Below are 56,255 nucleotides of genomic sequence, written 5' to 3'. Positions count from 1 at the left end.
GCGAAATGAGCCGGGTTGAACCCTTCGTCGTACTGTCCGGACTGATCCAACAAGACATCGAAGAACTGAACAACGATGTCATGGTCGACAGCCGGCGCATTTTGCTCCTCGACGATGAAGGCGCCGAAAAGACCGCGGCTGACCTGATCGTAAGACAGGTAATGCGAGTGATACCAATACGTGCCGGCATCCGGGACGCCGAATTGATAACGATACGAGTCGCCCGGAATGACCACATCCTGAGTGAGGACGTTGACACCATCCATCCGATTTGGAACCCGCAACCCATGCCAGTGAACGAGAGCGCCCTCCTCCAATCGGTTATCGAGGGTAATGCGGGCGGTTTGTCCTTGTCGCATTCTGACTTCTGGGCCCGGCAGACCACCGTTGAAGCCCAACATCGACACGTCGTACCCAGCAAGGTGCGCCTTGATCGATTGGGGCGCGAGGATCAACTCGTGTGTCGCTGCTGGCAAGCGGGTACCAGCCAGCGCAACGGTCATCCCGCCAAGGAAAGACCTCCGGCTCAAAGACAATTCCGTCACCTCATGAATGATAGACTGGCTTTCGCCAACTGCCGCACTTGTGCCATTTCCGGAAGAGGAACTTCAAGGCGACAGAACACTCCTCACGCCGTTGTCACTTTGGGATACAGGAAGACGCGGGCGCCGATTTCAACGCGTTCGTACAGATCCTTCACATGTTCATTCGTCAACCGCGCGCATCCATTCGACACGGCAGACCCAATTGTCTCCGGGGCGTTCGTTCCATGAATGCGAAGATAGGTATCGCGTCCCTCGGCATCGTAGAGATAGAGCGCGCGGGCCCCGAGCGGGTTGTTTGGCCCGCCTTTCAGTCCATCCTTGTACTTTGCGTATTTGCGTGGCTCGCGCCGGATCATGGCGTTCGTTGGCCGCCACCATGGCCATTTGGCCTTGCGCGCTACCGTGAACTCTCCGGGTTCGTACAAACCTTTGCGCCCTACCCCGACCCCGTAGCGGATCGCCATCCCGTCCTCGAGCATGAAATAAAGGAAAAAATCGTCGGGAACGACGTGGACATCGCCTTTAACCCAGTCACCACGACGGGTGTTTACCAATTGTGGTTCGAACCGTTCGGGCAATTTGACTTTGTGGGCCCAGGCAGTTGTGGGCAGAAAGCAACCCATCGCTCCGGCACAAATCAATTCTCGTCTCGTGAAATTCTGCATGGCGCGATCTCCTCGGACCCATGAAAATTCAGTGCGCGTCAGGGGCAAAGAAAAGAAGCCGTGAACCGGGGCAAACGACGCGCCTTTGTTGCCTTGAAACTACGAAAATGCGTGCTTTTGGAACTCTCCAGCGCTGGAATGTTGTTGTTTTACAGAGAACTGCAAGGAGGTGACTGGAAATGCACTACTCACGATTCTTTATGATGATCGGAACATCGACCGTGGTCATGTTCGTTCTGATGTACCTGAACACCTATCTTTGGGGCCATATCTTCTTTTCGGAGACACGCCTTTACATGGCCATCCTGATGGGGGCGACCATGGCCGTGATCATGTTGGCGTACATGTTGTCCATGTATCAGAACACCAAAGCCAACATCGCGATTTTCGTTGGCGCAATAGTCCTTTTCGCGGCGAGCCTCTGGCTGGTTCGCGGGCAATTCACGGTGCAGGACAGGTCCTACATGCGCGCCATGATCCCGCACCACTCGATCGCCATCATGACGTCGACTCGTGCCGAGATCACCGACCCGCGCGTCCGGGGGCTCGCAGACGACATTATCTATGCGCAGGACAAGGAAATCGCCGAAATGCGCTACCTTATTGCTGACATTGGAGCAAACGGCGAAGCATCGGCCACGCGAAGCGAAACGCCGGCGCAGGTTGTGGATGCGCAACAGGCGCTTCAAACGGAGGTCGTGTCGAAGGTCGATCCTGAGTTTCTGACGGAAGACGAAATCGCTGCGGTGTTCCCGAATGGCGGAAATTGCCGCTTTGCTTACACCTCGGACAGTCCGGCTGTACTGGTGACTGGTGAAACCGGCGAAGGGTCTGCAGCCGCAATGAAGATCAGCGGTGATCTGGTGCGCCTGAATGCGCAGGGCGAAAATGCATTTTCTGAAGGCCCGCTGTCGGCCGAGATCGCAGAGACGAACGGTGACCTGACCGATCTGATCGTCAGCGCGGGAACCGACTACGAAGCCGGGTTCCGTGGTCAACTTACGTGCAGCGGATAAGGAGGAAAGGACATGCCCCGCGACACAGACAGTAAATCCGCGCAGCTTTATCGCATGGTCATGCCGGGCCATGTCTGCCCCTACGGTCTGAAATCGAAAGACCTGCTGGAGCGGCAAGGCTTCGAGGTGGAAGACCATCCGCTTGACACCCGTGAAGACACCGATGCTTTCATGGAGAAGCACGGGGTCGAGACGACGCCGCAGACTTTCATCGGGGACGAACGGATCGGCGGTTACGATGATCTCAGGGTGTTTTTCGACATTGACCCACCCGAGGAAGAGCAAAGCGACACGACCTACCAGCCGGTCATCGCGATCTTTTCCGTTGCCGCGCTGTTGGCATTGGGCCTGTCTTGGCACCAGTACGGGTCGGTCCTTACCTTGCGGGGGTTCGAATGGTTCATTTCGCTGTCCATGACCATTCTCGCGATCCAGAAATTGCAGGATGTCGAAGGGTTTTCGACGATGTTCCTCAACTACGATCTGCTGGCGCGCAAATGGGTGCGATACGGCAAGGTCTACCCGGTCGGCGAAGCGTTGGCAGGTGTCCTGATGACTGCCGGCGCGCTGCTGTGGCTCTCGGCGCCTGTCGCCCTGTTTATCGGCACGGTCGGCGCTGTCAGCGTGTTCAAGGCTGTTTATATCGACAAGAGAGAGCTGAAATGCGCCTGCGTCGGCGGTGACAGTTCCGTCCCGCTGGGGTTCATTTCGCTGACGGAAAACCTGATGATGATCTTCATGGGTATCTGGATGCCGGTCCGCGCGATCTGGTTCTGAGGTACAGCCCCTTCTTGCCTGTCACTTGGCCAACCGCTCCGGCGACAGATCCTCGATGATGGGGCAGTCGGGCCGGTGATCCCCGGCACATTTTTCCACCAGTTCGGCGAGCGTCGCGCGCATGGATTGCAGTTTCGCGATCTTTTCCTCGATCTGGCGCAGATGGTCTTCCGCAACCGCCTTCACTTGCATGCTTTCGCGGTTTTCATCCTCGTAGAGCGACAGGAGCGTCCTGCAATCTTCGATGGTGAACCCCAAGGCCCGTGCGCGACCCAGAAACGCCAGCTTGTGAACGTGGTTCTCGGTGAACGCGCGATAGCCGTTCTCGCTACGGTTCGGGCGGATCAGACCGATGTCCTCGTAGTAGCGGATCGTCTTGGCGGGCACACCCGATTGTCGGGCAACGTCTCCGATGTTCATGTCGGACCTCCGTTATTCTGCTGGAGCAGGAGTGGCGGCTGCCATCTCTGCCGGGATTGCGCGCTGCTCGTCCATCGCAGGCGCGATGCGCCGCAGCCGCAGGGCATTGGTCAGGACAAACACCGAGGACAACGCCATCGCACCCGCCGCAAGGATTGGTGACAGGAGCAACCCAAAGGCCGGATAGAGCACCCCGGCAGCGACCGGAATAAGTGCCACGTTGTAGGCAAAGGCCCAGAACAGGTTCTGCCGGATGTTGCGCATGGTCCGCCGCGATACTTCGAAGGCGTTCACCACGCCGCGCAAATCGCCCGACATCAGGACGACATCCGCAGATTCGATGGCCACATCGGTGCCGGTTCCAATGGCGATGCCCACATCGGCATGCGCCAGCGCCGGGGCGTCGTTGATCCCGTCGCCGACAAAGGCGATGCGCTTGTTCCCTTGGCGCAAACTGTCGAGCGCCGCAACCTTGCCGTCCGGCAGGACGCCGGCGATGACGTGGTCGATACCGGTTTCGCGGGCGATGGCTTCGGCGGTTTCGCGTTTGTCGCCGGTGATCATCGCAACCGCAAGACCCTTTTCGTGCAGCGCTGCGATGGCTGCGCGGCTTGCCGGTTTGACCGGATCGGCCACGCCGATCACGGCGGCGACACGCCCATCTATGGCAGCGTAAAGCGCCGTGCGACCCTTGCTTGCGATCTTCGTTTCCTCTGGAGCCAATGCCGAGACGTCAATGCCTTCGCGCGCCATGTAGCGGTCGGCCCCAACCAACACCTCCACGTCTTCGACCACGGCGCGCACGCCGTAACCTGTGACCGATTGAAAGCCTTCGGCCGCCACAAGAGGTGCGCCCTCGGCCCGGGCGGCGCGGACGATGGCGTCCGCGACAGGATGCTCGGAGAGCGACTCCACGGCAGCGATCTTCGAGAGCGTTGTTGGGCGATCGAACCCTTCCGCCAGCACAAGGTCAGTCAGTGCGGGTCGCCCCTCGGTCACCGTGCCTGTCTTGTCGAGGGCGACCACATCAACGGAATCAAGTTGCTGCAAGGCGTCACCTTTACGGAACAGGACACCCATTTCCGCAGCACGTCCCGTCCCGACCATGATCGAGGTCGGCGTCGCAAGCCCCATCGCGCAGGGGCACGCGATGATGAGCACCGACACACCGGCGACCAGCGCCATCGTCAGGGCCGGATCAGGCCCGAAAAACAGCCAGACCAGCACGGTCGCCGCCGCGATCGCCATCACGGCAGGCACGAACCACAAGGTGATCCGGTCGACCAATCCCTGGATCGGCAGTTTGGCGCCCTGGGCCTCTTCGACCATGCGAATAATCTGCGCCAGGGTCGTGTCGGCGCCGACCCGCGTGGCGAGGAACTGCAGGCTTCCGGCGCCGTTGACCGTCCCGCCGGTCACCGTATCTCCGGCACCTTTTTCAGCGGGGATCGGCTCGCCTGTCAGCATGCTTTCGTCGACGCGGCTGGTCCCCTCGATGACCTCGCCATCGACCGCGATGCGTTCACCAGGGCGCACGATGACGATGTCACCCTGAACCAGCGCATCGATCTCGATCTCGACGCTTTCTCCGTCCCGCATCACGCGTGCAGTCCGCGCCTGAAGCCCTAATAGCTTCTGGATGGCCGCGCCCGTTCTCCCCTTGGCGCGCGCTTCAAGAAACCGCCCCAGAAGGATCAGAACGACGATGACCGCTGCCGCCTCGAAATAGACGGTGCGCAGCGTGTCAGGCAGGACCGACGGTACGAATGTCGCAACCACGGAATAAAGGTAAGCCGCCCCGGTGCCGACCGCGACGAGGCTGTTCATGTCGGGGGCACCCCGGAACAAGGCCGGGAAACCCTTGGTATAAAACGTCCGGCCCGGGCCGAAGAGAACGATTGTCGTCAGCACGAACTGAAGAAGCCAACTCGTCTGCTGGCCAATCGTGGTCTCGATCAGCATATGAACGGCCGGAATGACGTGGCCACCCATTTCGATCAGGAAGACCGGCAAGGCGAGGATGGCCGCAAAGGTGACCCGTTTGGCAAGCGCCTGAGCCTCTTCCTCCTTGCGCGCAACTCTGTCGTCACCGGCCTGGGCCGTTGCCACGGTTGCTGGATACCCTGCCGCGCCGCTTGATTCGATCAGATCGGATGTCGTGACAAGACCTTCGACGTAAACGACCGTCGCCGTCTCTGAGGCGAGGTTGACGTTCACCTCGACCACCCCGGGCACCGCGGCAAGCGCCTTATCGACCCGCCCGACGCAAGAGGCACAGGACATCGCTGCAATCGTGAGTTCGGCCCTGGCCTTCCGCGCGGGGTAGCCCAGCTCGCGAAGGGATTCGATGATGTCGGGAATGCGCTTGAGCGCGTCCACGCTCATGCGAGCAGTTTCCGAGGCAAGGTTCACCGACACATCCTCTACGCCGTCGATTGCATTCAATGCGCGATCGACCCTGCCAACGCAGGACGCGCATGACATGCCTTCGATCGGCAGGCTGATCTGTTTGGGTTCGGGCATATGTGTCACCTGTTTTTCCATTCGAAGTGGAATATGAGGCTTCCAGTTACTGGAGGGTCAATGGGAGGGCGCCAAATAAATTTCTTCACTTGACCTTCCAGCGGGGGGAAGCCCCATGTCACCGATAGAAATCAGATCAAGGAGTGGTTCCGATGAAGTTCAGCGTTCTGGACATGAGCTGTGGGCATTGCACCGCAGCAATCGAAAGCGCGGTGAAGAGCGCAGATCCGAATGCAGGCGTAGAATGTGACCTTTCTGCCCGACAGGTGCATGTCGACAGCGTGTTACCAGCCGATCAGGTCCAAGCGATCATTCGGGATGCGGGCTACAACGTGGAACCTGCGGCCGCTTGATGCAGTGCCTGGACCACCCAAGGGTGGTCCGGGCACAGAATTTCAGTCTTCGACTTTGCGGGCTTCCTCGACCAAGTCGGCAAGCTGCGCCTTTTCGACGAAGCCCGGGACCAGCGCATCCCCGATCACGAAAGACGGCGTGCCGTTAAAGCCCAGAGCTTGGGTCAGTTGCATGGAGGTCGCAATGTGCTCTTCGACCTCGGGGGCCTCCATGTCCTTGCGCAACTGCGCGATATCCAGGCCGATCTCCTCGGCCACGCGCAGCACGGAGGCCTCTTCCGCGCGGCCTTCCAGCCCCATCATTGCCCAGTGAAACTCTTCGTATTTGTCCTGCTTGCGCGCTGCCAAGGCCGCTTTCGCGGCAAACACCGATCCGTCTCCGAGAATGGGCCATTCACGATAGACGAGGCGAATGTTGGGATCGTCTTCGATCAAAGCCCGCACCTCGGGTTTGACCCGCCGACAATAGGGACAGTTGTAGTCGAAAAATTCCACAACAGTGACGTCCCCTTCCAGGTTGCCGAGAACCGGCGCATTCGGATCGTTCTCGATCAGATCGCGCTGGTCATTCAGAACTTGGGCCTGACTGAGCTCCTGCGCTTGCGCCTGCCTTTGTTCGAGGATCGCCACGGCCTCCATGACAATCTCCGGTTTCTCGCGGATTGCCTCGAGCACAAGTTCCTTGACCCGGGACTCTGACAGTTCGTCCGCGAGTGCCGGTAGCGGAAGCAAGGCAGCTATCGCGACCGTCGTGAAGGCTTGTCTGAAACGCATTTTAGTTCTCTCCCCGTTGTTCGTCGGCTTCTGTCCGCGCGGCCTGGACTTCGCGGATGCGGTCTGGCCAGGTGGACCGGATGAAGGCCAGGATGTTGTGAATTTGCTGGTCGGTCAGCACGTCTGCGAAACCGGGCATGCCACTGTCGAATTCGACGCCCTGACGCGCCAGAAGCGCCGCACCCCCCAGTTTTGTGTAATCGAAGAGCAGGCTGTCAGGATGATGCCAGGTGTGACCCGTCTCATCATGTGGTGGTGCTGGCAGGCGCCCATCCGCGCCGGGCGTTCGCCATTCCGGCTGGCCTTCCAGACCCGCGCCATGACAAGACGCACAGTTTTCTGCGTAGAGCAACGCGCCTTCTTCGATGTCGTAGCTCTCCGCCCTGGACGCGCTGCCGACATCCGAGGATGCACTGGTCGAGAGCCAATACGTGAAGGCGGCTGCTGCGACAGTGATCGGAAGGGACCAAACGAGATATCTCATGTGACCCGTATCCAGGTTGTCATGCCAGATGCGGCGTGGCTGAGCATGTGGCAATGGAACAGCCACTTGCCGGGATTGTCTGCCGTAAAGGCGATCTCCCGGGACTCGTTGCCGGCCAACAGGATCGTGTCCCGCATCGGCCCGAACGCGCCGTCGGGGCGCAGCTCGCGGAAATGCATCCCGTGCAGGTGCATCGCATGTGGGAAAACGGTCTGGTTCTCGATCTTCAGGCGCACCGGCTCGTTCAGGGATAGATCGGCCAGTGGCGTGTCGGTCATTTCGGCGACATCATTCAGGGCCCAGAATTTGCCCGCTTGGGCAAGCTGACGGAATCCAAGACGTTCCCCGCCAAGCAATGCGGACTGCATTCGCCCCATTGCCCCGCCGGACATGACCAGTCGCAAATCACGCGCATCGGCAAGGTCCGGGGCGTGTGCCGCGGGGTTCGGCGGCAACGGCAGTGGCTTGCCTCTTGGTACTGAACTGCCTGTGCCGTTGACCAGAAAACTCACCAACGGGGTCAGTTGATCATCATCGCCGATGCGAAGCAATTGGGCGGTGCCGCCTTCGCCTTCGGTCACATCCACAATTAAGTCGACGCGCTGTGCCGGGCCGAGGATCAACTCGCCGTCAACCGACTGGGGTTGGCCGGTTGGCATTCCATCCACGGCCACCGTCCAGCCACTGAATCCAGAGAGCCTCAGCGGGAAAATTCGAGCGCTTGCTGCGTTGATGATCCGCAAGCGAATGCGTTCGTTGCGCTTCGCGGGCAAGGTCAGGTCATAGCGCCCATTGGTCGTGATAAAGTTGCCGATGCGTCCACCGTGGCTCATCATCATAGGCTGTTCGAAATTGTCGAACAGCTGCCCGCTCTCAGGGTCGAGCAACCAGTCCTCCAGAACGATGACTTCCTCGCGGTCTATGTCCGGTCCATCGACCTCTTCGACGATCAAGGCACCGCGCAAACCACGCGCGACTTGCTCGTATGAGCGATTATGCGCGTGATACCAATAGGTGCCCGCGTCCGGTACGACGAAGTCGTAGTCAAAGGTTGCACCTGGTGCCACGGCTTTCTGGGTCAGTCCTGAAACGCCATCCATCGCGTTATCGATCCGGATTCCGTGCCAGTGAACCGAACTGGGATCGGGTACCTCGTTGCGGAACCTGCGACGCACCCGATCGCCTTGTGCAACCCGGATTTCCGGGGCCGGAACAAGACCGTCATAGCCCCAGATCTCTGTTTCCGGGTAGGTGTCCGGAAGAAGTTGTCGACGCGCAACCTTGGTAACCACGTCCTCGAACGGGGTTGCGGCATAAGCCGACCGCGGGATGGCGGCCGCACAGGCCGCCAGAGTTGCATTGCGCAAGAAATCCCTACGTGTTTGTTTCATTTCGATCCTCGAGAAAGCGGGGGCGTGTCGCCCCCGCGTGATGTTAGTTCGAAGCGGAGTTCTCCGCCTCGACCGTGTCCTTGTTCAGTAGGAAAAGCGCCATCGCTTCGCGATCGGCAGGTGTCAGAAACCGAGTTCCGTCGCGAACGACTTCCGCCATGCTGCCGCCGAACGCATCGCCCGAAGGGGTGATGCCGGTCTGGAGCGCATAAGCGAGGTTTGAAACCGTCCAGTCATTTTTGGCCAGGTCTTTTGGCCGTATCGCGGGTGCCTTGCTGCCACCGGGAAGCTGGGCGTTGCCTGCAAAGGAAGCACCGATATCGCGGCCTCCCGCAAGATTGCGCGGCGTATGGCAGGCTCCGCAATGTGCCGCACCGCGCACCAATTCCCGTCCGCGATTCCATGAGTCGCTTCGCCCTTCAACCGGTTCGGTATCCGGATCGTAGAAGAACGCCGCTCGCCAGAGCTTCAGCCCCCATCGTTGGTCGAATGGGAAGCTGACATCGTTTTCTGGTGCAGGCTTGTCCACGGGCTGCACGGTTTGAAACGCCGCCCAGAGGTCAGCGATATCCTGGTCAGAAAAATCCGCATAGAACGTATATGGGAAAGACGGATAGTAGGGCGTTCCATCGGGGCCGATACCCTGCCGCACGGCTTTTGCGAACTGTTCTGCCGTCCATTCGCCCATGCCATGTTCGGGGTCTGTCGTCAGGTTGGGCGGATAGAACGTTCCGAACGGGGTTTCGAGCGGCGCCCCTCCGGCAAGTGGCGCGCCGCCCGCTTCGAAATTGGTATGACAGGCAATGCACCCACTGGCGCGCGCCAGATACGCGCCCCGGTCGACATTGCCCGCTGATGCGATCGGCGCCACCGCACTGCCGACAGGCCATGCAATCACCGCGCCGAGGCCGGCCGCGCCCAGCACGGCGACCCCGCTGACCAGTGTCAAAAACCGTCGCATGGTCAGTCTTCTTCCGCCCGGAAGCGTTCATGGCACGCGGAACAGACCTGGGTCGTCATCGCGAATGCCGCGTCGGCGGGCATTTCGGCAATGGCGGCAGCATCCATCATGCCGCCTCCGCCCATCATCGTGCTCCCGCCCATCATGGACCCACCGCCCATCATCGAGGTGCCACCCATGGAGGTATTGCCGCCCATGCCGCCCAATCCATTGTCGGCTGCGCGTTCCAGGCCTTCGGAATATTCTTCCAGCTGACTCGCCAATGCTGCGAAGCGGTCCCAGTCGGTCCACACCTCGTCTTTGGCTTCCGAGGGCATGCCCCCTGTGCCCTCAGGGAACAGGTTCGTCATGCTCTCACCGGCGTGCTGCTGGAACAGGCGCGCGGCATCGCGCACTGTTTCTGCGTCATAGGCCGTTTCGCCCCTCATCATCGGGGCCACGGTCTTGACCGCCTTCCCCATTGCAAGCATGGCGTCCATGCGCTCTTTCACGATGCCGGTGGCACCGCTATGCGCGAATGCCGTGACCGCAGTACCTGCAATCAACACTGCCGCTACGATAGTCGTCTTTTTCATGTCTTCGATCCTTCTTTGGGTCTGCTTTTCGAGCGATGTGAAATCAGACCCACCGTCGTGGCGGTGGAGGATCGCTGGCGGAGCGCAACTCGGTTCGTTGGGTCGCGCCGTCTTGCATGACTGCCGTCAGAAACTGCGGCTCGTAAACCACGTTTGGCTGGAGAAACACCACCGCCGTGACAGAACAATCGAGTCCCGGATGACAGTGGCCAGAGGCCTCGTTCGTCGATGACCCTACATCTTCGTGAGCGTGAAATTCTTGCGCCAAGGACGCTTCACCATGAAAAGCTGGCGCCTCAGGCACTCCGAGAACCACTAGGAAAAGGCCGAAAACGATCGACAGAATCCATCCGTTTGTCTTCGACCAACGCATCAGTCAATCCCGTTGGCCCGCTGTAGTTCGCGGACATAGGCGGCAACCATCTTGACGTCTCCCTGGGTCAATCCCTCGATCCGTGGCATGTTACCGAAATTCCAGTGATGCGCACGCACGCCATTTTGAGCGGCCAAAACAAAGGCCATGTCGGAATGGTGGCTTGGTTCGTAGATCTTGTGCACAAGAGGCGGCGCAACACCGTTTTGACCGGCAGCATTTTCACCGTGACACTCAGAACACTTTGCCTCGAATATGCTCTTTCCAAGCGCCGCCTGTTGCGAGAGATGAGAAGGCAGCTGGACCTGAACGATCGGGCCGCCTTCAGCGATCTCACTTGTGTCGGGTGGCGTCATGGAGTGGCCAACCGCTGTATCTTCCGCTCCAACGAACTGCCAAACGGCAAAACCCCCGCCGATAACAAAAACGGCACCAATCAGCGCAGTCAATTTGTCCATGCCTGTATCTTCCGCCTTGCCCGTTGGGTCAGATGAGTTTGACTTGAGTGCCGACAGGTGCCCGCTCGTAGACTTCCTCGATCTGTGCGTTGAACAGGCCGATGCAGCCGTTTGACGACCGGCGGCCGATCTTGCGCGTATCCTGTGTCCCGTGAATACGGTAGTACTGCCACGACAGGTACAGTGCACGAGTACCCAATGGGTTGTCCGGATCACCCCCCTCGACACGAGCCGGCCATTCCGGATTGCGTTCCCGCATGGAGGGCGTTGGCGCCCAGCTGGGGTTTTTGCGTTTTTCCACCACTTCGGTGTAACCGCGTTTGGTGAGTTCGTCGGTCAGCGGAACGGACGTTGGGTAGATCCGCATTTCGCCATCTGATGTCCAATGCTGGAGCGCCTTCGTCACGGTATCGGAGATGATGATCCCCTTTCCGAGTGCGTCGAAGTGATCTTGCCAGTCATGAACTCGAAAAGAAGAGATGTTGCGGCGAATGGTTTCGGCTCGAACCACGCTTGGTGCAACCAAAGCGACAGCCGCATATCCCAATAGGCTTCGTCGATTAACCTTGTTGTTTCGCAAAATTGTCATGACACACTCCTAGCCTCGGATTTGTTGCATCTCTTTTACGGGAGACCCGGCATCAGGCAACCTGACAAGGCCGCGAGAAGTGTATCCATTTGTATCCTTGACCTTACCCTGCTGGAGGGCCGCAAATGACGCGGGGAACGAGACAATGGGGGTGTCATGGACCACCGGAACCACAGAAAAAAGCCGATCACGGACAGGCTCATGCATTACGGAATGATGGCGTGTTGCGTCGTCATGCTGCTGCCCATTGCGGGATTTTTTCTTGCCGGCGGCACATTGGCGGGCATGTGGGGCAATGCAGCGGCTTTTGCCCCGCTCCTGCTGTGCGTGGGGGCGCATCTCGTGATGCACAAATTCATGGGAAAATCGTGCCATTCCGACAAGGCAAAGGATACTATCGAGGAAACGACCGAGCCCATAACCTCCGCGATTCCAGTCGTGGTCCGCGACAGGCCGTGATGTGCGCGGGAAGGTACGCGTAGGCGCGTTGCTGTTGTCGGGTTTCATGCTTGGGGGATGTGCAGGAAGTCTTGAAGACTGCTCGGATCGCGGCGCTATCGTGTCCACGAAGCAAGCGTCAGACCTTCTGCCGGATGGGTGTCGAACCCTTTCATCTTCTGCGACTGGCGTTGCGCGAATTGTCTGTGCGGACGGTCGTCAGGGTTTTGCCACAGGTGGACTTTGACGCAATTTCCGCCGTCCTGGCGAAATCTGCGGAAAATATGGGAAGGAAGCAGGTATCTTGATCGATTGCCTTTTGATCCTGCGACGGGTTTTGCTTATTCCCTTCGTGCTCTTGGCCCTTGTCTCTGGAAGTGTCTCGGCAGCAACCTCTGCTGAATACCAAAGTGCGCCACTTACCGCGTATCTCATCAGTGTACAGGACGGCGTTCCCGAGAACACACGGACTCTGTCAGCCGGGCTTCATCTTCAACTGAACGAAAACTGGAAGACCTATTGGCGGTCGGCGGGCGAGGTGGGAATACCGCCTTCGGTCGAATGGAGCGGTTCCGAAAACGTCGCAGATGTCGAATTCATGTGGCCCGCCCCGACGCGCTTCACCGCCTTCGGCATCGAAAATTTTGGTTATGCGGGTGACGTCGTCTTTCCGCTGCGCATAACGCTCAAAGATCCCGGCGCACCTGTGACTCTTTCCGCGCAGGTCAAACTGCTGGTGTGCTCCAATGTCTGTGTCCCGGAAGAGTTTGACCTGTCACTTCGCCTCGGACGGGGCAACGTCATCGACAGCACTTCGGCTGGGCTGATCGGTACGTTTTCCGAGCGCGTCCCCGAAGGGGCCAAGACGAGCGGCGTCAGCGAGGCAAATGCCTTCATCGACGAAGACCTCACGGAGTTGATCGTCAGCCTTCGCGTCGATGAACCACTCCAGTCGCCGGATGTGTTTCCCGAACTGGGTATGGGTGTTGCGCTTGGCAAACCCGATATCCGTTTGGGAGAAGAGGATCGTTTGCTTTGGGCGCGCTTGCCGATCCTCTCGTCGAATACGGATGTGACAGTGGCTCCGTCGATTACCGTCACCGACGGCGAGAACCGGGCCTTCACGATCATCGCGGATCGCGTGGCGCAAGGAATAGCACCACCCTTTGAACTGGCCGCCACGACACCGGACATGATGGAACTGATCTGGATTGCCGCGATCGCGCTGCTGGGCGGATTGATCCTGAATGTGATGCCCTGCGTGCTGCCGGTGCTGTCCATCAAGGTGTCGTCTGTGCTCAAACACACCGATCACGACACAACCCGTGTCCGGTTCGGTTTCGTCGCTGCCAGCGCCGGCATCATGACGTTCATGTGGGGTCTGGCGCTCGTCCTCTGGGCGCTCCAGACGGCAGGCCTCAGCGTCGGGTGGGGTTTGCAGTTTCAAAGCCCGCTGTTTCTTGCGGCGATGATCGCTGTCCTGCTCGTCTTTTCGGCAAATCTGTTCGGAGCGTTCGAGTTCGCCCTTCCACACGGCATGCAGACGCGGCTTGCAGGGGCCGGAGGACGCAACGGGTATTCCGCCGACTTTTTCACTGGCATGTTCGGTGCCGTCATGGCGACGCCTTGTTCGGCACCGTTCCTCGGCACCGCGGTGGCCTTTGCTTTGGCCGGGCGTGGCGTGGACATCCTCATCGTCTTTACGAGCCTCGGGCTCGGCCTCGCCCTGCCCTATCTCGTCATCGCCGCGTTCCCGCGTCTGGTCGCATTCATGCCCAAGCCTGGTCGATGGATGCTGATCATCAAAAGCGTCATGGGGGTTTTGTTGCTTGCAACCGCCGTGTGGCTGTTCTGGGTGCTCGACGGTGTCGCCGGGCTTGCGTCTGTCATCGCGGTCGCGGCGTTGTCCGGTCTCGCCGTTCTGATCTTGTCCCTCCCGAATGTGCAGTCCCAATTCAGGTGGTCTATTGCCACAGCCAGCCTTGTCCTGGCTCTTGCCGCAGGTCCTGTCCTGCAGCAATCAGCGCCGGCCCGTTCAGAGTCGCAATCGGCATTGGCTTGGATCGCATTTGATCGTTCGGACATAGCGAAACGCGTGTCCGCAGGAGAGGTCGTCTTTGTCGATGTGACCGCTGACTGGTGCCTGACGTGCAAAGCGAACAAGACACTTGTCATCGACCGTGATCCGGTCCGCAGTGCGCTGGACACGCCGGGCGTCACGCCGATGCAGGCAGATTGGACACGCCCGGACGCGCGCATTTCCCGTTACCTTGAGAGTTTCGGCAGATATGGCATCCCCTTCAATGCCGTCTATGGACCGTCGGCACCAAACGGCATTGTGCTGTCCGAATTGCTGACGACCGAGGACGTGATGAACGCCTTGGCGCAAGCCAGGGGTCGGGATATTTCCGCAAAGGTTGCCGGACAGGAGTGACCTGCCCGGGCGGGACACCGACCAGTAGTCAGCCGCCGAGCCGCTCAAGCGCGGCACGGACCGCCGCACGCCGAGGATCACTGGCAGGCTGCTGTTCCAACAGCGCTTCAGCCTTACGGTAGGCGGCGATGGCGCGATCGGGCTCCTGAAGGACGGTATAGGCGTTTGCCAGCCGCATCCAACCATCCAGATCGTCCGGATCATCCTCAAGACGCTCGGCCAGCCGCGAGACCATCGACCGGATGAACTCCGCGCGGTCCGCGTCATTCATCTCCGACGCCGCCGCAACATCTGCCGCACTCGGGCCGGGTTGTGATGTCGGCCCGCTGGGTAGATCGACGACCGGGAGGTCGGCTGCCGTTGCAATCCGGTTGATCTGCAAAACGTATGTTTCCATCCAGGGCACGAACGTCTTTTCCTGGTTCAGCCGGGAAACGAGCAGATCGTAGGCCTTACGCGTCTCTTCTTTTTGAAGATGGTAGAGAGACTCGAAATAGGTTGCCGCAGGATTGGATGGGTCAAGTTCCAAAGCGCGATCAATGGCCAATTTCGCCCGTGGAATAACAACGCCGTCATTGGCAACCGCGACAGCCTCCGCCAGCATGGAGAATGTCGCGGAGGTGGCATCCTCCCGTTTGGCGACAACTTCGAATGCTTTGACGGCATCAACTGTTCTGCCCATGCGCTGATAGGTCTGGCCCAACAGCATCCACCCTTCGCTGGGGCCGCCGGTCGGATCGGATACAAGCCTTTCGCGAAGTTGTATCGCCAGCGCCGTCACTTCATCAGTCTGTGCGCGCTCCTCTGCACGGGCAGCGAAGGCCATTGAAGGCACCTCCGGCGATCCCATCGTCAGATAGTAGCCCGCGGCAATAACCGGCGCGAGAACCGCCGCGACAACGAGAGTGACTCTGCCACCACTACGGGACGATCCGGCTTTTTCTTCCGAATTGCGGGTCGTCGCGAGGATCCGTTTCTTGATTTCGAGTCTGGCTGCTTGAGCTTCATGTTCAGAAATCAAACCGCGGTCCATGTCTCGTTGGATTTCCCGCATCTGATCGGCGAGGATTGCCGGTACAGCATCTCCTCTGGTGAGAGTGTTCGATTTGGACAGCAGCAGCGGGTAGAGGACTATTCCGATCGCGAGCAGCGTCAGAAGACCAAAAATACCCCAGATCATGGCGCATCCCCCGCTTCGTTTTGTCTGAGAATTTCGGACACGGTGTTCTCATCCTCTGAGCCCAAATCTTCAAATGCCTCTTGCTTTCGCCGACTCATCAGTACCCCACCACCGACGAAAACCCCGACCAGAACGAAAGCGATTGGCGCAAACCAAAGCGCGTAGGTCGCAGGCTCCAGAGGCGGTTTGAGCAGCACGTAATCCCCGTACCGCGCCCGAATATATTCGATCACCTCGGTGTCACTGTCTCCGGCGACCAAGCGCTCGCGTACGAGCAGACGCAAGTCCCGCGCCACACCCGCGTTCGAGCTGTCGATGTCCTGATTTTGACAGACGACACATCGCAGATCCTTGGAAATCTCCCGCGCACGCTGTTCCAATACCGGGGCGGTCAGCATTTCGTCCGGTTCCACCGCATTGGCGGCAATGGGAAGGAGCCCGATGCAAAACGCGAAAATCAACTGTCTCATGAACCTGCTCCATTTGGCAGTGCGCCTGCCTGCTTCAGGGCTTGCGTGAACCGTTCGACGGCGTCCGGACCCACGACCGGCCCGACATAGCGAAACAAAACGGTGCCATCGCTATCGACGATGAAGGTTTCCGGCACGCCCGACAGGCCCCATTCGATCCCGGTCCGGCCCGACAGGTCGGACCCGATCCGCTCGTAGGGATTGCCGAGGTCATTGAGCCACTTCACGGCATCCTCAGGTTTGTCTTTGTAGTTTATTCCGAACAACCGCATGCCTTCTCGTTCGACAAATCTTGTCAACACGGCATGTTCCGCGCGGCAGGGCACGCACCAGGACGCAAAGACATTGACCACGACCGGTCGTTCGTTGCCGACAAGATCGCTTCGGGCCAGGCCGGGTGTCTCCAACCCCGGCACGGGATCGAGGTCGAACGCCGGGGCCGGTTGCGAGATCAGGACGGAAGGGATCTCGTTGGGATCCCGGTCGGGATTGAGCCCCCAGAGAAAAAACCCACCGAATATGACCGCCGCAATAAACGGCAGCCCGGCAATGAGACGTTTCATCTTCTCTCCTACTCGGCAGGAACAGCATCGCTGGCTGGCTGTTTGGCGCGGCGCGGCGCCCCGACCCTCAAACGGCGATCCGACAAGGACAAACAGCCACCGATCACCAGCAGGATCGAGCCGATCCAGATCAGGTTGACGAGCGGTTCATAGAGGATCCGAAGGGTCCATGCTCCGGCGTTGTTCACTTGATCGGAGGCTGGCGTTGCAATCGACGTATAGAGATCACCCGCCAATGTGGAGCGGATGGCCGACTCCGTCGTCTGGCTTTCCGCGACCGGGTAATACCGCCGTTCCGGGAAAAGTGTCGTGACCAATTCGCCATCCCGACGCACCACAAGGGTGCCGCGATCCGCGATGTAGTTCGGCCCTTGAACCTTTGCGGCCCCTTCGAAGGTGATGTCGAACCCCGCGATCGTGACTTCGGTCCCGGGGGCGGCAAAGACGATCTCCTCACTCTTCCATCCGGTCGAGCCGATCATCCCCATCATCAACACAGCGACGCCGGCATGGGCAAGCGTCATACCGTGAGAGGCGCGTGGCAGGTTGCGCACGCGTCTCGCGCTCTCTGCAAGGGAAACCTCGAACAGACGGATGCGTAGCGCCCATTCCCGCAGGGTCGCAAAAAGCAGCCACGCTGCGCCGAGGATGGCAAGATAGGCCATGATCGGCCCGCCATACAGAAGATACCACGCGGCCAAGGCGGCGACGACCGCCAGCACGGCCACGAACCGAATGCGATCGAGCAAACCGGCGAAATCAGCCCGCTTCCACGACAGGAATGGACCAAGACCCATGAACACGACCAGCGCCAGCATCATCGGAATGAAAGCCGCATTGAAGAAAGGTGGACCCACCGAGATCTTGTCCCCCGTGATAGCCTCGAGGATCAGCGGATAAAGCGTCCCGAACAGGACCGTTCCCGTAGCGGCGGCCAGAATGAGGTTGTTCACGAGCAGCCCGGCCTCGCGGCTGATCGGGCGAAACAGACCACCCGGCTCCATTTCGGGCGCCCGCCAGGCGTAGAGCGCCAGCGACCCACCGATGGACACGGCCAGCAGACCCAGAATGTAAAGCCCGCGCTCTGGATCGACGGCGAAGGCATGCACGGATGTAAGCAGGCCTGACCGGACGATGAACGTCCCGAGCAGCGAAAGCGAGAAAGTCAGGATGGCAAGTAGGATGGTCCAGCTTTTGAACGCGTCGCGCTTTTCGGTGACGATGGCGGAATGCAGCAGCGCCGTGCCCAGTAGCCAGGGCATGAAGCTTACATTCTCGACCGGGTCCCAGAACCACCAGCCGCCCCAGCCCAGTTCATAATAGGCCCACCACGATCCAAGAGCGATACCTGCCGTAAGGCTGACCCACGCGGCCAATGTCCACGGGCGGACCCATCTGGCCCAGGCCGGATCGACGCGCCCTTCCAGAAGAGCCGCAACGGCAAAGGAAAACACGATGGAGAAGCCGACATACCCGAAATACAAGAGCGGCGGGTGCATGGCGAGACCCATGTCCTGAAGCAACGGGTTGAGGTCATTGCCGTCGAGCGGCGGCGGAAACACCCGCTCGAAGGGGTTCGACGTCAGCAGCAGGAAGGACAGGAAGCCGACGCTGATCCACGCCTGCACCGACAAGGTGCGCGCCTTGGTCTCGGCGGGGATGTTCGATCCGAACCAGGCGACGCCCGCGCCGAACACCGCGAGTATCAGGATCCAGAGCAGCAGCGAACCCTCATGGCTGCCCCAGGTCCCGGCCACCTTGTAGAGCATTGGCTTGAGCGAATGGGAGTTCTCGACGACGTTCCTGACGGTAAAATCGCTGACGATGAAAGCCTGCATCAGCGCTGCGAAGGCGATGGCCACAAACAGCACTTGTCCTATTGCCGTCGCCTGGGCGGATTTCATCCAGACGGCATTTCTACGCGACGCACCTGCAATCGGTAGAACACTCTGAACAAGCGCAAGCGCCAGTGCGAGGGCCAGTGCGAAGTGACCAATTTCCGGGACCATGGCGTTCTTTCCTATTCAGCGTCGGTGGGCGTCGCGTCGGACGGCTTTGGCGTCCGCGGCGGGGTCTATTCGTCGAGCGTTGCTTTGCGGCGACGGAACTCTTCTTCGTCGATTTCCCCATTTGCAAAGCGGCGCCGGAGCGCTTCCTGCGCGTCCGAGTCCGGGGGACGGGTGCCATTGTCCCGCAGCCTGAACACCAGAAACACCACCAATGCGATCAGCGCACCCCAGAAGGCGAGCATCATGAAGCCGCCCATAAAGCCATAGCCACTGCCCCACATGTGCCCCGTCCAGGAGCCTGGTCCATCAGCCTGCGCCATGCTGGCGGGCAAGCTGGCCAGCAACGGCAGGATCAACGCGTTCAGTTTCATCTGTTTCTCCTTCGATCAGTTCGGTTTCATCCAACGGGATGGTGACAACAGCGCGCAAACCCGCGCTGTTCTGATTGACCAGCTGGATATCGCCGCCATGGGATTGGACGATTGTCCTCGCGATTGAGAGCCCAAGCCCATAACCGCCCGTTTCCAGAGACCTCGATTGCTCGAGGCGATAGAAGGGATCGAAGACCTTTTCCAACTGGTCGACGGGAATGCCGGGCCCATTGTCATCGATGTTGAGTACGAGGTTCGAACCGTGGGTCGCCCAGCTGACTTTTGCGGCACCACCGTAGCGAACGGCGTTCTCAAGCAAGTTCCTCAGTGCCCTTCGGAACGCGTTGGGTCGAAGCCGCACGGCAACATCATCACTCGGGGCAAAGGTGCAGTGTGCCGCCATATCGCTGCACAAGCTGTCCAGAAAATTGCGCAGATCGACCACTTCGGCACCTTCGGATCCGGTAAGGCCGCGTGCAAAGGTGAGCGTCGCTTCGACCATACTCTGCATCTCTTCGACCGATGCGATGAGGCTGTCCCGCGTCTCTTCTTCGTCAACCAGCTCCGCGCGGACACGCATAGCAGTCAACGGCGAGCGCAAATCGTGACCAAGCGCTGCGAGCATCCGTGTCCGATCGCTGACAAACCGGGTCAGCCGTCGTTGCATGCGGTTGAAGGCGACGGTCAGATCCTTGACCTCGGTCGGCCCCGCGACGGTCAATTCACCCACATCCTCGCCCCGGCCAAGATGGTCCGCGGCCTTGGAGAGGTGCCGCAAAGGACGCGTCAGGCGCGTCATGACAAACCAGAAGATCGCCACCAGAAGCAGTCCGGCGGAAATTCCAAAGGTCAGCATCGAATAGAAAGGCCATTGGATTGGCGGACGCTCGAACCGCGTTCCGACATTCAGCCAACGCGCTCCCTTGATGGCGATCGACAGGTTCATCTCAACCGCCGTCAACTCTCCGCGCATCATCGCGAGATGCATTTCCGTCATCTCGTCCGAGAGATTGGGAAGGGGCCGCAACGCGCCCTCGACCTCGTGCAGTTCAACGCGAATATCCCGGCTGTAGCTATCGCCCAGAAGCGCGCGTATGCGTCCTTCCACGATGCCGCCATCCGAATGACCGGTGTGTTCCACGCTCGGAACGTCCGACAGATCAAACCGGATCAATGGCGAATTCGCCGCGCGGAGGATCGAGTCCTGCAACTCCGGCGGGGCCTCCTCGATCAACCGCGCGACATTTGCTGCGCGACCGGCGGCCTCGAACCCCAATGCGGCACGAATCGCAAGGGTGCGCTCGTCAGCGAACAGGAACAGGCTGATCGCCTGGGCCACGACAAGTGCCGCGACCACAAGCAGGATCAACTGGCCGCTCAGAGACCTCATCGCACGGCGCATCACGGCGCATCCTCGACATCGGCAGCCAGACAGTATCCGCCGTTCCGCACCGTTTTGATGACACTGGGCCTAAGTACATCCGGCTCGATTTTGCGGCGGAGGCGGCTGATCTGATTGTCGATGGTGCGATCCATCGGGCCTGCCGTCCGACCAGCGGTCAGGTCAAGCAACTGGTCACGGCTGAGCACCATCCTCGCACGTTCCAGCAGGACCGCCAGCAATTTGAACTCGGAGGTCGTCAATGGCGTCTCGGTGGTGGACTCGTCAATCAGCACCTGCCGGTCGGTATCCAGTATCCAGTGCGCAAAAGAGACTTTCCTCCCCGCGAGCCTTCCGGCCACGGGTTCGTCACGGTTGCTTCGCCGAAGAACCGACTTGATGCGGGCGAGCAGTTCTCGTGGATTGAACGGCTTGGCGAGATAATCGTCCGCACCGATTTCCAGCCCCACGATCCGATCCGTTTCCTCACCAAGCGCCGTCAGCATGATGATCGGAAGATCACCCTCTGGCGCAAGTCTGCGGCAAACCGACAAACCGTCCTCGCCCGGCATCATGACATCGAGCACGAGGAGGTCGAAGTGACCGGTGGCCAGCTTGGCATCCATCTCCACGGCATCCCTGGCGACGGTCGTGCGCATTCCGTTCTTCTCCAGGAAGCGCGCGACGCTTTCGCGTATCTGAGCGTGGTCGTCCACGATAAGGATATGAGGTTGCGGTCCCATGGCGTCCTTCCTAGATCATCGTTGCATTCTGTTTCATGGGCAGAATTGTAGCCGTTTGTATCAGGTCAGTCCCTTGCTACAGATGGATACAAATCTGTGCCTGCACCGTGTCGTGCTCCCGGGTAGCGTCGCGCGTATGTTATGTGACCTTTGGGATCGCAACCGATCAAAGGATGAGGTTTTCGAATATGGCTCTTGATTTGAACCGGCGCCGTTTCGTTCTGGGTGCTCATATGACGGTGCTGACCGTCACGGCGTCACCGCTTTTGGCGCAGAGCCGATCTGTCTGGTCGGCAGAGAATGCCTTTGACGCGCTTCTATCGGATACGGCGCGGATCATCGATGTCAGAACGCACGAAGAGTGGCAAGAAACCGGCGTAGGTGCTGGTGTATGGCCGATAAGCATGCACGCGTCCGGTTTTCCGGACCGCTTGTTCAGGGCGAAGGAACTGAGCGGTGATCGCACTGTTGGACTGATCTGCGCCACTGGCGGACGCTCCGCATCGCTGCTTCGAGCGTTAAGACAAGCTGGTTACTCGGGCTACGCCGATATCTCGGAAGGGATGTTGGGATCAGGCGAAGGGCCTGGCTGGATCGCATTGAACTTGCCGACCGTTCCGGTGGATGTCGCCCTGAACGGGTTGCCCCCCGCGTTGACCTGACCTGTGAAGAATCAATCGGTTCCGTTGTGCTAAAAGCCTGATGTATGGTCAAATTGACCTGTTTGAACAGGTAGACGGGTTTGGGTGTATGACCGAGTTGATGGCCATGTTTGTCGGAATATGCGCGGCGATCCTGATGGGAATTGTCCATCATTATGCGTTGTCGGGCATTCTGAAGTTTTCCCCGCAGCGGTCGGATGGCTCCGGCTTTCGGATCATCCTGACGTTTTCCACGTTGCTGTTGCTGCATGTCTTGGAACTTGTGACGCTCGCCGTGTTCAACACGATGGTGGTGGCAAGCGTTCTGCCGCAATCGTTCAGCAACAGCCCGCCGATGTTTCAGGATGTTCTCTATGTTACGGGCATCTCGTTCTCGACCCTTGGCTATTCGTCCATAGAGGTGGTCGGGCCCTTTCGACTATTGCTGATGCTGCAATCGCTTTTGGGCTTCATGTTGCTGACCTGGTCAGCGACGTTTCTTTACTCAGCCTGCCAGCAAGTCTGGCAGAAGGCGAAAGATGACTGAAAATCGCCACGCGCGTCGGACATGAGCCGGGCGTCAGCGTCAAATACGTCCTGATATCGGTCCTTTGACCTCACCGTGGAAAGGTTGAGTGAGCGCTGCGTTGCGCGCGTGGATGAATAGCCCTTGACCTTCCAGTTGCTGGAATCCCTAGGTACAAAGCCATGGCACAGAGTTTCGAAAAGACAGGCGATCACGTATCGCACCATCGACACGGGGATATCTTGAAATCTCCCGTATGGGTTGGTGTGTTGTTTGTCTTGCTCACAATGCCGGCTCACCTGTTTTTGGATGAAAAGAGCTCGATAGCTCTTGCTTCGATCACGCTTGCTTTGATTGGCGGTGCCTATATCGGCTTTGGCGCCGCGGACGGCAGAGCGCGCGTGTTCTGGGCAGAGCTCGCCGTCGCCCTTTTGTTCGGCTCGGCAGCCTTTTTGGGGCTGATATGGCATTGGGCTTTCCTTCCCTTGGGCTTGGCCCTGCACGCCCTTTGGGACATGTCACACCACAATTCTTATCGTCTCGCCCGGATTCCGAACTGGTATATTCCATTCTGCGTGGCCTTTGACCTTTTGGCAGCGACGTTCTTCGTTCTGCTCTATGCCGTGTTTTGATCCATGATGATGCGCATCCTTCTTATTGCGGTGTTCCTGATGGGAGTCGTCGCATTGGCCTTCTCGGACGTCCTTGGCGTTGACATTCGCCTGCCTGATCGCGCGGAAATTGACCGCTGGATCGAGGCGGCAGGTCTTGCCGGACCAATTGTCATCGTGGCGCTCATGACAATCGCTATTGTCGCAAGCCCCCTGCCCTCGGCGCCAATCGCACTCGCCGCCGGAGCGGCTTATGGACACACGTACGGGACGCTCTTCGTCGTTCTAGGTGCGGAACTCGGTGCGCTTGCCGCCTTTGGTCTGGCCCGCGGCTTGGGTCGTCCCTTCGTTGAGCGTCATCTCGGTCAGAAGATTAACGCAGGCCTGTTCGGGTCCCAGAACACTCTGACCTTCCTGGTCTTCGGCAGTCGCCTGCTGCCGTTTCTGTCCTTCGATATGATCAGTTACGCCGCAGGTCTGAGCAAGCTGCATCTTTGGAGGTTCGCGCTGGCCACGATGGCCGGGATTATTCCAGCGAGTTTCTTGCTCGCTCACATGGGCAGCCAGGCGATGAACGGCGATGCCCGCACTGCCACATGGACCGCACTTGCGCTGGGTGGCTTTACCGGCCTGTCGGTTCTCTTCGCCGCGACGCGAAAGACCGGTACGAAACGGAAGGAGAGCTGATATGGCCAGTCATTCCCACGCCGGGCATATGCCGAGTTCCGGCAAGGCCCTTGTGATTTCGGCCTGGCTCACCGGCGTCTACTTCGTGATTGAACTGGCCGTCGGGCTCTGGACTGGCTCGATTGCCGTCCTGTCGGATGCGTTTCACACCCTGTCGGCGGTTGGCGGCGTTCTGGTGGCCATCATCGCGCAGCGCATTGCGCGCCGCCCGGCGGATTCGGCGCGGAGTTTCGGCTGGTACCGCGCCGAGATCATCGGGGCACTGGTGAATGGCGGCTTTCTTCTCGGTATGGCGCTTCTGGTGATCTGGATGGGCGCGATGCGGCTCGGGAATCCGATTCACCTGGCCACGGGTCCCATGCTCTGGGTCGCCTTCGGAGGCCTGGTCACCGAAGTGATCTCGCTGGGGCTGATGTGGCAATCGAGCAAGGACGATCTGAATGCCCGTGGTGCGCTCTGGCACATCATCCAGACCTTTGTCGGCAGCCTCCTGATCATCGTCACCGCTCTAGTGATCGAGTTCACCGGCTTTCTGGCGATTGACCCGATCCTCGGCATGGCGTTCGGGGTGGTTCTCCTCTGGGCCTCCGTCGGCGTCATCAAGGAAGCGGTCCACATCCTCATGGAAGGCACGCCAGAGGGAACGGATCTCGAGGCTGTGACGGCGGACCTGCGCGGCCAGGACGGGGTTCTGGACGTTCACCATGTGCATGCCTGGACGCTGACCAGCGGCAAACACGCGTTTTCCGCCCATATCCGCCATCAGTCACCCGCCGAGGCCGCGGATTTGCTGAACAGGGCCTATCGGCGGCTGACGGAACAGCATGGGTTTCACATGGTCACGCTGCAGCTCGAAACAGAGTGTCTCGACGAGCGCCACGCGCGGGATCTTGATATAGTCCAGATAGCGGCTGCAAAGGCTGCGCAAGAAAAGACTGATGTGCGAGATGCGCATCCGCACCCAAGCCCTAACACAGAAGGGCCGTAGACTGTGATGGACATAATACTAGCCGCAGAGCCGGAGATTCGTCTGACGGCGTTTTTGAGTGTGCTGGCCGCCATGGCGCTTTGGGAACTCGCCGCCCCGCGTCGGCGGCGTGACATTCCGCGTGTCATCCGTTGGTCGAACAACCTGGCACTTGTCGTGATCGATACGGCGATCCTCCGGTTGTCTTTCCCAATCCTGGCCGTCGGTCTGGCGGTCCTGGCCGAGGAGCGGGGCTGGGGCCTGTTCAACATTATCGAGGCTCCTTTCGGGTTGGCTGTGATCCTGTCCATGCTGCTGCTCGATCTGGCGATCTATCTGCAACATGTCATGTTCCACGCCGTCCCGGCCCTGTGGCGCCTGCACCGGATGCACCATGCGGATCTCGACTTCGACGCAACCACTGGATTACGCTTCCATCCGATTGAGATCCTCATCTCGATGGCGATCAAGCTCGCCCTGGTGGCAGCGCTTGGTCCGCCCGCCGTCGCGGTTTTGTTGTTCGAGATCATCCTCAACGCCACTGCCCTCTTCAACCATGCCAACATCAACCTGCCGAGACCGGTCGACCGGTGGCTCAGATGGATCGTCGTCACACCCGACATGCACCGCGTGCATCATTCTGTCGATCCGCGCGAAACCAACTCAAACTACGGCTTCAACCTGCCGTGGTGGGACCGCCTCATGGGTACTTACGTAGCCCAGCCCGCGAAGGGCCACGAGGGAATGACGATCGGTATCGAGCAGTTTCGCACGACGCGCGACCTCTGGGTCGACAGGATGTTGATCCAGCCCCTTCGCGGGCCAGCAAGCGGACACGCCCTGGATACATCCGCCCTCACGCCGACAAGCAGGAACAGCCTCTGGACTCTCGAAAACACAGTTCTAGGGTCTCGGGTAACTCAAAAAGGAACACATGATGAAACGACGTACGTTCTTGCTGGCCGGAGCGGCTGCCACACTCCCCCTGCGAGCACTGGCCAACACGGAACCGGTCATTAAAGTCCTGAAAACCCCCACCTGCGGATGCTGCACCGCTTGGGTCGATCATGTCCGGCAAGCGGGCTTCGCGGTCGAGGCGCAGGACGTCGATCAGGATGCGCTTTATGCGTTCAAAGATCGGCTGCAAATTGCACCGGAACTTGCTGGATGTCACACGGCGGTCGTGGGCGACTATTTTATCGAGGGCCACGTGCCTGCCGCGGACATCACGCGGCTGCTAGCAGAGCAACCGATGGCGCGCGGTTTGACTGTCCCCCGCATGCCGATGAGTTCGCCCGGCATGGGCGGTCCCGGGGCCGGTGACGCTTTTGACACCTTGCTTGTTGGCTCCGACGGCGCGACCTCGGTCTTCGCGAGCCACAGCTGATCAGGTCATGGGTGCAGGTGATAGATCCCGCGGGACGGGTTCATGACCCGTCCGTCTTGCACAAGCTTTCGCAGCGCCCTGTAGGTCGCCTCATGGCTCAATTGTAACCGAGCGGCAAACTCGACGATGGAGCCTTCGAGCAAGCCTGCGATCAACCCTGCCATCACCCGGTCCTCTGCGCGCCGAATGCCGACGATCTCCAGCATCTGTCGCTGCGCCTGTATCTGTTGAGCCGCCTGACGGCCATAGGCGCGGGCAAATGCCGGGTCGGCAAAAGCGGCCAATACGGAAGCCTTGTCGATCCGGATCAGCGCCCCGGCCTCAACAATGACTGCGTCGCAATGATAGACCTCCGAAAACACCGAAGCTTCGGCAAAGCTTGTTCCGGCTTGGGCACGGTGGATGATGAACCGCTCGCCATCTGGATCGACCCGCTCGAGATGCACGCGCCCGGTTTGCACGACATAGAGACCGTGGGTGGGGTCGCCTTGGTGAAATACGGTATCTCCAACCGCGCCGGAGATTGGGCGCAGGGCTGAGCTCGGGATATGATCATAGGGGTTTGGCAACATATGATTGAAATCATATTACGATGCATCCGCCCCTGCTAGCGTAAACATGACACCACCCCATTGAAGGACCTGTCCATGCGTCTCATTCCCTTCGTCCTTGCCATAGTGATGGCCGCACCCGTGGCCGCGCAGCACGCCAATTCCGCGGCTGGTCACGACATGGGCGGACCGCAGGAAACCGGGCAATCGGCCTTTGCCGCCTTGGCGGAAATCGTAACGATCCTGCAGGCCGATCCCGAGACGGATTGGGAGCGGGTCGATATTGACGGATTGCGCCGCCATCTGGTCGATATGGACCTTCTGACCCAAGAGGCCGTGGTCGCCCGCACCCTGCGGCCGGAAGGGGCCCGGTTCGAGATTCGGGGCACCCCCCGTGTTCTCGAGGCCATCCGCGCCATGGTGCCCGCCCATGCGCCCTTTCTCGCGGCCGAGACCGGCTGGGACGTTGTGACAGAGGACTTAGAAGATGGCGTGGCGCTCAGTGTCGATGGCGATGCCGCGCAGATTCAGGGACTTGGTTTCTTTGGTCTGATGACCATCGGGGCGCATCACCAGGAGCACCACCTCATGATGGCAAAAGGCGCGGGCCCGCACCATTAATGCGCCGACAAGGCCTGTTTGATGATCCGTAGAGAGGTGCGCTGACAAAACGTTACATCTCGCGTGTTGACCTTCCAGCGCGGGAGGCACGGACACATGCCCGATGATGGAAGCGTCAGAGAATACCGCCCGCAGGGATTTCCTGTATTACGCAACAGCCGGGGCAGGGGTCGTGGCAACAGGGGCTGCGCTCTGGCCACTGGTGAACCAGATGAACCCCTCCGCCGATGTCCGCGCCTTGGCACAGATCACTGTTGATATTTCCGATCTCGCGCCCGGAACGCAATTGACCGTCAACTGGCGCGGAAAACCTGTCTTTATCCGTCATCGAACGGAGGCAGAAATGGCTCAGGCTCGGGCACAGGCGGTCTCTGACCTGCCTGACAGCTCGGCGCGCAACCCAAATCTGCCCGACGATGCGCTGGCAAGCGATGAGAACCGGGCCATTGCGGGTCACGAGGCATATCTGGTCATGATCGGTGTCTGTACCCATCTGGGCTGTGTCCCTCTGGGGGATGGGGCGGGGGATTTCGGGGGTTGGTTCTGCCCCTGTCACGGTTCCCATTATGACGCGGCTGGGCGCATTCGCAAAGGCCCGGCACCTGAGAACCTGCATATTCCGGACTTGTCGCTCTCGGAGGAGATGGTGCTGACTTTGGGGTGATGCAATAAAGGATAATCTGTAATCAGAGCGCTCGAAACTGGAACAGATTTCGACTGGCCGCTGGTCGGCCTAAATCGCAACACTCCACATCCGAAACCGTCCCTGCCCCGTCACTTCACGGATTAGACCCTTCGCTTCCATCCAGGCGAGATTGCGTTGAGCGGTGGCGCGGCTAGCACCGATCCACATTTCGGCCATCGGGGCGGAAACGAGGGGCCATTCGGTCAGCAGGGCGCTCAGGACCGGCGGTGTCTTGCCTGAGAGCGTTGACATCTCTGCTTTGGCCTTCGCTGACCATGATTGGATATCGTCGAGGCGCCGCATCGCCATGAGGATAGCTGTCTGCATCCCCTCGAGCCATTGTTTAAGGCGCTCTGCCGATGGCCCACTCGCGCGCAGGCCCCCTGCCCCGCCCATTGCCAACGGTGCGAAAATTGCCCCGTTTCCCTCGCTAGCCGCGATGCGCGCGGCCGTGACCGCTGCTTCCACCCGATCGCCCTGCTGCCCAAGGCCCGCAAGACTCCAGAGATGAAACCCCATGCAGGCGCGGGTGATCGGATGAAGATCGGCGGCCTGTTTCATCAAATCCAGCCAACCGCTCGCGCGATCGTCGAAGCGCTCGGCATTTTCATCGATGTTTTCAGGATCGCGGCGGTCGAGGAAGGCTGCGATATCGACTATCGGGTCAGGACCGCCTGTCAGTCGCCGAACGGCCCATCCAATTCGCGCCAAGGCATTTGGGTCATCTTGTGCGCCTGACAGGCGCATAGAAATCCATAGCGCCAGACGATCCGGGCCTACGCGATCTCCTGCAAACCAGCTCAGGTCTGCCGCCTCGATCAGTGCCAACCTATGCAGCCAGCCTTTGGGCGCGCGAGCCAATCGGTCATCGAGCGCACCCAAGCGCCCGGCCACCCTTGCCAGAAGCGCAGCCTGATCCGCTTCGGCCCTTGCCCAGTCATCAATGAGGCCCTTTTCCGGCTGTCCCGCCCGAGGTCCGGGAAGCCGGTAATCCGGTTCCTCTTCGATCGGGCCCGGCAGGTACCAGAGAACTTCTTCCGAAGCATCCTCATCCCCCTCTCCGATGTCGAGGGGTTCGTCGAAATCTTCAGGAATAATAGTCGATTGTGGCATCATATGTGCAAAATACAGATTATTTGCACATTACCCAAGCTGTTTTGTGACCGTCGACAATGCTCTTTACACATTACGTGCGCGCGACTGCCGACGGAACCTTTCAGATCGCGATCAATGCAAGGAAACCAGGGGATTGTGCATCGGCACAATGAGAAAACACTTGCTTGCATTCGTTTGTAAACGGTCGTTTAGTAGCGATACCTAAAATTGCAAACGGCCCGATTTCATGCCCCTGATAGGCTATGCCCGCGTTTCCACAGAGGATCAGACCCCCCTGCCCCAGTCTGAGGCCATGCAAGCTGCGGGTTGCGTCGAGATATTCGAAGAACACGCCTCAGGTGGCAATCGTGCGCGGCCGGTGCTCGCGCGGGTGCTCGAACGTGTCCAGAGCGGCGACACGTTGGTCGTCGTGCGAATCGATCGGCTCGCGCGGTCGCTGTCGCACCTTCTTGAGGTGATTGAGCGTCTGGAGGCCAAGGGGGCTTTCTTCCGCTCGCTGCAGGACCCGATCGACACGGCATCGCCACAAGGCAAGTTCACGCTGCAGGTTCTAGGCGCTGCGGCCGAGTTCGAGCGCGCTCTGATCCGCGAACGCACAAAGGCCGGGCTTGCCTCTGCGCGCGCCAAAGGGCGCGTTGGTGGCAATCCTGGGCTACGCGCCAAGGATCCCGCTGCGCTGCGCAAGGTGCGGCTGGCGCGACAGGACGGCTACATGGAGCGCCTCAACGAGACCGCGCAGGATTGGGTGCCCCATGTGCGCCGCTTGCGCCCCGATATGGCCTGGGAAGACCTGCTGCGGATCATCAATGGCCCCCTGCCCCCAGATCGCCATTGGACACAAAGCCGACTGCTCCGCGCTGTGAAGGCATATGTGCGCGACGGGTTCCTTCCTGCCGAGGTGCTTGGCCGCGCCGGACGCCGCGAAACCGATGACCGCCTGCCGGCCATCGTGGCGGCCATCAAAGGGTCGGACCCGGATATCACGCTACAAGCGATCTGCGACCGGTTGGAAGCCATGCGTGAGCGCACCCCTCGAGGCCGCACTGGCTGGCAGCCGTCTTCGGTCAAAATGCTGCTTGAGCGTGCGGAAAAGTTGGGGCTCCTCTGAACACGACACTTGTGTTGGCCTAACGGATTGCCACTAAATCTAGAAAGTGCTTGCACGAATCTGGCTGCTCGGGCAATAGTCTCGAAAAATAACGCGCGGTCACATAAAAAACGCGCCCACGGATCGGGGCAAACATGAGCGAAGCAGAACAGGATCTAGATATCGCCATCGGGCACTACGCGGAACTTCTCGCGTCGAACCTGCATGCTCAGCGCGCTGCACACTTCCCACCAGATGCAAAGAAGGTGATGCGCACTCTGACCAGCGGCGAAGCTGCTGAGCTCCTTGGCGTCGACCATACCTATCTTCGGAAGCTTCATCGAGAAGGAAAGATCGTTGACGTCGAGACGACGGCTGGAAGTCATCGCCGCTATACGCTCGACGATATCTGGGAAATCCGGCAGACGCTTGAAGGAAACGCAAAAAAGTCTGGAACTTACGTGCCTGGACGTCGCGACGGTGACGAGCTTCAAGTCATTTCAGTGGTGAACTTCAAGGGCGGGTCCGGCAAAACGACGACGTCTGCTCACCTCGCTCAGCGCTTGGCGCTCAAGGGGTACAGGGTTCTTGCGATCGATCTCGACCCCCAAGCATCTCTTTCGGCTCTTCACGGAATCCAGCCAGAACTCGACCTCATGGAGGGCGGGACCCTCTATGATGCCGTTCGCTATGACGATCCGGTTCCGATCGCCGAAGTGATCCGCAAGACCTACATCCGCGGCCTTGATCTTATCCCGGGCAACCTTGAACTCATGGAGTTCGAGCACGAGACGCCTGCTGCGATCCAGCGAGGCGGAGCGAAGGCGTTCTTCGCGAGAGTTCATGACGCACTCGATAGTGTTGAAGCGAACTACGACGTTGTTGTGATCGACTGTCCGCCGCAACTTGGTTTCTTGACGATGTCAGCACTTTCCGCGTCCTCTGGTGTGCTCGTGACGGTTCACCCGCAGATGCTTGACCTTATGTCGATGTCCCAATTCCTGCGAATGACTGCGGATCTCCTTGGAGTAATCAGGGATGCAGGCGCAAATCTGCGCTTCGATTGGCTTCGCTTCTTGCCAACGCGATACAAAGTCGGTGACGCACCACAGACCGAAGTCATCGCCTTCATTCGCGGGCTCTTTGGGAGGTCGGTCCTGACCAATCACATGGTTGAGTCGACCGCAATTTCTGATGCCGGCTTGACCAAGCAAACGCTATACGAAGCTGACAAGAAGGACTTCACGCGTCAGACGTTTGATCGTGCGATCGAGTCTATGAACGCAGTGAACGATGAGATCGCTGAAATCATCCAGAACACATGGGGGCGGAATGGCAAGAAAGCCTAAACTTGGCCTGCCGCTGCAGACCCTTCGCAACGCTCCTGACGCTCTTGAAGGGCGCCGACTGCGTGGCGGTGTTTTTGAGATCGATCCGGCGCAGATTGTTACCGAAGGACGGTTGGATGACAGGCTTCAGATTGAAGTTGAGGGCCTGAAGAACTCTATTTCCAAGAACGGTCAGCGTGTGCCTGTCTTGGTCCGCCCACTGGAAGGCGATCGCTACAACCTGATCTATGGCCGCAGACGCTTGGAAGCATGTCGCGAACTCGGTATCAAAGTTCGAGCCATCGTCACAGAGGTTGAAGGTGATCAAGCGCTTCGAGATCAGCTTCTCGAGAACCAAGAGCGTCGTGATCTGAGCTTTATTGAACGTGCGCTTGTAGCGACGGCGCTTCTAGACGGCGACCATTTGGAAGGGGCTGAGCGCACCAATCGTGGTGTCGCCGAAGTCCTTAACCTCCACGAAGCTGGGGTTTCACAGCTCTTGAGTGTCGTTCGGACGGTCGGCGAGGATCTCATCCAGGCAATTGGTGCAGCTCCTGGGATTGGTCGCCCGAGATGGGAAGAGCTCAAAAAGGCTTTGGGTGCCTACGACGGTGATCGGGACCAACTGCTAGCCATAGCTCATGCAGCCAAGTCCGGAAGTTCCGGCTCGGTCGATGAGGCTTCTGAGCGTGCGTTTCTCGCAGTTCTGGCAGCTGCGAAGAGCGCAGAGAAGAAAGCAAGCCCGTCTAGAAAGGGTGTGCCTGCTTTGGCGATCCCCGGTGTTGGAGCTGCGACGGTCAAGACCAGCCGCCAAGGCAAGCAGCTCAAACTTGATCTAACTACGGATGAACCTGATTTTATCAGCTGGTTGGAGGGCAACGCCCCAAAGCTGATTACCGAGCTTCATGAGCGCTGGAAGCGTTCAGGAGACTGAGGAAGAGCAACCAACAAGAAGGAGGCACGATACAGGCAAAAAGAAAAAGGCCCCGAGAAGCTAGCTTCACGAGACCTTTGTAAGGTTTCGCACCGGGATCAGCCCGCTACAAAATCTCAGTTTTCGCACTTCTGAATGTAGCGTTCTGGCCCCTACCCCGCAAGCGCAAAGCGATTCGCGGGCCCTAGAATTTTTGTCTTCGTGGACATTTTCATGGAGTACACACCAATCTCGCCGTTTATGCGGCCTATTTCGCACGCCCATTTGCGCGTCATTGAGCGACCCGAGGCATCTGTTCCAGCCAGACCCGTTAACAAGTGGGAACTCCTGCGCGAGCTCTCCAAGGCGCAAGCGGCCTTTGGGGTCTCGGAACGTGATCTGACGGTTTTGCAAGGGCTCCTCAGCTTCTTTCCGGACGATGCGCTTGGCGGGAACGCCGAGATGGTCGTCTTCCCCTCGAACAAGGCGATCTGTGAGCGCCTGAATGGTATGCCCTGCTCCACGATGCGTCGTCACCTCGCGCGTCTTGTCGAGGCTGGCTTGCTCCAGCGGCGCGATAGCCCCAATGGGAAGCGCTACGTCCGTAAGCACGGCGAAGACCGCGTTGCCTTTGGCTTCGATCTTTCCCCGCTCTACTGTCAGTCCGAGGAGATAGCACGGGCCGCAGAGGCCGTACGTGAGGCTGAGGAGCGCGTCAGGCGCCTGAGAGAGGTCGTAAGCCTCATGCGCCGCGATCTCGCGGCCCTCGCCGAGTTCGGAGACGAGATGCAGCCAGGCCTAGGCTTCTGGGATCAGCTTCGCGACAGGGCTGCCCTCACAGCCCGCGCGCTTCGCCGCAAGCTTTCAGTTGAGGACCTCGCGGCCTATCGAGCCGACCTTGAAGCTCTCCTTGACCAGGCACGCAACATCATTGATGGCCCTGAAACAGAAGAAATGAACACCAATGATGCCCAATCTGAGCGTCTCCATCATAATTCAAATAAAGAATCTATAGATCTTGAACCTGCTTTAGAAAAAAGCGGGGCGGCCGCGGGTGTGCCAGATGTGGATACGAATGAGCCGGTGGCTGACGTTGATGAACAGGACACAAGACACCTGCCAAAGATCCCGCTGCACCTAGTGATCGCGGCATGTCCCTCGCTCAAGACCTTCTACCAAGGTGAGATCCGGCATTGGCATCAGCTCTTCGATGCGGCGTGCCATGTGCGGCCAGCCATGGGCATCAGTGCGTCTGCATGGGAAGAAGCACAGCGGTTCATGGGTCCGGAGCAAGCGTCGATCGTCGTTGCTGCCATGCTGGAACGCTTCGCCGACATAAGATCGCCTGGTGGATACTTGCGAGCTCTGACTGCCAAAGCTGCGGCAGGCGAGTTTTCCTGTGGCCCAATGGTCATGGCATTGATTGGCCGGCGGACCGCGGCTTAACAGCTGTTAAACTCCGATCTCGTGCGGCTGGCATGGCATAACTTAACAGCTGTTAAGTAGGCTCTCGGCACACAAACGGCGTTCGAGAGAGAAAAGTTAGGGGGTTGAGGTGTGGCGGTATTTGAGATCGTGAAAGTGGCTTTCGCCTTCGTCGCGGCGAAGATCTGATGACGAGGGCATCCCGATCATCATGGTAAAACCTCAGCTGGTGACCATCGCTGCTAGTAGCGCAAAGGCGGCTAGTGAAGAACATACAGAGCGTTGCGCTGTAGCCAACCTAGCAGTTGCGCGCCTCCGCGGCCCCTGCCCTTTTCGAAGTCTGAGATCTGATGATGAATACCCTGAACAATTGGTTCTACGCTATCCGGCGCCTGCTGACGGCGATTTGGGTCCTGGCCTCGGATATTCCCTTGGCCTTCATCGGTGCTAATGCCTGAGAGGTAGGTTGTGGATGTCTGTTGCATGATATCGTGGCTACGGGCCGCAGCGCACAAGGAGCAGACGATCGATGGTTGCCAAAACCGTTTGACCAAGGGCTCGATCCTCGAATTCCCGCACGCGGGGAGCCGGTAACTTCTCAGTCACTTCGATAATGGCGACATGGCCAGCGAGGCAATCGGTTCCTCAAGCGCAGCAGCTGGTTGCCAGCGGTCCCGCGTTCCACTGATTTGGTCGTAGTGGACGGCGAGGACATCGCAGAACAGCGGGTGCAACTTAATCTCTTGATTTCATGACACCCGAACTCTTCAAAAGAGTGCTTTGATGTTGGCTGCGGAATGATCTGATCCATCCGGTGGATGAAAGCGATTTAATAACAATGGGTTATTGTATTTTAGTGTTCGCGATGGGAAATTATGCCCATAACAGCCATCATCGACATGGTTTCCCTTTCCAGGGTGCCGATCCGCTACATCGGCGGGAAGCCAAAGCATCAGCACGCTTTATGAAGAAGTTGGCAGTTGCGGGCCGATTGAGCGGTTTGGGCTATCTCGTGAAGAAGGAGCCGCCACAGGTCTAGCCGATGGGCCCTGTGGAAGTTCTGATCCCGTCGTACCAGTACAGTTCGGTGGCGGTTGGGTGTTTCATGGGTTTGGTCCACGAAAAGTGAAAGTGTTCTTCGGGTTTTGTGACTGACGGATGAGGGCCTTTGGGGTCCCTCAGATGGGTCCGGGCCGGGTTCCGGTCTGCCGTTCCGGATGAAGGGCATTCCCATGCAAACAGGTGTCTTGCGCGTGCTCCGCGCAACCGCCGCCTCCTGGTGGCGACATAGAGAGCTGCGCCGAACTGGCCAGACGGCGCTGACACAGCGGCTCGAACGCCAGACCGTCCTGCGTGATCTCGGCTATCTCAGGCAGGCGGCGACGCTGCCGAATGCCCATGTGATCTGCGGGGCGGGTGGGACATTCATCCATCTTGGTTGGACTACCGTTTCGACTCTCGCGCCGATCGAGCGCTTTCCATTGGCCACTCTTGCGGTCGCACGAGGGACCCCGTTCATCGATATCCGACCCGTCACCGATGTGATTGCCTTCGCGAACTTGCCGCGGGTGGCGCGGGACGGATCGGGCGACCCTGGACCTTCGGGTTCCGGCAAGTCCGTCTCGCTGACCACCTACATCGACATGGTCGAAGGGCTCGGCGCGAGGATCCTCAACGATCCGCGGTCCCATCAGTCAGCCTGATCACCATTTCCTCTCACCAAAACTCGAAAGGAGGCCAGCCATGGCCCGATCCCGCACGCCCAAATTCGATGCCTCCGAGGCCATCACAAACGAAATCATCCGCATCATCGAGCGCGGCGTCCTGCCCTGGCGCAAGCCCTGGACCGCAGGCGGCAGCTCTCGACCCTTGCGCGTGGGCGGCGAACCCTACCAGGGAGTGAACAACTTTCTGCTGACGATGCGGACCGTGATGGCGGGCCACAGCTCTCCCTTCTGGATGACGTTGCCGCAGGCCAATGCCTTGGACGCAAAGGTCCGCAAGGGCGAGAAATCCTCTGTCGTCGTCTATTACGGGCAAAGCCGGAAAGACGCGGGCGGCGAGGACGACCGCAGCGATGGCGATGATCGCTCCGAGGAAGCCCGCATCTTCCGCTTCCAGAAATCCTACCGCGTGTTCAATGCCTGCCAGATCGAGGGCTTGCCGGACAGCTTCTATCCGGACCCTGAGCCCTTACCCCAGCATCCGCCGTCCGAGCCCATCCCGCACATGCAGGCGTTTTTCGATGCCATCGACATCACGACCGTCTTCACGGGGACGGAGGCGTACTATTTGCCCCCCGTGGACAAGGTCTACATGCCGTCCATCACGCGGTTTCAGGACCCGCGCAATTTCTACGGGGTCTGGGCTCATGAGCTGGCCCATGCCACGAAAGCCCCCCATCGACTGAACCGTGATTTCGGGTTCTCGAAGTTTGGCAACACGTCCTATGCGCGCGAGGAGATCGTCGCGGAATTGACCTCGGTGTTCCTGGGTCAGACGCTCGGCTTCACGGCGCATACGCTCGAGATGAATGCCGCCTACCTCCACAACTGGTTGCGCGTTCTTCGGTCGGACAAGGGCGCGATCTTCAAGCACGCCGCAGATGCGCATCGTGCCTGTGACTATCTCATCGCACAATCTGAGGCGGGTAGGGCAGGGCGCAGTGCAGAGGCCGCCTGACCACACGGAGAACGGAGACTCGCATGTCACGCAAGGAACCCAAGACGCTGCGGGTGGCCTGCTTCGAAGACGGCCGCCGCAAGATCATCACCTTCAAACGCGGTGCCTACTGGTGGAGCCAGTCCGAGGGCGCTTATCCGTTCTCGGCAGCGCTCGAGAGCATCAAAGAACAAGGCGGCTGGATCGAAACTATCCCCAACCCGAATTACAGACCCAAGGGGCTGTTCGGGTAGGGCACCTTCTGCTTCGGTACTTCCGCCAAGCAGAAAAGAAAAAGCTGGCTTTGGGAAGGGTGTTTCAACTTCTCAAAGGAGATCCCCATGTCCATGAATGTTCAACCCCAGCCAGACCGTCCGGATCCGAGTGTGATCGCGGCGCAGAACGACGCGTTTCGCAAGCTCGCGTGCCTTGGAGTGCCGCCCGCCCAGCCCATCCAGGGCCGGATGCATGTCACCCGCTCGCTTATGGAGGCCAGCGACGGCTTCATGGCCGAGGCGGTGAAGGCCACCGGTGAATTTGCAACATTCGAGCCTGAGAATGATCCCGAGGGATGGCACGATTTCGGGGCGGTCGAGATCCGGGGCGAGACCGTGTTCTGGAAAATCGATCTCTATGAGGCGGATTCGGATTTCCGCTACGGGGCTGAGGCCCCGGACAATCCCGCCACAACCGTCCGCGTGCTGACCATCATGCTGGCGCGCGACTGGTAGGGCAGGGGACTCCTCCCCCTGACATATGAGACGATGAAGGCCCGCTGCCCCTCAAAAAGGCAAAGCGGGCCTTTTGTCGTGGTGATCCCTGAAGCCGGGGATTGGTCACGCGCTTGAAGGCGCGGGCCACACCTCACCCTCCTGGAAGGATATCCCATGACCACAAGCTTTGCTCCCCTTACCGTCGCTATCGGCGATCTCGTCCCGCATCCCGCCAATGTGCGCAGCAACGCGCCGGAAACCTATGACCCTGAAAACATCGCCCATCTGAAGGCCAGTATCGCTGTGCTGGGCCTGCTCCAGCCGCTCATGGTCCAGAAGCTCGACGGCAAATACGCCGTGCTGGCTGGTGGCCGACGCCATGCCGCGCTGAAGGAGCTGGTCGCAGACAAGGCCACCAAGGGGTTCACAGCGAAAACCAAGGTCGACTGCCGCCTTGTGCCGGAGGACTGTGACTTGACCACGGCGCTGTCGCTCGCCGAGAACATCACCCAGGCCCCCATGAACGCGATCGACGAGTTCGAAGCCTTCGCGCGGATGATGGAGGTCGACGGCCAGACGCCCGAGACCATCGCAAAGACCTTCGGCACGACCGTCACCGCCGTCAAAGGCCGGTTGCGCTATGGCCTGATCCATCCCGACATCCGCGCCGCGGCCCGCGCCAAGGTGATCACGCTCGACACGATGAAAGCCTTCGCCGAGCACCCGAGCCAGGAGGCGCAGCGCGAGGTGTTCGAGGCGCTCACGAAAGACGGCGGTTATCTGCAGGCCTACACGGTGCGACAGGCCCTCAAATCCCGCGGCGTGCAGGTCAGCGATGATATCGGGGCTTTCGTGCGCGCGGACTACGAGGCCCGCGGCGGGGCCGTCGCAGCCGATCTGCTGGAAGAGCATTCCGTGCTGGAGGATGCGGCGCTGGTCGAGACCATCTTGCTCGAAAAGCTCGGTGCCGCTGCCGAAGAGGCCCGTATGAGGCTAGGGTTTGCCTGGGCCGATGCGATGGTGCGCTATGACTACGCGACCATGGCCGACTATGGCCGCGTCTATCCCGGCCCGATCGAGCCGGATGAGGCTGCCCAGAAGCGCATCGATGAGATCACCACCGAGCTTGAGAAATTGCAGCTCGAGATGGAGGATGAGGGGCTCGAGGACGGTGCCTACAATGCCCTTTACGACCGCGTCGACGCTCTGGAAGAGGAAGCCCGCGACCTGCAGGAGGCCTACAGCACCGAGGACCTCGCGCGGTCCGGGGTGATCGCGTCGTGGTCGGGCGGGCAGGTGACCCTGCATGTTGGCCTCGTCCGCCCGGAAGACACCGTCAAAAAGGAGGGCGCGCGCGGCTCCTCGGCTAGCCCGACCGGGGAGGAGGCCCCAGACGCCGGCGAAATCACCTATCCAGCCTCACTGGCTGAGGACCTCAAGACCGAGCGAGCCATGGCGCTTGGGGCCGCGATGGCGCTGCATCCGGAGGCCACGCTCGATCTGACGCTCTTCAAGCTGGTCAGTGACGTTCTGGCCAGCGGAATGAGTGTCACGCAGGCGATCAAGGTCGAGGCCCGCAAGGAATACCGCAGCCATGCCAAGATGGACGAGATTGACGAGACCTCGCTTGAGCAGGTGGCGGCGGCGCATGATGCGCTTGATCTCTCGTGGCTCGATGACACCCGCGCGCCCGCCGATCAGTTCGCGGCGTTTCGCGCGCTGGAGGCCGGCGAGAAGGCCAAGCTCGTGGCCTATGCCACGGCCAGCACCACGCAGTCCTGCTTCGCGCGGGACCGCCAGCGCGACAGCCTGATGCATGCGTTCGAGATCGAGATCATGCCCGACATCCGCGCCCACTGGACGCCGAATGCGGCCCTCTTCAACCGCTTCAAGAAGGCCTGGCTCCTGAAGATCCTCGGCGAGGATCTGGGTCTCGCCCAGGAGGCTGTGACGCTGGCCTCGTCGAGCAAGAAGAAAATCGTCGCCTTCTGCGACAAGCTCTTTGCAGAGCCCTTCGCCACACTCACGGACGCGCAGCGCGCTGCCGTGGCCGCCTGGTGCCCGCCGATGATGCAGACCGCCGGTATCGCCTTTGATGAGGCGGAGCCAACTGCGGAAACCCCGGAACCTGACGGCGAGGTCGCGCAAGCGGCCTGAGCCATCACGCGACCCGCGCGAGGCGTTCCCCGCGCGGGTCGACCCTCCCACACCCAACGGAAAGACATCCCCATGGCTATTCTCAAGTTCTCTGCCTCCGCTGTCGCGGCGCAAATCGCACATGCGCGCGCCTGCAAGACCTTCCTGCCCAACTGGAACGGGCTCGTGGACAGGCCGGCCCTGATCCTCATCGTCGGCAATGGTGTGCATCTGCGCTCGAACGGCATCGATGGCACGACCACCCGTATCGTCACCACCGAACAGGCCGATCCCTCCTTCGCCTTCGCCGATGGCATGAACCCGTTTCGGGACACCGACTGGATGGCGCAGCGCCGCATGGCGTTTCGCGATCTGACCGGCCAGTTCTACACCGACATCCTGGATGACGTGCAGGTGCTCATCGACCGGGGGCGAGGGGCCATCCGGCTCGCCACCGATGGCCACAGCATCCGCGTCTTCGTGCGCCGGGCCTCGGATTATCTCATCGGCGGGACCTACGAAGTGCCCTCGGGCCTCGGCGGCACCTTCCGGGTCATCCTCAAGGATGCCTGCGACACCTTCGCGATCGTGCAGAACTGCGGCAATTGCGAGGATTTCGACGCCATGCAGCCCTACCGCGTGCCGCTCGATGCGCTGATGGAGATTGATGATCGGAGGGCGGCTTGATGGGTTGGCTCTTCTACACCGATCGCCGCGTCAAATCCTACGCGGATGAGAAAGCAGAGATCACCCGGCTTTGCACCTTTGAGGGCGACACGCGCAAAACCGAACTGGTGAAAGCCTGCAAGGTCGGCTCAACCTGGTATGCGGCGGCTAGGGTTACCAATCGTGATGGCACCCCTGTCGAGGACGCGACCTATGTCACCGATCCTGACGGCTCGATCACTTTCGCCGCCGTCTTCCTCACCGCCTACGATGATGGGTGTTGGGGCTACAAGGATATGGAGGAAAGCGCTGGCCCGAACGCGTCGCGCGCGCCCCTTGCGCTGATCGAACTTCTCTCCGACCTGAAAGACCCGGACAGCTACGCCCGGGACTGGCGCCAGCGCTGCCGGGAATGGGCTTCGATCCCGAACTACGAGGAAGGCGACAAGATCAGGCTCGCCACCCCTGTGACGCTCACCGATGGCAGTACATGCCAGATCGTCACCGCGACCCACTACAAGCGGGGGCGACAAAAACGCCGCTGCTACCGGATCGAGGAAACCGGCGGGCTCGTACGCCTCTCGAAGGCCACGCTTGCGGGTTCTGAGCTGCTCAGCTCCGCGAAAGGTGCTGCCAGCCCGGTGCTGGCGGAGTATCTCGCGGGGCAGGGTGGCTGAGTTTCCCGCGGAGACAACACCACGGGACCACGTGCACACATACTGCCGCCTTGAAATCGTATCTCAAATGAGATACATCGCTCCCATCAACTGGAGGACCATCCATGCCTGCCCAAACATCCATGCTTCATGTCCGTGTTGACGATCAGCTGAAAGCACAGGCTTCGGACGCACTTGCGGGCGTCGGTCTGACGCTCTCCGACGCGGTGCGTATTCTTCTGACCCGCGTGGCCGCAGAAGGCGGCTTGCCTGCCGGATTGACCGCTGATCCGGATGCCTATGACGCCTGGTTCCGGGCGAAGGTACAGGAAGCGCTAGACGATCCAAGGCCCACAACGCCCCATGCCAAGGCGATGCAAGACGCTCAGGCATTGATTGACGGGAAGCGCCTTGCCAAATCTTGAATGGAAAGCGACGGCCATCGCCGACTTGCTGGCAATCATTGGCTACATCTCTGACGACAACCCGGATGCCGCCCAAGTTCTCAAAGACGAGATTGAACACAAGACGTCCCTCCTTCCAGAACGCCCTCAGATGTACCGCGCGGGCCGTGTGGACGGGACTAGGGAGATGGTTATTCGGCCGAACTACATCGTGGTTTATGCTGAAAGCCTTGAGATGGTGACCATTTTACGCGTTCTTCATGCTGCGCAGCAGTGGCCATGATGGGGGTGCAGGCCCCCCGCTAAGAAATTGCCCACTCTACGCCTTCAAAGTGTAGAGCGGGCTTTCTCTCCTTTGGAACTCAGACCCTGATCCAAAGGAATTCCCCATGTCCAAGCCCTGCTCAACGCTCCCCGATCCTATTGAATCCAAAGCTAACTTCGTCTCTGCCCTCGAGCAGATCGGCACGGAGATCGACCACCAACCCCTGCGCAGCTCAGCGCTCGCACGCATCATGCGAGAGACCTTTCTTGGCAGTGATGCCGGGGGCGCCTGGGACTGGCGGAAGGCCTATGACCTGATGCAGGCGGCGGCTGTGCAGGCGCTGCTACGTGGCGATAACAGTGAGGATGATTACTTCGCCGCAAAACTGCTTGCCTCACGGCTGCTGACGGAAACCCGCCGCTCCGAGCAGCAGATCCGGTTGCAGCAGTTTTCCACGCCACTGCCATTTGCCGCCTTGGCCGTGCGGGCGGCAGCCATTCGCAAGGGCGAGACCGTGCTGGAGCCCTCGGCTGGCACCGGTGCTTTGGCCGGTTTTGCTGCCCGGGCCGGTGCCACGCTTTCTCTCAATGAAATCGACCCCTTTCGCCATAGCCTATTGCGCGCGGTCTTCGGCGGCGAGGCGACGGGCCATGACGGCGAGCATATCGACGATCTGCTGCAGACGCCGGTTCTACCCGACATCGTGGTGATGAACCCGCCGTTCGCCTCCTCGGTCGATCGCTCCCGCGACAAGCACATCGCCGCCAAACATCTCATTGCGGCTGCAAAGCGTCTCGCGCATGGCGGGCGGCTGGTGGCGATCATGCCGCCGGGATTCACGCCCGAACGCGATGCCGCGCATTGGTCCCGCGCTTGCGGTCTCCTGACGCCGCGCTTGGCCCTCACGATGCCGGGACAGGTTTACCGCAAGCTCGGCACCTCTGTGGAAACCCAGCTGATGGTCTTCGACAAGGTGCAGGAGGACGGAGAGATGATCCGCGCCAGCGTCAGGGACTTGGATGAAGCCCTTCCTTTTGCCGACGCCGTGGCCGCAACCCGGCCCGAGGCGCGCCCCGTACAACAGGCGGCGAAAAACCCTCATGCGCGATCGGTCGGTCCAGTACCTGTCACGCGCAAGCGACCAGTTGCTAGAGTTGTGGCGTCCAACGCTCAGACCAACGCCGCCATACCGCTCACTTTCACAAGCCTTGAGGCCGCGCGCGACAACACGCCCGTCTCGGATATCTATGCGCGCTATCGCCCTCAGCGGATCGAGATCGCGGGTGCGCAGGAACATCCCACGCCCTTGGTCGAAAGCATCGCCATGGCTTCCGTGGCGCCGCCCGTGCCTTCTGGCGCGGCCAGTGCGGAATTGCGCCTGCCTGCCAGGCTGATCGAGGATGGGCATCTCTCCGAGGCTCAGCTCGAGACCATCATCATGGCCAATGATGCCCATGGGCGTGACCTGCCGGGGCGGTTCACCATCGACGACGACCAGACCAAACTCACCCGTGCCGATGATGACCCGGACGCCAATGCTTATCGCCTTGGCTACTTCCTCGGTGACGGCACGGGCTGCGGCAAGGGGCGCGAATGCGCCGGGCTCATCCTGGTGAACTGGCTCGCTGGGCGCAGGAAGGCGATCTGGGTCTCCAAATCCGCCACGCTCATCGAGGACGCGATCCGCGACTGGACCGATCTCGGCGGCTCGCCCGCCGACATTCAGCCGCTCTCCAAATGGAAACCGGACCAACCGATCCAGATGGGTGATGGCATCCTGTTCGTGACCTACGCCACGCTGCGCTCGGCGGGCAAATGCGGCACCACACGACTGTGCCAGATCCTCGACTGGATGGGCGAAGACTTTGAAGGCGTACTGGCCTTTGATGAGGCCCATGCCATGCAGAACGCGGCCGGGTCCGAGCAGGGCAGGGGGGTCAAACCCTCCCAGCAGGGCCTTGCTGGCCTCCGGCTGCAACTGGCAGCACCCCGCGCTCGCGTCTTCTACATCTCGGCCACGGGTGCGACGAGCGTCCACAACCTCGCCTATGCCGCGCGGCTGGGGCTCTGGGGGCAGGGCCCCGAATACCCCTTCCCAAGCCGCGAGAGCTTCGTTTCTGCGATGGAAGCCGGCGGTGTCGCCGCCATGGAGGTGGTCGCGCGCGATCTCAAGACGCTCGGGCTCTACACGGCCCGTGCCCTCAGCTTCGACGGCGTGGAGTATGACGTGCTCGAACACGCGCTCACCCCGGCCCAGATCGAGATCTACGACGCCTATGCGGGTGCGTTTCGGACGATCCACCACAATCTCGAAGCGGCGCTGACGGCGACCGGCGTCAACGACGCCTCGGGGGAAACTAATGCGTCGGCCGCACGCGCCTCGGCCAAGTCCCGCTTCGAGAGCACGAAGCAGCGCTTCTTCAACCATCTCCTGATGGGCATGAAAGCCCCGAGCATCATCCGCGCCATCAAGGACGATCTGGCAGCGGGCAAGGCTTGCGTCATTCAGGTGGTCTCTACAGGCGAAAGCCTGCTGAAACGTCGGCTTGAGACGATGGACCCGGAGGACGAGCTGGTCGAGGGCGCGCTAACGCCGCGCGACTACGTCCTGGGATACCTCGAACAGGCCTTCCCGATTCATGCGCAAAAGCTCGTGGAGATTGACGGCAACATGGTGGCGGAACCCTTGCGGGATGAGACCGGCGCGCTCGTTGTCTCGCGCGAGGCGCTCGCCCTGCGCGATGCGGCCATGCTGGAGTTGATGACGCTCGCCCCGATCCCCTCGGCGCTCGATCAGATCCTCTGGGCTTTTGGCTACGAGGCCGTGGCAGAAGTCACGGGGCGGTCCATCCGACCCATCAAAGCCGAGGACGGCCATCTCTTCATCGAGAAGCGCGCCGCCAGCAGCAATTCATCCGAGACCCAAGCCTTCATGGACGGCGATAAGGATATCCTGATCTTCTCCGATGCGGGCGGGACGGGCCGGTCCTATCATGCGGCGCAAACGGCGAAGAACCAGAAACGGCGGCGGCACTACCTGTTGGAGCCCGGCTGGCGCGCGGATGCGGCCATCCAGGGGCTCGGGCGCACGCATCGCTCGGCTCAGGTCAGCGCGCCCTTCTTCCGGGTCTGCACCTCGGATGTGCATGGCGAAAAACGTTTCACCTCGACGATCGCCAAGCGCCTCGACCAGCTGGGGGCCCTGACCAAGGGCCAGCGCGAGACCGGCTCGCAAGGCATGTTCCGCCAGGAGGACAATCTCGAAAGCCCGATCGCGCGAGCGGCATTGCGTGGGTATTTCGCCGATCTTGCCGCCGGGCGCGCTGAGGCGATGAGCTACGAGAGCTTCACCGACTGGACGGCCCTGCGGCTGATCGACAAGGACGGGGTGCTCCTTGAGGAGCTTCCCCCGATCCAGCGGTTTCTCAACCGGGTTCTGGCCCTGCCCATCCACATGCAGAACGCGCTCTTTGCCGAGTTCATGAGGCGGATTGCCGATCAGTCTGAGCGGGCGCGCGCGGCGGGCACGCTCGATCTCGGCGTGGAAACTCTGCGTGGCGAAAAGATCGAACAGGTATCCACAGAGGATCTCTGGACCTGCCCGAAATCCGGCGCCGTGACGCGGATCATTGGACTTGAAGTCACCGACCCGGTCCATGTGCTTTCGGCGGATGACGCCCTGTCGCGCAATTTCGATAAGCTGCCGATGGTCAACCGCGCGTCGGGTCGCGCGGCGCTCATCTCGGCGCGGCCAATGCAGATGTATGACGAGGACACTGTCACGCTGATGCGCAAGGCGGTGCGGCCAAACGGGTCGAGCTATCTCGAAGAGGCACGGTTTGAGTCCTCGGCTTGGGAAGAGATCGGCAAGCCTGAGTTCGCATGGCTTTGGGATGCCGAGGCAGCGTCCCTGCCAAAAACCACCACAACCAAGCTCTACCTGCTGACCGGGCTCTTGTTGCCGATCTGGAAGGATATTCCGAACACCAATGAGCGCATCTACCGGGTCACGCCCGATGGGGCGACCGCCATGATCGGGCGCACGCTGAGCGAGGAAGGGGCGGCCGCGCTGCGCGCCCGCTTCCTCGTGTCCAACCCGCAAACACCGCAGGAGATGTTGACCGCCGCCCTCGGCACCACTGCGCCGGTCGATCTGGGCCGGGGTCTCACCCTGACCCGTCGCCGTGTCGCAGGCGAGATGCGCCTTGAGTTGTGCGGCGTTGACAGGGGCATGATTGATGGCCTCAAGGCCCTCGGCTGCTTCACCGAGATCATAGCCTTCCAGCTACGGGTGTTCCTGCCGCATGGGGACGGGATCGACACGGGAAGCATTCTGGCCCGGATCGTGGGGCAGGAAGCCGCCATGACGTCAGAACAAGCCGCCTGAAAAGTCAAAGCGGGCTTCCGGTCGGGCGGCGTGGATCGGGATTTGGCCGATCTGCGCTTTCCGGGCGCGCGCTGACCAATGCCAGGCCCGGCCCCCCAAATTCAGATAAGAGGACAGACCCATGACCAATCCCCAGATCGACTATGCCGCAATGGCGGCTCAGTGGCGTGCAGAGCGCGAAACCACCCTGAAGGCATCCCGAGCGGAGCTGCTTGCGCAACTACGCGCGCTTGGCATCAGCGAGGTCACCGCCGAATACGAAGGCTATGGCGATTCCGGCAATGTCGAGGATGTGACGGTGCAGCCTGCAGAGGTCCAACTGCCGGAGCCGCTTGCCACCGAGGTGGGCGACTTCGCCTGGTCGCTCGCCTATCACCATCACCCGGGGTTCGAAAACAACGAGGGCGGCTACGGCACGCTGACCTGGGACATAGCAGCCGACAGCATCACGCTCGATCATGCGGACCGCTACGTTGAATGCTCGCACAGCTATGACGAGGGACTGTGAGATGGCGCATCCGCTTCATCATGCTGAAAGCTCGGCCCAGAAATTCGGCGGGGTGCCGTCTGACTATCAGTCTGTGCACGATTGGTTCGATGCCTCGAAAGAGCACCTCGCGCTCTTCACGCACCGCGCCATGCGTCACCATGCGCAAGGCCTGTTTGAGGCCCAACGGGTTTTTGGCCCGACACTGACCAATAGTGCGGGCCGCGACATCCCCGTGCGCTGGATCGGCGAGCAGCATATCCGTGAAGACTGCCAAGGCCGCATCCCGAGCATGGCGGACTGGCTGCGACGGATCCAGCCTGAGCCATGGATGGCCAATGGCCACATCGACCGGCATTCCGGCGATGAGCCCTGCGGCGACCCAAGGGTTGCCTGGGCCTCCGAGGTCGCCGCCGGAAGAACGGTTCTTGGCCTGAAGGATTGGATGGCGGCGCGCGCGACGCAAGCCACGCAAGGTACCTGACAGCTCTCGGCCGTTGGCCAAACAAATGCTGCATGGAAGCCCGGTTGGACGACCGGGCTTCTTGCGTCGTTTCCCCACCATTCTTCTTGAGGAGGTTCGCATGACACTCGATGAAATCAAAGCCGCGGTTGATGCCGGGCAGACCGTGCATTGGGCCAATACCGGCTACGTTGTCCACAAGGACAGGCTCGGTCAGTACCTCATCACCTATGTGCCGAACGGAAGCTGCATCGGTCTGACCGACCGGAGCGGGCACCGGTTGAACGGAAAAGAAACGGAGTTCTTCGTCGCGCAATCGAAGGACGCCGCAGAAAATCCGGGCAGCCAATCAAGACCAGACGGGCAGGGGAGGGGCGTAGCACCCGGAGGCGCGGGGGCCTTCCCACTCGGACGGCAGCTCTGACCCGTGGGCGGGGCTGAAAGGAAAGCGAGCTTTCTGATTTGTGATCCCAAGAGGGGTCGAGAAAGCAATCCCGGATGCGTTGGCAAGAACGTCAGGCACCGGCCAATCCAAAAGGAACCATCCCATGTTCGCAGGAACCCTCACCCGCAATGTCGAGACCGCAGCCGCCGAATACACCGGCATGATCCACTCGACGCGCTTTGACATCGCCATCCAGCTTGAGACCCGCCCGAAGATGTCCGAGCGCAGCCCGGATTTTGACGTGACGGCAGTCAACAAATCAGGCCGCAAGGTGCGCATCGGCACGGCCTGGAACGAGACCGGCAATACCAGCGGCAACCCCTACATCTCGATGCAGATCGATGTCGGCTTAGGCCCGTTCCGGGTCAACGCGGTGCAGACGAAAGAGGCGCGCGCGGCCCAGAGCGGCGAATTCGAGATCATCCCGCTGGTCTCGAACGGCCTGATGAAATCCGGCTCGATCTCGGGCGAGCTCACCGCCATGGACGCCGACAACGCCTTCACCGGCTACATCGCCAACATGATGTTCGATCTGGAATTCATGCTGATCGAGAACAGCTACAAATCCGAGGAAACCCACCCCGATTACCGTATCGAGATCAGCTCGCCCCGGGGCACACCGATCCGCGTCGGCTCGGCGTGGATGGCGAAAAGCAGCCGCACGGGCAACGACTACCTGTCGCTGCTGATCAACACGCCTGATGGCGACCTGCGCGTCAACGCCGTGCAAAACGAGGAGCAGCGCGGTGGCCAGACCTTCTCGATCATCCCGTTCATCGACAGCGGTGAGCAGCCTCAGGACGCGGGGTTGTCATTGGTCGCATGACCAGCGCGCGAGAGAAGACGATCTGAACCGAAAGGGGAGCCGTGATACCACGGTTCCCCTTTTTCCATGTCTGGCTGCACGAAGCACGCATCTGCTTGCGATCTGCTGAATATGATATACGATAATATATTATTGAATGGTCGAGGGTGGGCACATGGTGGCGAGACTGGGAAAAGCTCCGTGGTTCGAGAGCTTTGATGTAGACGCCGAGGTTGAAGAGCTTCTTGCTCATATCCAGCGTTGCACCGGATTTGCGCTGCCTGAACGACAGCGTGATGTCATCATGACCCATGCAAGGGCAAAGCTCGACAGGACAAGGCATGCATATCTGGAGGCCAAGGCGGCGGGAAAGCCGGCGTCCACATCGCGCCGCGCCTATCTGACCGACCTTCAGGACACGATCTTTATGGCGATCCCGGAAGAGAACCTCGCGCGGATGCCCCTGAGCGATCAGGTTCTCAACGATCCATCATTTTACGCGGACGCCATGCACTATGCCGCCGCGATCAGCGAGGATGAGCTCTTCATGGCGCTGTCCTCTTCGCTGAAGGACATGACCGTTCAAGACGCCCAGGCCTTTGTCTCAAAGCTCTGGCACGGCGCGATTGACGACAATGCCCGCAAATATGCCGAAGCGTTGAAGCGCCCCGAGCGTGAAATCATGCCGCTGCGGCCTGGGAACACCGTGTAAGATCGGAGCCATTCTCTTGGCTTGAGCCCTACCGAGTTTGGCCGCCGCGAACCCCCTTTCCCGGAGGTGGCACCCTGTGCAGCGCGCGAAAGCCGTTGAAGGCGCTGTGGGGACGACTACTGTCGCCAACATGATGAACCGGGATCATATGCGCGTCTTCTTCCGGCGCACCGCGGCGCTTGCCGCCTTTGTCGCGCTGCTCTGGGCGGTTCAGGTTGTCAATTGGATCACCGGCTACGGCCTGAACCCGGCCTTCGGCCTGATCCCCAGGCACGGCAGCGGGTTAGATGGTGTCATCGCTATGCCCCTCCTGCATGGGAGCTTCTCGCACCTGATGGCCAATACGCCGCCGCTCCTGGTGATGGGTGGGCTGCTGGTGGCAACAACCACGCGAGGCTTGCTGTCGGTGAATGCCGTGGTGATCGGCCTCGGCGGCGCTCTTGTCTGGCTGTTCGGAAGCTCCGCCATCCATATCGGAGCGTCAGGGCTGGTCTTCGGCTGGTTCGGCTTCCTCATCGCGCGCGGTCTTGTGGATCGCTCCCCGATCACGCTGGGCGCGGCACTGGTGGTCGGTGTCCTCTATGGCTCTATTCTCTGGGGCGTTCTTCCGGGCCAACCCGGCGTGTCGTGGGAGGCGCATCTCTTCGGCGCTATCGCGGGCGCGGGCGCTGCGTTCCTAATCCGGACGCATGTCCATGCGCCGCGCCTCGGCAGCGTCGATCTGGACTGAAGCCGTACACTCGGCCGATTCCGGCCGTTCGATGAGCGCAAAGTTCGCCGCAGCGCGGCTTGCTCGAAGCTGACGTTTGTTAGTCCGAAGATTACCGATAGCCGCGCAAAAATTGCTAGAAAATGTCGGGGTCTTCAGGTCCGCAATCTCGGCCGTAGCCTTGCATACAGCTGCACTTGAGCATGGTGCTCCAGTTCGACTACCAGCGCGAAGTTTTGACGGATCTCCTGATCCATAGCCCAGCCACCCACGCAACGTACTACCAGATGATATTCACCGCCATATTGTGTTGTGTCGGCTGAGAACGATATCGAGGCGCTTTGGATTGTGTTTTTGTCGCGAGCGTTCTTCTTGGGCACCAGATCACAATCATATTTTCCCGCCATCTCTGGGGGATCCGTTCCCTCTCCCACCCGAGAGCGAAAATACTCGAAGACGTGATCGACCGGGCAGCCCCGAATAAGGCGAAAATTCATACGCGTGCCGATATACTCTGCGCGGGTTCTTTTCACCGGAGGATCATACGCCAGAGAAACCCGAATAGTGCGTTTTCCTCCTGTCTGAAACTCAATCGGTATTGGCAACCGATAGACTGCGAAATGGTCCAGTTCCAGACTGTCTTCCACGAAGTAAACAACGCGGTGATCATCCGAGTAGGCCGCACGCAAGGTGTCGACGAGGCCAATACCATGGACTCTTGAATGATCACGCGCATCAAGAGCCAACAGTCGTCGAGTGGAAGCCTCTGGAACAGTCGCGGAATTCGCCAGAAGCGCTTTGATCAGATTGGCTGATGCCCCGGGGAAACGTCTGACCAACTGCGCAGCCCTGTTCGCTAACATCGGTGCGGCGAAAGACGTGCCGCTTTTGCTTGTAAGCAATTGACGCAAGAAATCGTGGTTTGTTGTAATCAGGCCTGCCGTCGCCAGATGAGGGGCCGTCTGCAAACGCCTCGCCACGGCATCAAAAACCATTGTCCCGCCATAGTCGACGAAATCAGGTTTGGTCATGCCTCCGGCGCCTGGGCCAGTGCGCGTGAAAGGTGCAGGTTCATCTCGCTCGGTGATGGGCTGAATATGCGCATCAAATTCATGCTGAGGGCCAATGCCGTTTGCATGAGCCAATGCACCAACCGTCACGATGTTCGCGCCTCCAGCAGGTTCACATACACGGTTTGCGACTTCAAGGAGATAGCCCGGATATTGGGTCACGCCTTGCTCAACTGATGTACCGCCACGAGGGGGCCGGTTTCCCGCTGACACAAAGATCAGGACGTTCAACTCACGTGCCAACTCATCCAGCGTCGTTGCCCAAGGACCAACGCGTCCTTGCTCAAAGTTAGCCTTCGTGTCGCCGAGAGAGATCACGAATATCCGGCATCCATGACTTGCATTTAGGCTCTGGATCGTTTGTCTCATCTGGCTCGGCAGCGTCCGACGATCAAAAAACTTCCGCTCGTCCGTTACCACCTTTGCCGAGATAATTCTCGCCACACGTTGCAAAGAGGTTCCGTCGAGCTGCGACCTTAAATCACCAAGCGCGGCAACACCGGCCACTGCCGTCCCGTGTCCGGCAATATCTGCTTCACCGAGCTCGCTGGGAAAGGCCTCGCGCGCGACGATCGCATCCGCGAGGAATGGATGATCGTTCACGCCCGTATCCAACACAGCAATGATTGGCAGATCAGGGTCAAGAGGCGCAACGGGCGGAACATCATCTAGCGCGAACTGGACGATCTGATTGGCTTCGATGTCCGGCTCCGGTGGAAGGTCAATAAAAGCTACTTCAGGAACAGAAAAAATCGGTCTGATAGACTGCCCTGAAGCCTTGACCCGGATCATCGTGATAGATGGCCCAGAATAGTGGTCGTATAGCTCTCCACCCTGCTCCTCAATGAACGCGATGATTTCTTCTGCCTTTCGACGACGCGCAGCCTGCGTCCCGAACTCCCAAAGTTCGACATCGAGTATGTACTCTTGGCCGTCTTGAAGATCAGAAACCTCCGTAAAACCGGCTTCCTTGATCTTGATCCCGAGACGGTCGCGCGGCTCCAGTGTGCTAATACTACCGATACGGTTGATAAAACCGGAGTAGCTCGGATTCTTCTGACCTGCAGGTGTTGGTCCCTCATAGGCATCCAGCCTATTGCGAAAATCGCTCAGTTCATCTGTTGAAGAAAACAAGACGATATTGTTGTCATCGTCTGTATTTAACAGCGTGAGTCCAAGCTGTTCCCAGTCTCCCTCCATGGCCAGTCCATGCATGTGGACTTTCAGAATCAGGGATGGATCGACAAATTGGGGAGGGCGGATGGCGCGTTGACGTGCGACCGCATCATCGGCTTCGCGCCGTATTTGCCCTCCGTGACCCTTTCCCGGCTTGGGCGCTGGACCGGGTCTGCCGTCTTTTCGGCGTGCAAAAGGCTCTTTCGCTCTGACCAGTTGCAGATGATCGTATTGTGCCAACAGTGGCCTCACTGGTTGTTCGATAATTTCCTTAATCGCATCCTGCGGCGTTCAGCGTAACGGATGGCATCACGAAAGTCTTTCTTTGAAATGCTTTTTCGGCGATCAAGAAGAGAAATTTTCTTGGCCTGGTTGCAAATTTTTTCAAGCTCGGCATAGGAATAATCAGCTAGGCTCTGAACGAAATCCTCTGCTTCGAACTCCGTTTCGGTGTTTTTCAGCGCATTGGTGAGATACCTGCGGACCATTGCTTCGTCGGGATGGTCAAACCATACTACTTCATCGAAGCGTCGCCATATGGCGGGATCAAGGTGAGCGTCCAGGTTAGTGGCGGCAATCAGAAAACCACCTGGCTGTATCTGATCGATGAAGATCAGAAGACTGTTGACCACGCGTCTCAGTTCACTGTGATCGTTGCCTTCTTCCCGCGACCGCGCAATCGCGTCAAATTCATCGAAAAAAAGTACGCATGGCTGGCGGCGTGCAAACTCAAAGGTCTTGCGAATATTGGTGGCAGTCTCGCCCAAAAATGAAGAGATGAGGCTGTCCAGTTTGACAAAGAAAAACGGCAATCCCAGCTGGCCGGCAAAAACCTCAGCACACAATGTCTTGCCCGTTCCAGGTGGCCCGCAGAACAGTAGTTTGGAACGCACGGGAAGCCCGTGGCGCTTGATCGTTTCGGACTTTCGGAATTCATCCAGTAGCCCAGTGAAGAGCTCAATGTTGTCGTGAGTCAGGATAATGTCATCGGGCGTATGAACGGGTTCGATCCGCTGGATGAACTCTCCGGCCTCGTCTGGGAACGGCACCAAAGGAGAAAGACCCTTGGCTTGCGGGCGTGTCGTCAGTCCATCCAGTGCCTTGCGCAGTGACCGTGCTAGCACTCGGTTGTTCTTTTTTTCCTCTTCGGAGATGATCTGTTCGACAACACCACGGAATTCATCGTCGCGCCCGTAGCTCGACAACAGCTTTTTCATCAGTTCTCCGCGTGCCATGCAACCACCTGCTTTTCGTAAAATCGTAGCCGAGTATTGCGACGAGCGCTACCGAATTTGACGCTTGATTTGGATAAAGCCGGGTTGGCATGCCACGGTGTCGAGAAAGGCTGAGGGCGCATCAAATCAGTTCGAAATCTTACGGCAAACGTCCGGTTTTCTTGACCTGCTTCACTTTTTTCGCTGCCGCAGCGAACGTCCGCCCGCCCTTTAAGTCGAATGCCCGGACAAGCAATACCTATAGTCGGCAGCGGCGTCGCCCGCACATCAACCTTGGCCAGAGCCTTGCGGCCTCCCCAGCTCGGCTGCGCGTGTCGCAGGGGAGAACGGCCCTTCGGTCCGTCGCGCATTCGGCCATGCGGCCTCACCGCGGCGTCGTACCCGGCATCCCGGTTTGCCCGCCTCGCGAGCACGTCTCTCCCTGGCCGCTCCGCCGGATTGCGCTCTGGTCTGTTTTGGCCCGAGGCCAAAACGATCCCGCCGCTGCATCCGTCTCCCGCGTCCGGTCGGGCCGTTTGCCTGCTCGGGTCGGGCAAACCTACCGTCAAAACACACACACATGAGCGTGGAAGCATATCCTCCGGATGGCCCCCAAATCAGCCCGCGTCAAGGATCGCAAAACTTTTCGGCGAGGACGGGGCCTGTGGCTTGGGGCGGTTCCGTGCGTGAGGGCGCGCATGTGTCAGTTGCTGCACGCGGAAAACTTTTGCGCCCGGCAAGCCGGCGGCTGCGCCGTCCCTGACCCGGGCAGATTCGGAAACCAGGCATTCGGCCATGCCCCCACACTCACGTGGTGGCCTTGGAACCGAACACTGGAGACCAGACATGGCTTACGACACCGCAAACACCTACGAGACGATCGAACTTTTTGGGCTGACCGAGAAGGACGCGCAGCTGCCGATCCCGGAAGATCACATCCTGACCGACCGCATCATCCGCGAGAGCTTCGAGGCTTTGCTCGGGCAGTTGCGCGGGACCGGGCTTGAAGCAGAGATCGAACCGCTGGCCCATGGGCTCGCCACGATCCTGCAGCGGCGCAAGGTGGCACTTGGCAAGGAGGTCGACCGCACCGCCGACAAGATCGGCGCGCTGGCAAAATCTCACGACGGATCGGAGATCGCCGAGACCGCGCTCGAAGAGGCGCAGGCGCGCTTTGTGCAGTTGCGCGAGATTGTCGGCGCCATCGAGGTGATGAGCGAAGCAGCGGCGGAATGCTACGAGGTCGAGACGGGCCAAGCCTTCATCCCGGCAGCCGGGTCGCGCGCAAGCGTCCGGGCGCAAGAGACCGGGGCGGTCTTCGAGGCGCGGCAGCTTCTGGAGCAGCACGACCGCGAAACCGCCGAGAAGTCGAAAGTCGAGGGGGTGCCCCTGATCGTCTCAGGCGCCACCGACTGGACCGATGTCGATGTGATCTTCAACACGCTCGACAAGGTTCGCGAACGGATCAAACAGAACCGCAACCAGGAGATCTTCCTCTGCCACAAGGGTGGCAAGCACGGCGCGGAGATGATTGCGGCTCGGTGGGCCCGGGCACGCGGGATAGCACAGGCGCGCTTCGATCCGCGCTGGTCCGCGCATGGACGGGCGGCACCCTTCAAGTGCAACGACGAAATGCTGGACGACAAGTTCGCAGCGACGGGGGTTGTCCTCTTCGGCGGCAACGGGGTCGCGCTGAACCTCGGGCAGAAGGCGGAAGCGAAAGGCCTGACGGTCATGCGGGTTGCTGACCCGGCGAAGACGGCGTCGCAGGAGTGAATTGAGAGGGTCGCCTTCGGGCGGCCCTTTCGTCATTTCTCATGGCGCGTGCGATCGGTCACACTTGATCGGCAGCTCACGGCGTCCAGCACCGTCATCCCTCTACCCAGCCCGTCAGAGTTCGGCCCATCCGCATCGGTACGGGCTGGGGATGGTGCGCACCTCGCACATCGTCAGCAGCGCAAGACCGAGGGGTCGAAACGTCGCACATGAGGCTGAAGACCTGCACAACCCTCGGGGGGTGTTTCGGAACATCGCATCCACGCGGGCGGGCTCCATCAGCACCCCGGCCAGGATCGGCGGAACTAGGACGCGGAAGGTGGCTGCGGCGTGATGGCAGGGGTCATCCGGATCACTCCTTTTTGCTCATAGATGTGGATCGCACGGGGTCGGCCCAATCGTGCCCTCAGCTCACGCTTCGGCAAGCACAAATACGGCTTCCACGGCGGAGCCGCGAACCCTCCGCATTTGCACTTGCGACCGGGCCTCTTGCCCCCGTGCTGGCAGATCCCCATCGCAAAAAGGAGAGACCCAAATGACCAACCACTACGTCGCCACCGTCCCCGTCAAGTTCACCGACACCGATGGCCAGGAGCGCACCCGTTTTCAGCGCGTGGGTGCGATGTTCCGCAACACCCGCAATGGGGATGGCTCGGAGTTCTTCAGCCTCAAGCTCGACTTCCCCGTCGCGGTCTCGGAGCTGGTGATGTTCCCGCCGAGCGCGAAGGATCCCCAGGACTGAATCCTCTGACGAGGATGGGCCGCCCCGAGACGATCTCGAGGCGGCCCGATCCCTGTTCCAGAGATGCCGTCACCGGCGTAGGTGATCGCCGATAGCGACCTCCTCTTGGTGCCGGTCGCTGCGCGATCAAGGGACCCTCTCCCCCCGAAATGATCAGGCCGCGACAGACCGGCCAGTCAGCCTCAAGGGGGCCATCCACAAAAACCCATCGGCCAGGGCCTCCCGGTTTTTGCGGCAGAGATTTGGGGACCCAAATCTGGCCCTCCTTGACCCTGCCTGTCCGCCCTGTCGGTGGGGTTTGCGCCCGCCCGAGGGTCTGACCGAACACATGCGTGTTCGGTCAGACCCTCGGGCGGTGCTGGGGAAGGGGACCCATTGGACAGGTGGGTCGCCCGGTGGTGAGGGCGGCAGAGCCGCGTCCCTGCGGGCCGCGGGGGAAGCGGACACCAAGGCTGCCTGAGACTGAAGGCAACGTAAGTATATAATTGACAGCTAGGTATATTATCGTAAGGTAGGGACAGCCTTGGTGGAAGGTGGCAGGAAATAGGGGGTCTTTCTTCGCATGTCGCGCTCAAAACGTCTCACAGATGCGGACCGCATGGAGATCGTTCGCGAGGCTGCGGAAGGTGTGTCTACATCCGTGTTGGCGGAGCGGTTTGGCGTGTCGCCCCGGGCGATCCAGTACACGCTCAAAGCTGATGCCGAGCGCCAGACGGATGCCGCGATCCCG

59 protein-coding genes (2 of these 59 cut by a window edge) are annotated in these 56,255 nt (G+C 60.1%); 37 read left to right on the top strand and 22 right to left on the bottom strand.

Annotated features, from left to right (window positions below):
* Nucleotides 1-503 carry the 5' end (the start) of a multicopper oxidase family protein gene (locus tag G5A46_RS18865; RefSeq protein ID WP_121068488.1) on the bottom strand. It extends 760 nt beyond the left edge of the window, so 503 of the gene's 1,263 nt are visible here — the first part of the coding sequence; the start codon lies at nt 501-503; its stop codon lies beyond the left edge, outside the window.
* 125 nt (nt 504-628) lie between these two features.
* Nucleotides 629-1,210: a L,D-transpeptidase gene (locus G5A46_RS19885; protein WP_012187183.1), complete on the bottom strand. Its 582-nt coding sequence runs from the start codon at nt 1,208-1,210 to the stop codon at nt 629-631.
* 179 nt (nt 1,211-1,389) lie between these two features.
* On the opposite strand from G5A46_RS19885, the gene G5A46_RS18855 reads away from it, so the two are divergent.
* Both G5A46_RS18855 and G5A46_RS18850 read left to right on the top strand, forming a co-directional pair.
* Nucleotides 1,390-2,226 carry a DUF305 domain-containing protein gene (locus tag G5A46_RS18855; protein ID WP_012187184.1) on the top strand — a complete coding sequence of 279 codons (837 nt, stop codon included), beginning with the start codon at nt 1,390-1,392 and terminating at the stop codon, nt 2,224-2,226.
* Between the two features lie 12 nt (nt 2,227-2,238).
* Nucleotides 2,239-3,003, top strand: a complete 765-nt coding sequence (locus tag G5A46_RS18850; RefSeq protein ID WP_204318810.1) for a MauE/DoxX family redox-associated membrane protein — start codon at nt 2,239-2,241, stop codon at nt 3,001-3,003.
* 21 nt (nt 3,004-3,024) lie between these two features.
* Here G5A46_RS18850 and cueR read toward each other — a convergent pair whose 3' ends face one another.
* Nucleotides 3,025-3,423 carry a Cu(I)-responsive transcriptional regulator gene (gene cueR, locus G5A46_RS18845; protein ID WP_038008399.1) on the bottom strand — a complete coding sequence of 133 codons (399 nt, stop codon included), beginning with the start codon at nt 3,421-3,423 and terminating at the stop codon, nt 3,025-3,027.
* A gap of 12 nt (nt 3,424-3,435) precedes the next feature.
* On the bottom strand, nt 3,436-5,946 hold the full coding sequence (locus G5A46_RS18840; protein WP_152449575.1) for a heavy metal translocating P-type ATPase: 2,511 nt from the start codon (nt 5,944-5,946) through the stop codon (nt 3,436-3,438).
* Nucleotides 5,947-6,098: 152 nt separating this feature from the next.
* Between G5A46_RS18840 and G5A46_RS18835 the strand changes: the two genes are divergently transcribed.
* A complete protein-coding gene (locus tag G5A46_RS18835) occupies nt 6,099-6,299 on the top strand; it encodes a heavy-metal-associated domain-containing protein (protein ID WP_163852054.1) in 201 nt (66 codons plus the stop codon).
* Between the two features lie 42 nt (nt 6,300-6,341).
* Here the strand turns inward: G5A46_RS18835 and G5A46_RS18830 are convergent, their stop codons facing one another.
* The 7 genes from G5A46_RS18830 to G5A46_RS18800 form a co-directional block, all read right to left on the bottom strand.
* Nucleotides 6,342-7,073, bottom strand: coding sequence for a DsbA family protein (locus G5A46_RS18830; RefSeq protein WP_163852052.1), 732 nt, complete (start codon nt 7,071-7,073; stop codon nt 6,342-6,344).
* Between the two features lies 1 nt (nt 7,074).
* Nucleotides 7,075-7,557, bottom strand: coding sequence for a c-type cytochrome (locus tag G5A46_RS18825; RefSeq protein ID WP_007803408.1), 483 nt, complete (start codon nt 7,555-7,557; stop codon nt 7,075-7,077).
* Nucleotides 7,554-8,948: a multicopper oxidase family protein gene (locus tag G5A46_RS18820; protein WP_163852050.1), complete on the bottom strand. Its 1,395-nt coding sequence runs from the start codon at nt 8,946-8,948 to the stop codon at nt 7,554-7,556. The genes G5A46_RS18825 and G5A46_RS18820 overlap by 4 nt, the downstream gene beginning before the upstream one ends.
* A 43-nt stretch (nt 8,949-8,991) precedes the next feature.
* The gene (locus G5A46_RS18815) at nt 8,992-9,909 is read right to left on the bottom strand and encodes a c-type cytochrome (protein ID WP_054540598.1); all 918 of its coding nucleotides are present in this window, start codon (nt 9,907-9,909) and stop codon (nt 8,992-8,994) included.
* A 2-nt stretch (nt 9,910-9,911) separates the two neighbouring features.
* Nucleotides 9,912-10,484: a c-type cytochrome gene (locus G5A46_RS18810; RefSeq protein ID WP_054540597.1), complete on the bottom strand. Its 573-nt coding sequence runs from the start codon at nt 10,482-10,484 to the stop codon at nt 9,912-9,914.
* Nucleotides 10,485-10,856: 372 nt separating this feature from the next.
* On the bottom strand, nt 10,857-11,315 hold the full coding sequence (locus tag G5A46_RS18805; RefSeq protein ID WP_163852047.1) for a c-type cytochrome: 459 nt from the start codon (nt 11,313-11,315) through the stop codon (nt 10,857-10,859).
* 28 nt (nt 11,316-11,343) lie between these two features.
* A complete protein-coding gene (locus tag G5A46_RS18800; protein ID WP_054540595.1) occupies nt 11,344-11,904 on the bottom strand; it encodes a L,D-transpeptidase in 561 nt (186 codons plus the stop codon).
* Between the two features lie 201 nt (nt 11,905-12,105).
* On the opposite strand from G5A46_RS18800, the gene G5A46_RS18795 reads away from it, so the two are divergent.
* Both G5A46_RS18795 and G5A46_RS18790 read left to right on the top strand, forming a co-directional pair.
* Entirely contained in the window at nt 12,106-12,363 is a 258-nt protein-coding gene (locus tag G5A46_RS18795) for a DUF2933 domain-containing protein (protein ID WP_239521101.1), read from the top strand.
* 283 nt (nt 12,364-12,646) lie between these two features.
* Nucleotides 12,647-14,776, top strand: coding sequence for a protein-disulfide reductase DsbD family protein (locus tag G5A46_RS18790; protein ID WP_163852045.1), 2,130 nt, complete (start codon nt 12,647-12,649; stop codon nt 14,774-14,776).
* 28 nt (nt 14,777-14,804) lie between these two features.
* Here the strand turns inward: G5A46_RS18790 and ccmI are convergent, their stop codons facing one another.
* The 7 genes from ccmI to G5A46_RS18755 form a co-directional block, all read right to left on the bottom strand.
* Entirely contained in the window at nt 14,805-15,956 is a 1,152-nt protein-coding gene (gene ccmI / locus G5A46_RS18785) for a c-type cytochrome biogenesis protein CcmI (protein ID WP_163852043.1), read from the bottom strand.
* Nucleotides 15,953-16,426 carry a cytochrome c-type biogenesis protein gene (locus tag G5A46_RS18780; protein WP_163852042.1) on the bottom strand — a complete coding sequence of 158 codons (474 nt, stop codon included), beginning with the start codon at nt 16,424-16,426 and terminating at the stop codon, nt 15,953-15,955. The genes ccmI and G5A46_RS18780 overlap by 4 nt, the downstream gene beginning before the upstream one ends.
* The gene (locus tag G5A46_RS18775; protein ID WP_038008380.1) at nt 16,423-16,989 is read right to left on the bottom strand and encodes a DsbE family thiol:disulfide interchange protein; all 567 of its coding nucleotides are present in this window, start codon (nt 16,987-16,989) and stop codon (nt 16,423-16,425) included. Before G5A46_RS18775 ends, G5A46_RS18780 begins: the two co-directional genes overlap by 4 nt.
* Before the next feature lie 8 nt (nt 16,990-16,997).
* Nucleotides 16,998-18,998: a heme lyase CcmF/NrfE family subunit gene (locus G5A46_RS18770; RefSeq protein WP_163852040.1), complete on the bottom strand. Its 2,001-nt coding sequence runs from the start codon at nt 18,996-18,998 to the stop codon at nt 16,998-17,000.
* Nucleotides 18,999-19,063: 65 nt separating this feature from the next.
* Complete coding sequence (locus G5A46_RS19820) at nt 19,064-19,369, bottom strand: SHOCT domain-containing protein (protein WP_222481198.1); 306 nt, start codon at nt 19,367-19,369, stop codon at nt 19,064-19,066.
* Nucleotides 19,305-20,771 carry an ATP-binding protein gene (locus G5A46_RS18760; RefSeq protein ID WP_163852038.1) on the bottom strand — a complete coding sequence of 489 codons (1,467 nt, stop codon included), beginning with the start codon at nt 20,769-20,771 and terminating at the stop codon, nt 19,305-19,307. Before G5A46_RS18760 ends, G5A46_RS19820 begins: the two co-directional genes overlap by 65 nt.
* Complete coding sequence (locus tag G5A46_RS18755) at nt 20,771-21,493, bottom strand: response regulator (protein ID WP_163852036.1); 723 nt, start codon at nt 21,491-21,493, stop codon at nt 20,771-20,773. Before G5A46_RS18755 ends, G5A46_RS18760 begins: the two co-directional genes overlap by 1 nt.
* A gap of 188 nt (nt 21,494-21,681) precedes the next feature.
* Between G5A46_RS18755 and G5A46_RS18750 the strand changes: the two genes are divergently transcribed.
* The 7 genes from G5A46_RS18750 (at nt 21,682) to G5A46_RS18720 (ending at nt 26,312) form a co-directional block, all read left to right on the top strand.
* A complete protein-coding gene (locus G5A46_RS18750; RefSeq protein ID WP_054540586.1) occupies nt 21,682-22,155 on the top strand; it encodes a rhodanese-like domain-containing protein in 474 nt (157 codons plus the stop codon).
* 88 nt (nt 22,156-22,243) lie between these two features.
* Nucleotides 22,244-22,681: an ion channel gene (locus G5A46_RS18745; protein WP_239521099.1), complete on the top strand. Its 438-nt coding sequence runs from the start codon at nt 22,244-22,246 to the stop codon at nt 22,679-22,681.
* A gap of 161 nt (nt 22,682-22,842) precedes the next feature.
* Nucleotides 22,843-23,292: a DUF6010 family protein gene (locus G5A46_RS18740; RefSeq protein ID WP_163852033.1), complete on the top strand. Its 450-nt coding sequence runs from the start codon at nt 22,843-22,845 to the stop codon at nt 23,290-23,292.
* A gap of 3 nt (nt 23,293-23,295) precedes the next feature.
* Nucleotides 23,296-23,958, top strand: a complete 663-nt coding sequence (locus G5A46_RS18735; RefSeq protein WP_163852031.1) for a TVP38/TMEM64 family protein — start codon at nt 23,296-23,298, stop codon at nt 23,956-23,958.
* 1 nt (nt 23,959) lies between these two features.
* On the top strand, nt 23,960-24,946 hold the full coding sequence (locus G5A46_RS18730) for a cation diffusion facilitator family transporter (protein WP_163852029.1): 987 nt from the start codon (nt 23,960-23,962) through the stop codon (nt 24,944-24,946).
* Nucleotides 24,947-24,952: 6 nt separating this feature from the next.
* Nucleotides 24,953-25,945 (top strand): sterol desaturase family protein, encoded by a 993-nt coding sequence (locus G5A46_RS18725; RefSeq protein WP_017468740.1) that lies wholly within the window; start codon nt 24,953-24,955, stop codon nt 25,943-25,945.
* Nucleotides 25,860-26,312 carry a DUF411 domain-containing protein gene (locus G5A46_RS18720; protein ID WP_012187045.1) on the top strand — a complete coding sequence of 151 codons (453 nt, stop codon included), beginning with the start codon at nt 25,860-25,862 and terminating at the stop codon, nt 26,310-26,312. Before G5A46_RS18725 ends, G5A46_RS18720 begins: the two co-directional genes overlap by 86 nt.
* 5 nt (nt 26,313-26,317) lie before the next feature.
* On the opposite strand, the gene G5A46_RS18715 is transcribed toward G5A46_RS18720, so the two are convergent.
* Nucleotides 26,318-26,884, bottom strand: a complete 567-nt coding sequence (locus tag G5A46_RS18715) for a Crp/Fnr family transcriptional regulator (protein ID WP_043754540.1) — start codon at nt 26,882-26,884, stop codon at nt 26,318-26,320.
* A 75-nt stretch (nt 26,885-26,959) separates the two neighbouring features.
* On the opposite strand from G5A46_RS18715, the gene G5A46_RS18710 reads away from it, so the two are divergent.
* Together G5A46_RS18710 and petA are read left to right on the top strand one after the other, a co-directional pair.
* The gene (locus G5A46_RS18710; protein WP_017468346.1) at nt 26,960-27,484 is read left to right on the top strand and encodes a hypothetical protein; all 525 of its coding nucleotides are present in this window, start codon (nt 26,960-26,962) and stop codon (nt 27,482-27,484) included.
* 103 nt (nt 27,485-27,587) lie between these two features.
* Complete coding sequence (gene petA, locus G5A46_RS18705) at nt 27,588-28,148, top strand: ubiquinol-cytochrome c reductase iron-sulfur subunit (protein ID WP_088652793.1); 561 nt, start codon at nt 27,588-27,590, stop codon at nt 28,146-28,148.
* 69 nt (nt 28,149-28,217) lie between these two features.
* Here the strand turns inward: petA and G5A46_RS18700 are convergent, their stop codons facing one another.
* Nucleotides 28,218-29,285, bottom strand: coding sequence for a helix-turn-helix domain-containing protein (locus G5A46_RS18700; protein WP_163852027.1), 1,068 nt, complete (start codon nt 29,283-29,285; stop codon nt 28,218-28,220).
* Between the two features lie 226 nt (nt 29,286-29,511).
* Here G5A46_RS18700 and G5A46_RS18695 point away from each other — a divergent pair, with 226 nt between their 5' ends.
* From G5A46_RS18695 to G5A46_RS18600, 20 genes are all read left to right on the top strand, one after another.
* Nucleotides 29,512-30,393: a recombinase family protein gene (locus G5A46_RS18695; protein ID WP_111772756.1), complete on the top strand. Its 882-nt coding sequence runs from the start codon at nt 29,512-29,514 to the stop codon at nt 30,391-30,393.
* Between the two features lie 134 nt (nt 30,394-30,527).
* Entirely contained in the window at nt 30,528-31,721 is a 1,194-nt protein-coding gene (gene repA, locus G5A46_RS18690) for a plasmid partitioning protein RepA (RefSeq protein ID WP_009827042.1), read from the top strand.
* Nucleotides 31,705-32,634 carry a plasmid partitioning protein RepB gene (repB, locus tag G5A46_RS18685; protein WP_163852025.1) on the top strand — a complete coding sequence of 310 codons (930 nt, stop codon included), beginning with the start codon at nt 31,705-31,707 and terminating at the stop codon, nt 32,632-32,634. The genes repA and repB overlap by 17 nt, the downstream gene beginning before the upstream one ends.
* A gap of 213 nt (nt 32,635-32,847) precedes the next feature.
* Entirely contained in the window at nt 32,848-34,059 is a 1,212-nt protein-coding gene (gene repC / locus G5A46_RS18680) for a plasmid replication protein RepC (protein ID WP_163852023.1), read from the top strand.
* A 1,211-nt stretch (nt 34,060-35,270) separates the two neighbouring features.
* Entirely contained in the window at nt 35,271-35,741 is a 471-nt protein-coding gene (locus G5A46_RS18675) for a hypothetical protein (RefSeq protein WP_239521096.1), read from the top strand.
* A 40-nt stretch (nt 35,742-35,781) separates the two neighbouring features.
* Entirely contained in the window at nt 35,782-36,720 is a 939-nt protein-coding gene (locus G5A46_RS18670) for an ArdC family protein (protein WP_163852018.1), read from the top strand.
* Between the two features lie 23 nt (nt 36,721-36,743).
* Nucleotides 36,744-36,953: a DUF6330 family protein gene (locus tag G5A46_RS18665; RefSeq protein WP_163852016.1), complete on the top strand. Its 210-nt coding sequence runs from the start codon at nt 36,744-36,746 to the stop codon at nt 36,951-36,953.
* 87 nt (nt 36,954-37,040) lie between these two features.
* Entirely contained in the window at nt 37,041-37,430 is a 390-nt protein-coding gene (locus G5A46_RS18660) for a DUF3768 domain-containing protein (RefSeq protein WP_163852015.1), read from the top strand.
* 156 nt (nt 37,431-37,586) lie between these two features.
* On the top strand, nt 37,587-39,569 hold the full coding sequence (locus G5A46_RS18655) for a ParB/RepB/Spo0J family partition protein (protein WP_163852014.1): 1,983 nt from the start codon (nt 37,587-37,589) through the stop codon (nt 39,567-39,569).
* Between the two features lie 72 nt (nt 39,570-39,641).
* Nucleotides 39,642-40,235: a regulator gene (locus G5A46_RS18650; RefSeq protein ID WP_163852013.1), complete on the top strand. Its 594-nt coding sequence runs from the start codon at nt 39,642-39,644 to the stop codon at nt 40,233-40,235.
* Nucleotides 40,235-40,891: a DUF6927 domain-containing protein gene (locus G5A46_RS18645; RefSeq protein WP_163852012.1), complete on the top strand. Its 657-nt coding sequence runs from the start codon at nt 40,235-40,237 to the stop codon at nt 40,889-40,891. The genes G5A46_RS18650 and G5A46_RS18645 overlap by 1 nt, the downstream gene beginning before the upstream one ends.
* Nucleotides 40,892-40,995: 104 nt before the next feature.
* Nucleotides 40,996-41,295, top strand: a complete 300-nt coding sequence (locus G5A46_RS18640) for a type II toxin-antitoxin system RelB/DinJ family antitoxin (protein ID WP_044353023.1) — start codon at nt 40,996-40,998, stop codon at nt 41,293-41,295.
* The gene (locus G5A46_RS18635) at nt 41,282-41,557 is read left to right on the top strand and encodes a type II toxin-antitoxin system RelE/ParE family toxin (protein ID WP_163852011.1); all 276 of its coding nucleotides are present in this window, start codon (nt 41,282-41,284) and stop codon (nt 41,555-41,557) included. Before G5A46_RS18640 ends, G5A46_RS18635 begins: the two co-directional genes overlap by 14 nt.
* Nucleotides 41,558-41,663: 106 nt before the next feature.
* A complete protein-coding gene (locus tag G5A46_RS18630; RefSeq protein ID WP_163852010.1) occupies nt 41,664-45,926 on the top strand; it encodes a bifunctional class I SAM-dependent methyltransferase/DEAD/DEAH box helicase in 4,263 nt (1,420 codons plus the stop codon).
* Between the two features lie 121 nt (nt 45,927-46,047).
* The gene (locus G5A46_RS18625; protein ID WP_012187349.1) at nt 46,048-46,434 is read left to right on the top strand and encodes a DUF6878 family protein; all 387 of its coding nucleotides are present in this window, start codon (nt 46,048-46,050) and stop codon (nt 46,432-46,434) included.
* Nucleotide 46,435: 1 nt separating this feature from the next.
* The gene (locus tag G5A46_RS18620) at nt 46,436-46,897 is read left to right on the top strand and encodes a DUF6915 family protein (protein WP_163852009.1); all 462 of its coding nucleotides are present in this window, start codon (nt 46,436-46,438) and stop codon (nt 46,895-46,897) included.
* A 100-nt stretch (nt 46,898-46,997) separates the two neighbouring features.
* On the top strand, nt 46,998-47,300 hold the full coding sequence (locus G5A46_RS18615) for a hypothetical protein (protein WP_163852007.1): 303 nt from the start codon (nt 46,998-47,000) through the stop codon (nt 47,298-47,300).
* 124 nt (nt 47,301-47,424) lie between these two features.
* The gene (locus G5A46_RS18610; protein WP_163852005.1) at nt 47,425-48,147 is read left to right on the top strand and encodes a DUF736 family protein; all 723 of its coding nucleotides are present in this window, start codon (nt 47,425-47,427) and stop codon (nt 48,145-48,147) included.
* A gap of 154 nt (nt 48,148-48,301) precedes the next feature.
* The gene (locus G5A46_RS18605) at nt 48,302-48,838 is read left to right on the top strand and encodes a hypothetical protein (RefSeq protein WP_239367963.1); all 537 of its coding nucleotides are present in this window, start codon (nt 48,302-48,304) and stop codon (nt 48,836-48,838) included.
* 148 nt (nt 48,839-48,986) lie between these two features.
* On the top strand, nt 48,987-49,568 hold the full coding sequence (locus G5A46_RS18600; RefSeq protein ID WP_037240359.1) for a rhomboid family intramembrane serine protease: 582 nt from the start codon (nt 48,987-48,989) through the stop codon (nt 49,566-49,568).
* Between the two features lie 134 nt (nt 49,569-49,702).
* Here the strand turns inward: G5A46_RS18600 and G5A46_RS18595 are convergent, their stop codons facing one another.
* Both G5A46_RS18595 and G5A46_RS18590 read right to left on the bottom strand, forming a co-directional pair.
* On the bottom strand, nt 49,703-52,033 hold the full coding sequence (locus tag G5A46_RS18595; protein ID WP_239367961.1) for a S8 family peptidase: 2,331 nt from the start codon (nt 52,031-52,033) through the stop codon (nt 49,703-49,705).
* Nucleotides 52,034-52,041: 8 nt separating this feature from the next.
* Nucleotides 52,042-53,010 carry an AAA family ATPase gene (locus tag G5A46_RS18590; RefSeq protein ID WP_197060313.1) on the bottom strand — a complete coding sequence of 323 codons (969 nt, stop codon included), beginning with the start codon at nt 53,008-53,010 and terminating at the stop codon, nt 52,042-52,044.
* Nucleotides 53,011-53,853: 843 nt separating this feature from the next.
* Here G5A46_RS18590 and G5A46_RS18585 point away from each other — a divergent pair.
* The 3 genes from G5A46_RS18585 to G5A46_RS18575 all read left to right on the top strand — a co-directional run.
* Nucleotides 53,854-54,783 (top strand): DUF2493 domain-containing protein, encoded by a 930-nt coding sequence (locus G5A46_RS18585; RefSeq protein ID WP_163852003.1) that lies wholly within the window; start codon nt 53,854-53,856, stop codon nt 54,781-54,783.
* 535 nt (nt 54,784-55,318) lie between these two features.
* Complete coding sequence (locus G5A46_RS18580; protein ID WP_007120662.1) at nt 55,319-55,525, top strand: hypothetical protein; 207 nt, start codon at nt 55,319-55,321, stop codon at nt 55,523-55,525.
* Nucleotides 55,526-56,087: 562 nt separating this feature from the next.
* Nucleotides 56,088-56,255, top strand: the 5' end (the start) of a protein-coding gene (locus G5A46_RS18575; protein ID WP_163852001.1) for a helix-turn-helix domain-containing protein. Its footprint extends 426 nt past the window's final position; only the first 168 of its 594 coding nucleotides appear in the window; its start codon is at nt 56,088-56,090; its stop codon lies beyond the right edge, outside the window.

Origin of the sequence: Pseudooceanicola aestuarii (genome assembly GCF_010614805.1) — a bacterium.
Taxonomy (GTDB): Bacteria; Pseudomonadota; Alphaproteobacteria; order Rhodobacterales; family Rhodobacteraceae; genus Pseudooceanicola; species Pseudooceanicola aestuarii.
This window is presented reverse-complemented; position numbering and strand designations above follow the sequence as displayed.

Coding starts and splice junctions, on each gene's coding strand:
- G5A46_RS19885 (WP_012187183.1), bottom strand. CDS start 1,210: ATGCAGAATTTCACGAGACGAGAATTGATTTGTGCCGGAGCGATGGGT.
- G5A46_RS18855 (WP_012187184.1), top strand. CDS start 1,390: ATGCACTACTCACGATTCTTTATGATGATCGGAACATCGACCGTGGTC.
- G5A46_RS18850 (WP_204318810.1), top strand. CDS start 2,239: ATGCCCCGCGACACAGACAGTAAATCCGCGCAGCTTTATCGCATGGTC.
- cueR (WP_038008399.1), bottom strand. CDS start 3,423: ATGAACATCGGAGACGTTGCCCGACAATCGGGTGTGCCCGCCAAGACG.
- G5A46_RS18840 (WP_152449575.1), bottom strand. CDS start 5,946: ATGCCCGAACCCAAACAGATCAGCCTGCCGATCGAAGGCATGTCATGC.
- G5A46_RS18835 (WP_163852054.1), top strand. CDS start 6,099: ATGAAGTTCAGCGTTCTGGACATGAGCTGTGGGCATTGCACCGCAGCA.
- G5A46_RS18830 (WP_163852052.1), bottom strand. CDS start 7,073: ATGCGTTTCAGACAAGCCTTCACGACGGTCGCGATAGCTGCCTTGCTT.
- G5A46_RS18825 (WP_007803408.1), bottom strand. CDS start 7,557: ATGAGATATCTCGTTTGGTCCCTTCCGATCACTGTCGCAGCAGCCGCC.
- G5A46_RS18820 (WP_163852050.1), bottom strand. CDS start 8,948: ATGAAACAAACACGTAGGGATTTCTTGCGCAATGCAACTCTGGCGGCC.
- G5A46_RS18815 (WP_054540598.1), bottom strand. CDS start 9,909: ATGCGACGGTTTTTGACACTGGTCAGCGGGGTCGCCGTGCTGGGCGCG.
- G5A46_RS18810 (WP_054540597.1), bottom strand. CDS start 10,484: ATGAAAAAGACGACTATCGTAGCGGCAGTGTTGATTGCAGGTACTGCG.
- G5A46_RS18805 (WP_163852047.1), bottom strand. CDS start 11,315: ATGGACAAATTGACTGCGCTGATTGGTGCCGTTTTTGTTATCGGCGGG.
- G5A46_RS18800 (WP_054540595.1), bottom strand. CDS start 11,904: ATGACAATTTTGCGAAACAACAAGGTTAATCGACGAAGCCTATTGGGA.
- G5A46_RS18795 (WP_239521101.1), top strand. CDS start 12,106: ATGCATTACGGAATGATGGCGTGTTGCGTCGTCATGCTGCTGCCCATT.
- ccmI (WP_163852043.1), bottom strand. CDS start 15,956: ATGATCTGGGGTATTTTTGGTCTTCTGACGCTGCTCGCGATCGGAATA.
- G5A46_RS18780 (WP_163852042.1), bottom strand. CDS start 16,426: ATGAGACAGTTGATTTTCGCGTTTTGCATCGGGCTCCTTCCCATTGCC.
- G5A46_RS18775 (WP_038008380.1), bottom strand. CDS start 16,989: ATGAAACGTCTCATTGCCGGGCTGCCGTTTATTGCGGCGGTCATATTC.
- G5A46_RS18770 (WP_163852040.1), bottom strand. CDS start 18,998: ATGGTCCCGGAAATTGGTCACTTCGCACTGGCCCTCGCACTGGCGCTT.
- G5A46_RS19820 (WP_222481198.1), bottom strand. CDS start 19,369: ATGAAACTGAACGCGTTGATCCTGCCGTTGCTGGCCAGCTTGCCCGCC.
- G5A46_RS18760 (WP_163852038.1), bottom strand. CDS start 20,771: ATGCGCCGTGCGATGAGGTCTCTGAGCGGCCAGTTGATCCTGCTTGTG.
- G5A46_RS18755 (WP_163852036.1), bottom strand. CDS start 21,493: ATGGGACCGCAACCTCATATCCTTATCGTGGACGACCACGCTCAGATA.
- G5A46_RS18750 (WP_054540586.1), top strand. CDS start 21,682: ATGGCTCTTGATTTGAACCGGCGCCGTTTCGTTCTGGGTGCTCATATG.
- G5A46_RS18745 (WP_239521099.1), top strand. CDS start 22,244: ATGACCGAGTTGATGGCCATGTTTGTCGGAATATGCGCGGCGATCCTG.
- G5A46_RS18740 (WP_163852033.1), top strand. CDS start 22,843: ATGGCACAGAGTTTCGAAAAGACAGGCGATCACGTATCGCACCATCGA.
- G5A46_RS18735 (WP_163852031.1), top strand. CDS start 23,296: ATGATGATGCGCATCCTTCTTATTGCGGTGTTCCTGATGGGAGTCGTC.
- G5A46_RS18730 (WP_163852029.1), top strand. CDS start 23,960: ATGGCCAGTCATTCCCACGCCGGGCATATGCCGAGTTCCGGCAAGGCC.
- G5A46_RS18725 (WP_017468740.1), top strand. CDS start 24,953: ATGGACATAATACTAGCCGCAGAGCCGGAGATTCGTCTGACGGCGTTT.
- G5A46_RS18720 (WP_012187045.1), top strand. CDS start 25,860: ATGATGAAACGACGTACGTTCTTGCTGGCCGGAGCGGCTGCCACACTC.
- G5A46_RS18715 (WP_043754540.1), bottom strand. CDS start 26,884: ATGTTGCCAAACCCCTATGATCATATCCCGAGCTCAGCCCTGCGCCCA.
- G5A46_RS18710 (WP_017468346.1), top strand. CDS start 26,960: ATGCGTCTCATTCCCTTCGTCCTTGCCATAGTGATGGCCGCACCCGTG.
- petA (WP_088652793.1), top strand. CDS start 27,588: ATGATGGAAGCGTCAGAGAATACCGCCCGCAGGGATTTCCTGTATTAC.
- G5A46_RS18700 (WP_163852027.1), bottom strand. CDS start 29,285: ATGATGCCACAATCGACTATTATTCCTGAAGATTTCGACGAACCCCTC.
- G5A46_RS18695 (WP_111772756.1), top strand. CDS start 29,512: ATGCCCCTGATAGGCTATGCCCGCGTTTCCACAGAGGATCAGACCCCC.
- repA (WP_009827042.1), top strand. CDS start 30,528: ATGAGCGAAGCAGAACAGGATCTAGATATCGCCATCGGGCACTACGCG.
- repB (WP_163852025.1), top strand. CDS start 31,705: ATGGCAAGAAAGCCTAAACTTGGCCTGCCGCTGCAGACCCTTCGCAAC.
- repC (WP_163852023.1), top strand. CDS start 32,848: ATGGAGTACACACCAATCTCGCCGTTTATGCGGCCTATTTCGCACGCC.
- G5A46_RS18675 (WP_239521096.1), top strand. CDS start 35,271: ATGCAAACAGGTGTCTTGCGCGTGCTCCGCGCAACCGCCGCCTCCTGG.
- G5A46_RS18670 (WP_163852018.1), top strand. CDS start 35,782: ATGGCCCGATCCCGCACGCCCAAATTCGATGCCTCCGAGGCCATCACA.
- G5A46_RS18665 (WP_163852016.1), top strand. CDS start 36,744: ATGTCACGCAAGGAACCCAAGACGCTGCGGGTGGCCTGCTTCGAAGAC.
- G5A46_RS18660 (WP_163852015.1), top strand. CDS start 37,041: ATGTCCATGAATGTTCAACCCCAGCCAGACCGTCCGGATCCGAGTGTG.
- G5A46_RS18655 (WP_163852014.1), top strand. CDS start 37,587: ATGACCACAAGCTTTGCTCCCCTTACCGTCGCTATCGGCGATCTCGTC.
- G5A46_RS18650 (WP_163852013.1), top strand. CDS start 39,642: ATGGCTATTCTCAAGTTCTCTGCCTCCGCTGTCGCGGCGCAAATCGCA.
- G5A46_RS18645 (WP_163852012.1), top strand. CDS start 40,235: ATGGGTTGGCTCTTCTACACCGATCGCCGCGTCAAATCCTACGCGGAT.
- G5A46_RS18640 (WP_044353023.1), top strand. CDS start 40,996: ATGCCTGCCCAAACATCCATGCTTCATGTCCGTGTTGACGATCAGCTG.
- G5A46_RS18630 (WP_163852010.1), top strand. CDS start 41,664: ATGTCCAAGCCCTGCTCAACGCTCCCCGATCCTATTGAATCCAAAGCT.
- G5A46_RS18625 (WP_012187349.1), top strand. CDS start 46,048: ATGACCAATCCCCAGATCGACTATGCCGCAATGGCGGCTCAGTGGCGT.
- G5A46_RS18620 (WP_163852009.1), top strand. CDS start 46,436: ATGGCGCATCCGCTTCATCATGCTGAAAGCTCGGCCCAGAAATTCGGC.
- G5A46_RS18615 (WP_163852007.1), top strand. CDS start 46,998: ATGACACTCGATGAAATCAAAGCCGCGGTTGATGCCGGGCAGACCGTG.
- G5A46_RS18610 (WP_163852005.1), top strand. CDS start 47,425: ATGTTCGCAGGAACCCTCACCCGCAATGTCGAGACCGCAGCCGCCGAA.
- G5A46_RS18605 (WP_239367963.1), top strand. CDS start 48,302: ATGGTGGCGAGACTGGGAAAAGCTCCGTGGTTCGAGAGCTTTGATGTA.
- G5A46_RS18600 (WP_037240359.1), top strand. CDS start 48,987: ATGCGCGTCTTCTTCCGGCGCACCGCGGCGCTTGCCGCCTTTGTCGCG.
- G5A46_RS18590 (WP_197060313.1), bottom strand. CDS start 53,010: ATGAAAAAGCTGTTGTCGAGCTACGGGCGCGACGATGAATTCCGTGGT.
- G5A46_RS18585 (WP_163852003.1), top strand. CDS start 53,854: ATGGCTTACGACACCGCAAACACCTACGAGACGATCGAACTTTTTGGG.
- G5A46_RS18580 (WP_007120662.1), top strand. CDS start 55,319: ATGACCAACCACTACGTCGCCACCGTCCCCGTCAAGTTCACCGACACC.